Genomic DNA, 57671 nt, shown 5'->3' with positions numbered 1-57671 from the left:
CCAGACCTACCACAAGTACGCGTGCCTTACTGGAGATCCCTATTTTTTGTATAAATTGCTCCATCTCCTTCGCGAATGCAATGGCTACCCGTTGCTGGAGCCCCGTGTCACCTTCACGTAAGCCGGGCACTTCCAGCGTGACGTAATGTCCCTGTACCCGACCAATACGGTTAGCACCCTCTTCATTTAGCACATCCAGACGCGTGATTTTAATACCGTTATCTTCCTCCACGTCCTCGTTGATACCCGCCAGCGGCATTGGCTGATCCCGTTCCGCCAGTTCTCTTGCCTCCAGCGCCAAATCCGTACGTACCGCATACTTCTGCAAATCCAAATCCATCATTTACGCCTCCTTTTATACCATCTCAGGTTATAGTGTGCGAGACACCCGGCAGGTTTATGCACATCCATTTTCATCCTGTAATCTACCCAAGCCCGGAATGTTTTCTTATTGCAATTTGAGGTGTGGCGTGCTAAAATATTTTAAGTTGTGAAACGTTTGTGTTCATAAGTAATGCCTTTACAGGAGGTGAATGTAATGCCAAACATCAAATCCGCTATCAAACGCGTTAAAACAAACGACAAACGCCGTGCGTTGAACGCTTCTCAAAAATCCGCGCTTCGTACAGCAGTAAAAGCTGCCGATACAGCGTTGGTGAATAACGAAGCTGAAAATGCTACTGCTGCTTTCAAAGTAGCTTCCCAAAAGCTGGACAAGGCTGTAACTAAAGGTCTGATCCACAAAAATGCAGCTGCTCGCAAGAAATCCCGCTTGGCGAAAAAACTTAACGCTCTTACAGCTCAAGCGTAAGCAAGAGCTACTTTTATACGTTAATGAAAAAATCCTGACCAGCCTTGGCTGATCAGGATTTTTTAGTTCACCACGATTGGATTCTGCGTTACACTAGTTAACCTTTCATTAAACCGCTCGGCAAACGGGCCGGATTAGACCGAAGCCCCCGCGCCCATTTTCAGCAAAAACATCTCCAGCCCCAGCACCTTGTCAACAACCCCGGTTTTCATACGGTAATCCAGCTCGCCCAAGTCGTAGAGAAGCTGTCGCAACTGCTCAGGACGGAATCTCCGGGCCTGCTCGCCGGCAACTTTCACCCCATATGGATGCAAACTAAGCTGACTCGCAATTTGCTGCTGGGAATAGCTTTGACCCATCAACTCTTTGACCTGCAACATAATACGGAACTGTCGTGTGATTAAAGCTGCAATCTTAATCGGTTCCTCTTTTTGCTTAAGCAGCTCATAAAAAATACTAAGCGCCTTATCCAGCCGCAAATTAGCCAAATCCTCGACCATCGCAAACACATTTTGTTCCGTACTACGAGGCACAAGCGATTCAATATCTGCAGTAGAGATGGTACCCTGCGCTCCCGCATACAGGCACAGCTTGTCTATCTCGGCAGCCAGCGATTGCAGCCCGGTCCCCGTATATTGAATGAGACTTTCAGCAGCTCCAGCAGCCAATTGGACTTCTCGCTCGCCGGCACGCTTATGAATCCATGCCACCAGGTCATCTCCTCCCAATGGAGTGAAGGCAATGACGGAGGCGTCACTTTTCAGCCTTTTAACAATCTTTTTCCGTTCATCCAGCTTTTCAGCCTGAACCGTAAAAATGATAATGCTATAGTCAGCCGGGTTATCCATGTAAGTCAGCAGCGCTTCAATGTGGTGCTCCATCTTACCGCCATCCTTGCCTGCCGCAAATACACTGGTGTCCCGTACTATAATCAGCTTTTTTGGCACCAAAAAAGGCGCAGTCTCGGCTTCCTCCACGACTACCTCAATCGGCGTCTCGGTCAGATCGTAGGGAATAATAGCAAAGTCACGATGCTCCTCTTCCACCACTTTTTCCTTAAGCATATCGACAAACTGCTTCATTTGATATTTTTCACTGCCGTAGAGCAAATACACTGGCGAAATATCGCCTTTGCGAATAGCCTTGGCGGCTGTTTTTGCATCCATTCTCCGTCCCCCCCCCATTCATTGATCGTACCCGACATCTGGTCGGAAGGCAAGTCATTATACAAACGAAAGGACCCTGCCTATAGGCAAGATCCCTTCACCACCATCTATATCAACACGGCAGCAGAAAGCTCTAGAAACTTTCGGCCGTCGGGATACGACGTCGGTTCATACAATCTATTCTTTGCTTTTAAAAATGTGCCATCTTCATAGCAATTATTTGCCGGAACTACGCGGAACGGTATACGTATATTTACTTGCTGTACCATCCTGCTCCGTCTCATACATGAAGGTTTGGCTGTCTTCTGACCAGCTTCCTTTGACCCAGGCACCCTTCAAGGTACGCACTTCCAGCGTTGTCCGGCCTACACCATTGTCAGAAAGCTTATACACTTTCAGTTTTTTGCCCTCAATAACCACCGCATAGCTGCCATCAGGCGAATTAAGCTGATCTGTAGATGTCGCTTGGGCACTAAAGGTGGAAGGATTACTGCTGTCTGGAGTGATCATCAAATTCGATGAAAATCCTTCATTGCGTACCGGGTTTTGCGACACGGAGGGCTGCTGATCATTAGAAGCTGTATTGCTGCCCATATCTCCCATCGTAGTCCCCAAATCCTTGGTAACCCCCTTGGAGGTCGTGTCTTTCGACGTATCATTTGAAGCAATCCGATTCTGCATCATCATATCCTGATTGGCAGACGATGACGAATCATTAGTAGCCGTGCTGTTGTCATTACTGTCTTCAGTAGTGCCCGTACCCGCTATAGGTGCTTTTTCTACTTTTGGTTCTCCTTGCTGTTCAGGTTCAATCGTTTGTTGCTCGGATTTTCCCTGCTTTAACTGTTTGTCATCGGACTTAGGAGAATCCGCAGCAGAATCTTGCCCGACAGATTTTTCTTTTGACGTCTGTCGATCCTGACGGGAAGGATGCCCCGCTGGCGTATACTTCATTGAGCCTTTTTCACCAGTTCGCTGATCGTCACGTTGTGCATCATCTTGTTTGGAAGAGTGCTTTTCATCATCCGCACTGTTCACATCCAGTTTGCTCGGATCAGATTGCTCCCCTGTGGATGGCTGAGACGCGTCCGTTCCCTGATCTGACGGCTGCTTGGTCGAATCCGATCCAATAGCTGCATCGCTACCTCCGCTTCCATTCACCGTACTTGGAATTTCTGTCTGTTCCTGCTGACTCATCACTCCAGGCGACTGGGAATTAAGCAAACCATCCGCATCCTGTACCGTTTTCGGTTCAAAATTGAATACCACAATACCCAGTACAACAGCAGCGGCAGCCACGCCCATCGCGGCTCGCCCACTCATCCGGTTCCACCAAGGAATAGACTGGGTACGCTGTCTTGGCCCCGGTCCAGAATCGGCAGCTACAGGCTGCATCTCCTGTAGCGCGCTTCCCTGCTCCTCACGTGCGCGGTCAATGGCATCTAGCTGAGGCATGATGGAATCCACCAGGCTGAACGCCGGGGAAACCGCAGGCAAATCCTCCAGCTCGCGGGAGAGCGTCTGAAGAATATGAAATTTTTCCGCACAGTCCGGGCAAGTCGCGATATGGTTCATTAATTGGGACGTCTCTTCTTCGCCCAGCTCATGATCCACATAACGCTGCATCCAATCCATCACCTCTTCCCCACACTTCATCCTGATACACCACCTTTCTGATATTCCTGAAGTAGCCCTTGCAATTGCTGTCTTGCACGATACAAGTATGACTTGACCGTATTAAGCGGCAAATCCAGAGAGTCGGCAATCTCGTTATAAGAGAAATCCTGCAGATATCTCAATACGATCACCGTCCGGTGGTGCTCTGGAAGCTGCTGTATAGCTTCACGAACATCCTCTGCCAAGTAAGAGGTCAGGACCTCAGCCTCCACATTCTGGGGATCGTTGAATATCATGTCGTGCTCATCAATGGAAACCGAGGGCTTCGTCCTCCTGAATTTGTCGATACATATGTTCGTTACAATGCGTTGAACCCAGGTTTTGAACTGCGCCTTTTCCTCATAAGAATTAATTTTGGAATAAATCCGTATGAGGGCTTCTTGTGAAGCATCCATGGCGTCCTGTTCATTGTTTAAAATGTAATATGCCGTACGGTACACATGCTGTTCTATCTCTCTTAATAGGGTAATGAGAGCGTCGCGATCGCCCGATTGAGCGGCTCGAATGAGTCCCTGCTCTACCACAAAGGATCCCCCTCTCCCTGCAATATTACAGACGCTTCCCCTTTGCAAATTGTTGCAGGATAGACGTCTGACAATAATTTTATTTTTAAAGTGTAAAAAACGTTACCAAAAAGCCCATATTCCCCATTATAGCCTCCCTTAGAATAACAGAAAAAGGGAAGGTCGTCACCTTCCCTTAGCCCTTACTCACATAAATCTGCTGGAATCTGTCGAATTGAACTTGCATATTGTTACTTCTTGGAAATCAGGAAATCCGATAAGAGCTCTAACTGGTAATTCAGGGCAATCGGGTCCTGAAAATAAAAGTCGTCAATCGAATACTGATATACTTTCCCTGCTTTAACAGCAGAAAGGTTTTTCCACACACTTTTAGATTCAATATCTTTTCCCTGATCTACTCCATCTCCCCTAATCCCCAGCATCAGGTAATCGGCATCGCCTAGCATCTCTGGTAAAGCCTCCATCGAAATACTGGCCCAGCCCTGTTTGAACGCCGCCTTTTCTACCTTCGCCGGGGCATGAAGTCCCAGTTCATCGTAAAGTATAGCTCCTCCCCGTCCGTAGGACTTGCCATAGAGATATAATTCTTTGCCCGTTATCTCAAAAATAGCAATTTTTTTACCTGAATCAATAACATCAGACAAAGCCTGTTTCTTCTCAGCAATCTTGGCCGCAAAATCAGCCAGGCATTTCTTCGCTTCTTGCTCCTTGTTCAACACCTTACCCAGCTCCATCAAACGGTCCTTATAATTATATGCACCATATGGAATAAATACAGTAGGCGCTATTTTTTTCAGATTTTCATAGGCTTTCTCATCATAGGTAATGATCAGATCTGGATTCAGGGTGGTCACCTTTTCAAGAGACAGTGCGGAGCTATCACCAATATTTTCAACACCATTCAAGTATTTTTTATAGTATGGAGCATCGAATACAGTGTCTGGAGCCCCTACAGGTGTCATCCCAAGTGCAAGAACATCGCCTACATAGTCGTCGACCGCTACAACGACACGCTGTGGATGTTCAGGAATAGTAACTGTACCTTTATCGCTTTCATATGTACGTGTGGCAGCTGCATCTCCAGTAGATGCAGTTTTGGAATCAGCCGTTGTCCCTTTATCCGTTGCCATTCCTCCTCCATTCGTAGCGCATGCGCTCAGTACCAGCATGAATGAAATAATCAACAGACAAGCCGAAATTCGGAATTTAAAATTGTTCACAATAGTCCTCCCAATAATAATGATTCTCATTTTCAATATTTATATTAGATTCTATCAAAGCTCTCAGATTATGTCCATGCAGGTTGGTCTATAGCATTTTTCATGGATGCTCTCGCGCTTACTGATCCAAAGTGCTCAAGTTGCAAGCAGGCTGCCACAGTGCCTGCTTGCTTGTATTTGAGAATTTTTCAAACTCCTTATTTTTTGTGCCGCACACTCAATTTGCCTTGGTGCGCACGGATTTGCACCTCTCCCATCATATCTGTCCGATATATAGCAGAATCAACCGCCGATAAACGATCCAATACCGCTTCATTTGGATGCCCATATGTGTTGCTCGCTCCGACTGAAATGACGGATACCTTCGGTCGCCAGTAGGATAACCATTCTTCCGAGGTGGAATGCTTGCTACCGTGATGTGCTATTTTCATGACATCTACCACTTGCCTTACAGCCACTGTTTCCCCTTTTGCTCCGGTATGGGATGGAGAATGAGTTAACTCGGAGAGCAACAGCGATTCTGCTGCATCATCCATATCTCCTGTGAACAAAAAGGAAGCGCCCTCCATCTCCAATATCATTGCAACGGAATAATGATTTTGTTCCTTCACAACGGGCAAACTTCCGGTTTCGTCCTCCTCCAGCGGAAGCGGATGAATAAAGCGGATTTTCGTATCCTGATCGGGTTTCCACTCCATACCATAATGCGCACCGTACAGCTTGACCTGCTTGTTTACAGCCGTGTTCAATAGCTTGCGGAAAGGTGCCTTGTCTGTCAGGGTGCCGTTCAAAACCAAGGCCGATACTGGAATCTGGTCAAGCACAGCCTGCAATCCCCCAGCGTGGTCATGATCTCCATGCGTTAAAATGACAGCATCCAGGCGATGTACACCGCGCTGCTTCAATAAGGGCACAATCGTATCCTCACCTACCTCGTAGGGGTCTTTTCGCTTACGCCAGGCATTTTTTCCTGTCGTAAAATCCATCGTGCCCCCACCATCCACCAAAATGTGTTTACCACTCGGCGTTGTAATCAAAATGCTGTCGCCTTGGCCCACATCCAGATATTGAACCATTCCCGTATTCCCTCCACCTGGAGTTATATAACCTATGCACAGAATGCCAAGCCAGGCAATACCGCTTAAAGCAAGCGCCAAATGACTATAACCATTCCACTGTCGATGTGCATACTTGCCTGCTCCTTCAGGCTCACGCTCTGTCTGCAATATAGCTGCCCACTCGGCAGATGCCGCTAATCCTGTATGTATGGATGATGGCATGGGAACGGATGTGCTTTGTCCCACCAAATTGCGTCCGGCTGAAAGCCCCCCCTTGTCCTTATCCAGCGATACCTCCAAGCCCGGAGATTCATCTGTTCGCCTTCGAGAAATCATCCATGTTTTGAGCCAGTACAGAATACTGTACAAAGCAGCATAATATGCTATGACCCACAGAATAGAGGAAGACGGCCAGATACTCACATAAGCGTCATCCATGTTCATCCATTTTACAAGCCAAAAGGTCAGCTCGTTCAGTTGTTCTGCTGGCCATGCCAGGATACGAGCCCCGTCATTCCATAGAAAAGCGATCCCCATCGCCACAGTACCCAGTGGAAGCACGACATAAGTAATAAGTGGAACAAGCACAAAATTAGCCGCAAACGATAGGAGCGAAAACTGATTAAAGTAGAAGACTGTCATCGGAAACGAAACAAGCTGCGCTGTGATCGTAATCGCAATTTCGCCGCCGATCAGAAGAGGCCATTTGGCGAAAAACGGCTTCATCAGCGGCATATAAATGAGCAGTCCGGCTGTTACCAGAAAAGAAAGCTGAAAGCTGACACTAAGCAGGTAATACGGATTCCAAAACAACATCAATAACGCAGACACACTCAAAATACTAAGTCCGTCCTTGAGCATTCCCCGTCTGGCTGCAAACAGGCCGATCATAGCCATAATTCCCGCCCTCACAACAGAGGGAGATGCACCTGTCAGCAGTACATAAGCCGGAATAAGCACCATCACGACCGTAAGAGACGTCTCGCGACTCACTCGTAATAGCTTGAACGAATACAGTAGTGTAGCTGCATATACGGCCACATGCATACCGGATATTGCTAAAATATGTGTTAATCCAAGCTGCGTAAATTCGTTATACGTTGCCGGGTCCAGCTCATCCGTAACGCCTAATACCAGTCCTTTCATATATCCTGCGTGATGAAGAGAACCAAATGCTGATTCCATCCGTTGCCCTAATTGCTCTCTAAGCTGATCATTCCATCTGAACAAGGTGTAACGGTTCCACTGCGAAGCTTGCTGCTTCTGTAGCGAATCGGCCCCTTTCCCTTTGAAAAGCCAGTGAACCTCCTGTGTATGCAGGTATTCATTGTAATCAAAGCCACCAAAGTTCCCCGCTTTTGCAGGGGCCTTTAAGCTGCCTCGCAGTTGAATTGCATCTCCACGCTGCCATCCTGCCGCCAGTTGCTGTTCCTGCTCGGCAGCCAGCTTGATGTGAACGATGACCTGTTCAGACATAGCTTCGCTCTTTCTAACCCTGCCCTGAAAAGTGTCATTTTGAGAATCACCTTCCATTTTGCTTATTGCAGTAACCCTCATCTCAAACTGTGCCCGGTCACCGTCTACCTGCACCTTGGAAGCGATAAATCCCGAAGCTTGAACAGGCATATCTTCCAGCCTGGAAGCCGATACATGAAGGGCATCGGGAATGTGGGTTACATTATGAGTATCCTGCCAAGCCCAATGAAATCCTCCCCCGCTCAAGGCAAGCCATAGCAACACCACATGCCGGACGGGAATCTTCATCAGTAGAGCCATAAGAGGAAAAATCAACGTGACACCCGCCCAGAGCAACAGAAGCATACGTCCGGAATACAAACAAGCTCCTGCACTCCCCGTAATCCAGCATACAGTAAGGGTCAAAATAGGTCTGCTTAAAACAAGTTTGGCTTGAATACAACCACCTCCCGGTAGCAAAATATTGGTTCTGTGTCCAAACCGCAAAACAAAAAGAACCCCTGACAAAATAGCATTCGTCAGAGGTTCTTCCTCGTGTACTCTTTAATTGATCATGGCTTAATCATACATTTTAATTCATAACATCCATCAGCGTTTCTTTCGGTGGATGATAGTTATCCAGCATACGGAAGGCAATTCCTTTTTGCTCCATCATGGCACGAACCTTGTCAGCATCCTTTGGGTAAGGTCGGTGGTATACGATCTCCACAATACCGCTGTTCGCCAGCATGTTAGCACACGTCCAGCACGGCTGGTCGGTCACATATACTGAGGACCCCTCACGATCAATGCGGTCGGTGAACAGCAGCAAGTTCTGCTCCGCATGAATCGTGCGGATACAGCGCTGCTTCTTAACCATTTCCTCCCGCCCCTCGCGATGGACGACCTCGTATTCCTCCGAAATCATACAGCCTGCCTCAGAGCAGTCGGGTACCCCGGATGGTGCACCATTATAGGCTGTGCCCAAAAGCTTTTTGCCTTGTACAAGTACGGCTCCAACATGACGCCGCGAGCAGCGCGAACGGGTGGATACCATATAAGCGATATCCATAAAATAGGTGTCCCAGTCCTTGCGTACATCTGCACTCATATCCATCTCTCCCGTAAAAACAAGTTTCAACGTAAATATATCCGCTAAGCCATTCTGATAGTCAGTACATCGTCCACTTAAGTAATTATAAGCTGACATAAGGCTTCATTTTCACCAACATTTTGGCGCCAATTCCCTTCACATGATCCAAATCGCTCACACGTTTGAACGGCCCGTGCTGATTACGATAGTTCAGGATCGCTTCGGCCTTTTTAGCCCCGACCCCTGGCAGTTCCATTAACTCGGCAGCAGTCGCCGTATTAATGTTCACCTTTTTTTCACCGGAAGCGGATGAAGCAACCGGATCGCCTGCTGTATTCGACCTGTCCGTCGTAGCATTCGAGCTTTCAACGCCAGTAACGGAAGTAACGGAAGTAGAATCCATCACCTCAGACTGCTTTATCGTACCGGAGCTTTCGCTTCCATCGACCGATGCACCAGCAGAATCCTGTACAGCATCACGCTTCACATGGCCAACTTCTTCGCCACCCAAACTGCGTTCGGCTTTGCCTGAGGCTTTGGCTACAGCACGCTTTCCCTGAGTCTGGCCGCTATTGCTCCGTGACTTATTTTGCTCCGGCTCTACCGCTAAAGCCTGCTCCACCTTATGATTAAGTACCTTCCACTCTTCTTCTGGCTCTGGACGCTGCCCACCAGCAAACAGAATAAGCCCACTGCCTATTAGGGAAAGCACTATTGCCGTTCCAGTCCATACGCGGTTCATTTCCATTTTGTCCCCTTCTCCACATAGATTTTAGGGAAAGTGAGTCACTCAATACAGGGTCTCACTCGAACAGAGCAAGCCTGTCCTATTCCCGTTAACCGGAGGATGTAAACAACCTCCACACGGTCTCGCTGTGAGCCATTTTCCAAAGAGTGGTACGACCTTGGGCACGATCTAACATGCTCAGACATAAATTTCGTCATGTCGGCCAAGACCGTGTGCATACACTAAGAAGAATGACAGCGTCTATACCGCAAAGTATGAAAGGAGGACGTTGAACGATGAAAGTTGGATTTATCGGGACTGGCAGCATGGGAAGTCTGCTGATTGAATCTTTTATTCATTCCAACGCACTTAAACCACAGCAAATATCAGCAAGCAATCGAACGTATTCCAAGGTAGCCGAGCTGACCCGTCGTTATCCAGGATTACATGCAGCCCAAAACAACCGTGAGACGGCAGCGGATAGCGATATCCTGTTTATCTGCGTGAAGCCGCTGGAATCAAAAGCCGTAACGGATGAAATACGCAACGTCATTACAGAAGAGCAAATCGTCGTTTCTATTACTAGTCCGGTACAGCTACGCATCCTGGAGCATTCACTGAAAGCCAAAGTGTCCAAAATTATTCCCAGTATTACCCATCAGGTAGGCAGCGGAGCCTCACTATGCATCCATGGCAGCCGGATTACAGAGGAGGATCGCTCCCTTCTGGAAGAGCTTATGTCCCACATTAGCAGGCCGATTCGGGTTAAGGAATCCCATACACGTATTACGTCGGATTTTTCCAGCTGCGGCCCTGCTTTCCTGGCCTATTTTCTGGACCAGTGGATTCATGCTGCGGTTCAGGCCACGGGTATAGACCGTACCGAGCTATGCGCCCTGGCTGGTGAAATGATTATCGGCACAGGAAAGCTGCTTACTGAAGGCGGAATGACACCAGCCGAGTTGCAGGCGAGGGTAGCAGTTCCCGGAGGTATTACCGCTGAAGCCCTCGCGCTGCTGGACATCAGCCTGCACAGTGTCTTCCCAGAGCTGATACGGGCTACACACAACAAGTATGAGGAGGACATGCAAAAGATAGATGCCTCCTTCGGCTTAAAGCCGATTAACCCGCGACAATATTGACCAGTTTGCCTGGTACTGCAATCACCTTACGAACCGTTTTACCAGCCAGCGCCTGCTGAACGTTGTCCAGCGACAGAGCGAATGCCTCCATCGCTTTGGCATCAAGGTCTTTGGCAATCGTCGCACGCTGCACGATTTTACCGTTCACCTGCACCACAATTTCCACTTCGGTATCCACCGTCCATCCTTCATCATAAGCAGGCCAAGCCGCGTAGGTAATGCTTTCGTTGTGTCCCAGCAGCTGCCACAATTCCTCGGCCAGATGCGGTGCAAGCGGCGACAGCATTTGCACGAAATTTTCCATTGCTGCACGCGGCAAACGGTCTGCTTTGTATGCATCATTGGTAAAAATCATCAGTTGGCTGATCGCCGTATTGAAGCGAAGCGCGTCCAGATCCTCGGTTACTTTTTTTAGCGTTTTATGCCAGGTCCGAGTGAACTCATCACTGCCGCCTTCATTTGTAATTTTATCGTTCAGGCTACCATCCTCGGAAACGAACAGGCGCCATACACGGGACAGAAAACGATGCGCTCCCTCAACCCCGTTTTCGTTCCATGGCTTAGTCGCCTCCAGCGGCCCCATAAACATCTCATAAATGCGCAGCGTATCGGCGCCAAACGTATTCACAATATCGTCAGGGTTGATGACATTACCGCGTGATTTACTCATTTTTTCATTATTGTTGCCCAGGATCATACCCTGATTGACCAGCTTGTAGAAAGGCTCTTTCGTTTCCACAACACCGATATCATACAGCACCTTGTGCCAGAAACGAGCATACAGCAAGTGAAGAACTGCATGTTCCGCACCGCCAATGTACAGATCTACAGGCAGCCATTCGCGCTGCTTCTCTTTGGATACAGGCTCTTTATCATTGTGCGGATCAATATAGCGCAGGTAATACCAGCAGCTTCCTGCCCATTGCGGCATGGTGTTCGTCTCACGGCGTGCTTTCAAGCCCGTCTCAGGATCAATAGTTTCTACCCAGTCCGTCGCATTCGCCAACGGGGACTCTCCTGTGCCTGAAGGCTTGATGTTATCCATTTCCGGCAGTAAGAGCGGCAGTTGATCCTCAGGAACTGTTTTGATCGTTCCATCTTCCAGATGAATCACCGGAATCGGCTCACCCCAATAGCGTTGACGGCTGAACAGCCAGTCGCGCAAGCGATACGTCACTTTTCCTTGTCCTTTACCCTCGGCTTCAAGCCATTCAATCATCTTCGGAATGGCTTCCTCATTCGTAAGTCCATTCAGCGGACCTGAATTAACGTGCGGACCATCCTCGGTATATGGCTCTTTAGCCACGTCCCCACCTTGGACAACCTCAATGATGTTCAGCCCGAATTGCTTCGCAAATTCCCAGTCACGTGTGTCGTGACCTGGTACAGCCATGATCGCGCCTGTTCCGTAGCCTGCCAGTACATAATCGGCAATCCAGATTGGCAGCTTTTCACCGTTCACCGGATTGACTGCGTAAGCGCCTGTGAAGACACCTGTTTTATCCTTCGCCAAATCCGTGCGCTCCAGATCGCTTTTACGGACAGCTTGCTCACGGTATTGATTGACGGCATCCTTTTGCTCAAGTGTAGTGATAACATCCACCAACTCCTGCTCAGGAGCCAGCACACAGTAGCTTGCGCCGAACAGCGTATCCGGGCGGGTTGTAAATACCGTCAGTTGCTTGTCATGGCCTTCAATTGGAAAATGAACCTCTGCCCCAGTAGACTTGCCGATCCAGTTCCGCTGCATATCCTTAATGCTTTCGGACCAATCCAGCTCCTCCAAATCTTCCAGCAGACGATCCGCATATTCCGTAATTTTCAGCATCCATTGACGCATGGGTTTGCGAATGACCGGATGACCACCACGCTCACTCTTCCCGTCAATAACTTCTTCATTAGCCAGCACCGTACCCAACGCAGGACACCAGTTCACAGGTACTTCAGCCACATAAGCAAGGCCGCGCTTGTACAGCTGGATGAAAATCCATTGTGTCCATTTATAATAATCAGGGTCAGTCGTACTGATTTCACGATCCCAGTCGTATGAAAAACCAAGCGATTTGATTTGACGGCGGAAGTTATTTACATTTTTCACCGTAATTTCACGCGGATGCTCTCCCGTATCCAGCGCATGCTGCTCGGCAGGCAGACCAAAGGCGTCCCAACCCATCGGATGCAGTACGTTGTAGCCGCGCATTCTTTTATAGCGTGAAACAATATCCGTTGCCGTGTAACCTTCCGGATGGCCTACATGCAGACCAGCCCCAGACGGGTACGGGAACATATCCAAAGCATAAAACTTCGGTTTGCCCGGCTCTTCCCCGGTACGAAACGTTTTGTTCTCATCCCAATATTTCTGCCATTTTGGTTCAATACTTTGCGGTTGATAGCCGTGCTTCGGCTGTGTGTCTGTCATTGTCATTTCCTCCTCAAACGGTATGCAACAAAAAAACCTCTGCATCCCGTAGCGTGTCAGCGCTAGGGACGAGAGGTTATATTCCCGTGGTACCACCCTAGTTAGCAGAAAGCGTTCTTCACCTTCTACTCCCTTTGCACCTGATAACGGAGGTGATCCGATGCGGGTTAATAACAGGGTTCAAGCACCTGTATAGGGCATTCCTGCGTTGGCCACATATCTCCGAGGCGAGTTCGCTTTGTACTGTCAACCGGCTTGCACCATCCGCCGGCTCTCTACATGTCCAGACAAAACTACTATTCCTCATCAGCGATTGTTTAACCGTTAATAATGCCACTATTATATTGAAAACCGCGAAAAAAGTCAAATAAGGACTACATCTGGTGCTAAACACCAACTTCATTCGTTTGCTCCATGACACACGGAGGCAAATGCTTTATAATTAGCTCCGAACCAGATTGAGATGAGTTGAGATGAGAAAGGTGAGATGAGACATGGCACAAATTAAAATTTACGGAATAAAAGAAGCCCTGAATCCGATCAAGGAGCAGCTTTCAGAGGTGATTCATTCCGCGGTGGTGGATGCGTTCCAATATCCCGCCGACAAAAGATTTCATCGTTTTTTTCCTATGAATCAGGAAGACTTCATATTTGCCCACGATCGCTCAGAGGCATACACCATTATTGAAATTAGTGTGTTTGAAGGCAGAACGACAGAGGCTAAAAAGCACCTCATCCAGCTGCTATTCCAAAGAATTAACGATTTAGGCATTGCCCCGCAGGATCTTGAAATTACTATATTTGAGACACCGAAACAGAATTGGGGCATTCGCGGTGTACCCGGTAATGAACTTCAACTGAACTATAAAGTAAACATATAATTTGAAGCTCTTATGAAAAAGACGCCCTTCATGTCAGCATGAAAAGCGTCTTTCTTTTTCCATATTCACTTGATGAAGGTTCATTATTTTACAGCAACATAAAATAATCTCGCCGCGTCATCTCCTGCTTCTATCCATTCAAAGTCCGCATATACCTTCACATCGCGAAAACCGGCTTTGGACAGTTCCGCCTTCATCCAGTCCGGATCATAGGCACGTTGCACATGAATTTCCTCGAACCGCTGGTATACATCACGCCCTTCATTTTCTGCTCTCGCAAAAATGCTGAGATGATGCTCAATTTCACAGCGTGGAGTGTCCAACGCACAAGTCCAGATATATGAAATGGAGCGCTCGTCCAGTACAAAGGGCTGCTCCTCATCATAACGCACGAACGTCTGTGGATGATGCACATCGAACAGAAAGGTACCGCCAGGCTTAAGGCCGGCATACGTTCTGCGAAAAGTAGCAGCAATGTCCTCTTCCTCCAGCAAATAATTCAGACAATCGCAAAAGGAAATGACAGAATCCACGGGCTCCGGTAAATTCCATTCCCGCATATCCTGCTCTATCCAGCGGATGCTCCCCTCACGGAACAAACGCTGTCCTTGCGTAGTCGTTTCCATTTTGCGACGGGCTACCGCCAGCATATCTGAAGACAAGTCGATACCAGCCACCTCGAAGCCCGAGTTAACCAGTGGAATCGTAATGGAGCCCGTTCCACAACCCAGCTCTGCCACCGTATGCGGCATACCATGCTGATCCCAAGCCTGCCGGACAAAACGAAGCCAGTCCGGGTACGGCATGTCCTGCATCAGCTCATCATACACATAGGCAAACTTCCGGTAAGAAGCCATTCTTTATTCCCCATTCCCATCCTTCGGTTCAGGCATTTTCTCCACCAGGTAGGTCCAGTTTTCTTTTTGTGTAACCATTCCTTCCTTCATCAGCTTGCCCATGGCACGCTTGAAGGCGGATTTACTGATACCAAACCGTTGCTTAATAATATCCGGCGGCGTTGCGTCGGAATAAGGCATACCGCCACCCGGGCGCTCCTTCAGAAAGGCAATGAGCCGATCCGCATCCTCATCACGGCCCACTTCCTTGCGCGGCGACATCGCCAAATTCACCCGACCATCTTCACGAACCAGCGTGACCCGTACCTTAACCTCTTCACCCAAGCGAAGCATCCGGTTACGTTCGGAGGAATGGATCATGCCAATCGCGCCAAAACCAAGCACGCCCCCGTCAACCAGAACAAATGTCCCCATCTGAAGCGGCTTGTACACCGTTGCCTGCACCCACGTATTGAGCCATGAATCAGGTGCATGGAAGGACAATGGAGCCAACTCCTGCTCACCCGCCAGCTTAGCACGTAGCCTGCCCTGCTTATCATGTTCCATGATAGCATAGACGTAGTCGCCCACCTGAGGGTGCAAATCCCGGTTCTCAGGCAACTCGCGAATCGGCAGCAGCAATTGACGACCCAATCCCATTTCCAAAAAACAACCCAAACGCGGATGCACATCCGCCACCTGAAGCTTTGCCAGTTCGCCCAGCGAGAGGAATGGCTTTTTCATGGTAGCGGCCAAACGGTCCTCTGTATCGTGAAAAATAAATACTTCCAGCCGTTCTCCAACCTCAACCTCACGTGTCAGCTCCGTATAATGCAACAGTACATCCTGATCGCCGACTGTGAGAAAGTAGCCGAATGGGGATACCTCACGATCTACCATAATCGTGACATAAGTACCAGCAATCAGATTCATACCTTCTCCACAACCTTAGCGTCCGACCAAAGTCTTTCAATGTTATAATATTCACGCTCGTCGCGATGGAATACATGCACTACGACATCTCCCAAGTCCATCAGAACCCAGCGACCGGAATCCATTCCTTCGATCCCTTTGATTGTTGTACCTTCATCATGAGCGCGTTTGCGAATTTCCGTCACAATCGCCTGTACCTGAGTATCCGAATTACCGTGGCAGATTACAAAATAATCTGCTACAAGAGATACGCCCCGCAAGTCAAGGGCTACAATATTCATGGCCTTCTTATCTTCAGCGGCCTCAACCGTAATTTGCATTAATTTCTCATTAGTTATGGTCATTCATGAACCTCCGATTTTCTCTGTTTTAGTTGTTGGATCAGATCATTTCGCGACAGTACCGTCAGCGGAAAAATAACCTTTTGCTTCTCCAGCAGCAGTGAAATCGTGGAATCAAATCCAGCGACAAGACCCTGCTCCAAACTTTTTTTCGCCTGTTTGCGGATATGATCTACCTCAGGGAAATCTCGTCCCGGCTCGATATAATCCGCGAGACACACGACTTTGTCCAGCAAACTCATGCCCACACGGCCTGAGGTATGCCAGCGAATGGCATTCCGTATTTCAGAGTCTTCCACCCCATAGTCTCTCGCTGCAACGCAATATCCTACCTCAGAATGCCACAGTTGCTTGTCATGCTGCAAAAGCCCTTGGTCACATTCGGGATGACTGCGAATCACTTCCTCCATCTGCTGAACGGACCAATATTTCGCTACATCATGCAAAATAGCCGCTAATTCGGCCTTATCCGGGTCCGCGCCATACCGCTTGGCAAGCTCCACGGAGGTATGCATGACACCCAGTGTGTGCTTCCAGCGTTTTTCAGGCATTTGACCGGATACAGCCTCCATCAATTGCTCACGGCTGTACTTCATACAAACCGCCCCTTGTAATGTAGTCATGCACACGATCAGGCACAAGATAGCGAATGGTGCGCCCTTCCGCAACACGTTCCCGAATATCCGTCGAAGAAATATCCACCACCGGCATATCCGCCAGCAGCACCTTGTTCTGCAAATAATGCGGTAGTTCATTCAGCGCAAGCTGGAAACCGGGACGCCGGACACCGATAAAACAAATCCGCTGTGCCAGCTCCTCAATCCCCTGCCAATGGGGTAAGTAATTCACCATATCTGCGCCGATAATAAAATAAAAATCTACAGCAGGATGCAGCTCCTGAAGCTCTGTGATCGTGTCAATAGTATAAGATACCCCACCTCGAAGCACCTCAATATCCAACACTCCAAAAGCAGGATGGCCTGCCACCGCTTCACTCGTCATCTCCAGCCGCTCTATGCCGCTCGCCCCCGCCTGGTGCTTGTGCGGAGGGATATGGGAAGGCATGAACCATACATGGTCCAGCGCATAGGCATCCCTTGCCGCTTCTCCAGCCAGCAGATGTCCAATATGAATCGGGTCAAATGTACCGCCCATAATACCGATTTTCATAGTCTTCTCCCCGCGTGTTTATCTTCTAGGCAGCTCGATTTGCTTGTTATCACGGGATTCCTTGTACAAAATAATCGTGCTCCCGATGAGCTGTACAAGCTCGGAACCTGTTTCCGTAGCCAGTTCTTCCGCAATTTCATGCTTGTCATCCAGACAGTTGTTCAAAATCTGCACCTTCATCAGCTCGCGCTTTTCAATCGCATCGTTAATGTGACGCATAAGATGCTCATTCGTACCGTTTTTCCCTACTTGAAAAACCGGGTCCAGATGATGCGCCATCGAGCGCAGATACCTTTTTTGTTTACCTGTTAACATGTATACTTAACTCCTTCATAACCACATATGCCATGCGGAAATTCCATAATTTTAGTGTGAAATCCGACTTACGACAGGCTTCTCAGCACAGCCGCTCTCATTTCATCTACAGCAGGGGCTACGCCCATAAAATACTCAAAAGCCACTGCTCCCTGATACACGAACATACCCAAGCCTCCGTGTACAGTGCAGCCGCGCTGTTCACGGCTTTCGCGCAAAAATCTCGTTTCCAGCGGGTTGTAGATCAAGTCACTCACAATGATTCCTGCTGGAATCAGACTCGTTTTCAGCGGAAGCTCATCGGATAGAGGAGACATTCCTACCGAGGTCGTATTGATCAGCACATCCACCGATGCAAGCACGCTCTCCGCTTCATCGTTAGAATAGCCCGTCACAGGGATTGCTTCCGTCGTCCACTCCAATGCCAGCTGCTCGGCCTTATCGCGTGTCCGATTCAGAATAATGACCGATTCCGGTTGTTCCTCCAGTAACGCATGAATCACACCTCTGGCTGCACCTCCGGCTCCGAGGACCGCAATTCTTGTGCCTTTCAGCTTGACCGAAGTCTCTTCTTTGAGGGAACGCACGTAACCGATCCCGTCCGTATTGTAACCCTTAAGACGTCCGTTGTCGTTCACAATCGTGTTGACAGCACCGATGAGTCTGGCTCCTTCATCAATCTCATCCAAATATTTCATAACTTCAACCTTATGGGGAATCGTCACATTGACTCCGCGGAAATGCAAAGCCCGAATCCCCTTCATGGCGTCCTCCAGCTGATCAGGCTTGACGTGAAGAGGAACAAAATCTCCCGCTATCCCCGCTGCCTTTAAAGCTACTTTATGCATGAGAGGCGATTTGGAGTGCTTGATCGGATCACCCAATACGCCCAATAATACAAGACCTTGTTCGGTCACTCCAGACTCCCCGCTGCTCATCGTCGTTCTCCCCCATGTTGCAAAATATTAGGCTGCACAAATACATGAACGGCGGCAGGAACCTGAATCTGTTCCTTGCCGCCCGATCACATGGTTCAACATTCGTTAAATCAACGAAGGCCGTAGAAGGACACGGATTCCCCGAGGAGCATGAACCGCTACCAAAGCCCCGTTTTCACTATTGACCCTGATCCATCCCAGACCGGAGATATAAATATCCGATTGAGATTTACGAGGAACGCGGAACTCATGTCTTGTCCATTCCGGCATATCTGCCAACTGATCACGTGTCGGCGGTGACAACAGTTCTCCGGCATGATCTTCGAACAGTTGATCCGCCCGCTCCAGCTTGGTGCGATGAATTTTAAGACCACCGTTGATGTAGCAGGTGAACGATTGATGTTGACCTTCTACAAAATCAAACCGAGCCATCCCACCGAAAAACAAGGTTTGTCCGGGGTCCAACTGATAAGCAGCTGGTTTCAGCGGCTTGTCCGGCATAATGGCGCTCAAATCCTGCCGGGACACGATTTCACTGAACCGCCAAGGGTACACAATACCCGGTGTATCAATAATATGCTTACCGTCGTCGAGCGGAATATTCACCATATCCAGCGTCGTTCCCGGGTAACGGGATGTTGTTAACTCCTGCTCCATATCGCTATGATCACGGATCAAGCGGTTAATGAGCGTGGATTTACCAACATTTGTTGCACCGACTACATACACATCCCGATTGCCGCGCAACTCGGACACCACATCCAGCAGACGATCAAAGCCTTGATTTTTTTTGGCCGAGCACAGAACGATATCAGCCGTGCGAAGTCCTTGCTCCTTAGCCTGTTTTTGTACCCAATTCAGGACCTTGTTCCAGTTCGTTACCTTAGGCAACAAATCCGTCTTGTTCACAGCCAGTACAACCGGATTAGAGCCTACAAAACGTTGTAAGCTGGAAATCAGACTACCTTCAAAGTCAAAAATATCCACAATGTGGATGACGAGCGCGTCCTTATCCCCAATCTGGCTAAGCAGTTTCAGGAACTCATCCTGATCCACGGCTACCGAAGACGTTTCATTATAGTTTTTAATCCGAAAACAGCGCTGGCAAATGACAGGCTCTCGTGTAAGCAGTTTTTCCAGAATATATCCCGGCAGCTCCGGGCTGGTGGTCTGCATCGTTATACCGCAGCCACTACATTTGACGGCAGTTCCGCCGTCAGGTCTTTCAGTCATTCTTCTTTTCCTCCTCAAGCCATAAGCCTTTCTTACGTAACCTTGTGAGCGCGATTCGCTCCAGCCGCCGATTAAAGCGGGTCATGATTCCTTCATCATGGATGGATATTGGCAGCACCAGCACCGTGTGCAATCCCAGTCGGTTGCCACCCAATACATCTGTCAACATTTGGTCCCCGACCATAATAGTCTCTTCCGGAGTAAGTCCCATCATACGGATGGCTCTGCGAAAAGACGAGTTGGAAGGCTTCCGTGCAGCATGTATAAATTCAATGTCCAAAGGCGTAGCGAACACGGATACACGTCCCATATTATTGTTGGACACGATGACAAGCTTAAAACCCGCCTGTTTGACCTTCTCAAACCAGGCCACCAGCTCGGGAGTCGCATTCGGCGCTTTTGCACCAACCAGCGTATTATCCAAATCCGTAATAATGCCGCGATATCCTTGAGCATACAAGCCTTCAAGATCAATATCAAAGACGGTATTCACCCGTAATTTGGGCATCAGCATTTCAAACAACGTCGGTCACCTCAGTTTCATACGACAAACTATACCATATTAATATGGGTTAGTAAAAAGCTATCCGCAACAAACGGACAGCTTTTTACAAAGCATATGAAGAAGATTATAAATCGGCAGCATTCGAGCCGAATAAAAATGGTTTAGCCCTTTCGTTCAGTTTGTCGTCTGGACTAACCCTTCTTATGCAACAGGGCCGCTTGCTGGCGGACCTTGCGCCAATCCTCGGCAGTTACCGAGGAAGGACTGTAGCGCGCTTGTTCAAACAGCTCCAGCAGCAGATGCAGAATTGAAGCGCGTTCCGGTGATTCAACTGACCATCTGCCGACCGATTCCCTCAGCGTCTCGTGGCTAGTACGTGCAAACCCCTTACTCCGCATGTACCGTAGCCAGCGCTCGGTTTCGACGATCACCTTTTCCTCCGGGGTCAATGGCTTTCCTTTACGCAGACGAAGCAGATAAAAATGAATATCTGCCCGATTACGCCATACGATATAAGCGCCCCACAGTACGATAACAGCCACTGCCGCCGCTATGATTACCGGATGAATCTTCGTGCCTTCCTCTGAATTGACCTGCGCTGTCTGCGCAGACTGTTCCGGCTCAGGCTGATCTTTCACTTCTGGAGTATCAGGCGTTTTCGAATCCTCCTGCTCCGTAAGCAACGGCATATCAAAGCCCGGTGTGGCTTCTACAGGAACCCAGCCGTATTCACCCAGATACACTTCGGCCCAGGAATGAGCATCCGCGTTGGTAACGGAATAGGAAGACATATTTTCGTTACCATCGCTGGTCGTAGCATCATCCGAAAATGTTTGCTGACCAGGTGCATATCCTTTGACCCACCGTGCCGGAACACCAACGGAGCGGGCCATCATAACCAGCGAAGTGGAATAATAATCGCAATAGCCTTCCCTAATCTCGAACAGAAAAGCATCCACAAAATCCTTGCTTCTTTTGCGGGAAAGATCCGGGTTGTTCGTATATGCATAATTTCGCTGTAAATATTGCTGTAGCAGTCCGACCTTTTCATAAGGCGTCTTGGCTGATGATGTTACATTTTGAGCCAAATCACGCACTCGCTTCGGCAGCTCATTCGGGATTTGCAAATAGACTGCCTGCTTGTTCTTTCCATACAGCTCATTAAACGTTTTCTTGCGCAGCTCTTTCTCCGGGATTACAGGTACATGCGACAACAGAGTATATGTTTTCGGATAGGCAGTTCTTCTGGAGGATGGACTCCAAAGCAGTTCTGCCTGTTCCGGTTTCCAACGCAATCCATCTGCCCGCGAGTCTCTGTCCACCGATTGAACACGATGTACCGAATACGCGCCGAACAAAACCGGATAGCTCTGATCATTTTGCATTGTAATGGTCTGAACGACCTGCTCGGTCGAATGCCGTGTTTCTTGTGTATTTTCCAGCTCTGCCGTCATTGGCACATCGTTCAGCGTTTGGTCATCGTTGTCTGCATCACTCCAGCCCGTACCGGAATACGTTCGCTTCGTCTCGCCTCGCCAGTAGCTTCGCTGGTTGGTCGTGATCGTCATCACCGGAGAATAATCAAAATTAAATCCCCCGCCCAACAGATTGTCCTGCCTACTATAGCCCGATGCCGTACTCATCCGCTGATTCATAGCCCCGGCTCCATTGTTAATACCAACGGTAGATGAGCTATTTCGCTGGGTCCATGCTGTATAAGGATCAGTTAAGGTCGGCTCTATCTCCGGCATATTCACGCCAGCCATAATAATCAAAGCAAAAATGACCGCAATATTGGCTGCAATTTTGTACGGGTAACGGCGAATGTGCTTCCAGCCTTGAGGATAGTGCTGCCGAAAAAACTGTAAATGCTGAGTCACCAGCCAACCCATACCCGCAAAGACCATCCATGCGACTTCTTCCCACAGCACGGTTGGTGTGAACGAGTCAAGTACTGCCAGCGCGGCAATATTAATACCCACAAAAACCAGAATGCGCTGCTTCGTCGTAACGATGAGTGGTAACATCTCAATAACAAGCCAAGCGATCAGTGAAAACCAGATATACGGAGACATATTCGATATAAATTGATCCAGACGGTTTGCAAAACCCCCGAAAGGAATAATAATCGAGTAGGACACGAGCGTCCGGTACAAAATAAAAAATAACGTCGCCGCTTTGACGATAAATTCAATCCAAGGCCGAAGCGGCAGCAAAATTTTCACCAGGGCCAGCATCGTAACCGTCGCCAATACAAGTGTTCTTGTCTCTTCAAGCCACAGCACTGAAGCAAAGGACACCCATTGCATGGCAATAATAATAATCCATAAAAATGTAAAAGCCGCAGCCCAGAAGCCCTTCAGAGATTGTAGCCAGTTCTTCATAGCGTCCCTCCCCCCATTACAGCTGGAAGCTCTTCAAGACTCGGAACATGATAACCCTGAATGCCTCTTGTACGAAGCATGCCCATCCATTCTTCTGCCTGTCCCTCACTTGAGCCTTCTCCGATATAGATGTGGCTCGGGGTCATCCCCCGTGTATCAGCCCAACGGAGAAGCTCCAACGCCTGATGATCCTTTAACGGACTAATCAGCACAAAATAGCAGCCTTGTGGAAATTGCCGAACACCGCTTTCTACAGCGGCCATAAGACTGCCTTGGGAGGTAGTGTGTATATCTACCAAATGATGCATCATTCGTTGCCGTTCCATCATCTGCTCACTGGGCTGAAAAACAGTACCTGTTTCCCCTGCCGTACAAAGACCTACTCCCATCCGCTCCCGTCCTCCATACTCCAGCAATGAAGCAATTGAGGATATGGCCAGTTCAAACTGATCGGCATTTACATAATGCTTCGTGTGTATGTCCAGTACAAGCATCGTTTTCGGAACCGTCTCATGCTCAAATTCCTTGGATTTCCAGCTGCCTGTACGTGCGGTCGCATTCCAATGGATACGTGAAAAACGGTCCCCATATACATAATCCCGCACTCCGTTAATTTGTGTCGTTTCGCGGCGTGTTCGAGTCTGGACGGTCTGTGGCCCGGACATCCGCGAGCGACGGTCATTTAACTGCCAATAGGGAATGAATACTGTGCGGGGCAGTACCCGAAATTCACCAGGTGCGTTTAACATGCCTTTATGCTCCAACAAGCCGAAGATATCCTCGCTCACACACTCCGTTTGTGCGAAATAATAGCTTCCCCGCTCCAACGCAGGAGTCTGGAAGGCAAGCTGTCCGCTTCCTTTCATGCTGGGGACAACACTGTCCTCAAATGACCAGGATTCGCCTGTATGACGCTTGAGCACCTCGCGAACAATAATATATGGCAGTGGAAGAAAGCCTGGAAGGCTCAAGCTCAGCTTTACATGCACCTGATCTCCCGCATGCAGTAGATCCCCGAACTCTGAGCCTTGCGAAAGCTGCCTGGAACCCCGAACACGGCGTACCCCGCTCAACCCGACAATCCATAAATAAATGCCTAACAACGTAACCATCGACAATAGCATCACTGACGTCTTTCCACCCTGAAACAACAGATATAGCAGACATACCACCCATATGGCCATCAGAAGCCAGATGCGGCCTGACAGCCGAAGGAGCCTGCGCTTCCTTTTGACTTTCTTCATTCCCTACGGACGCTCCATTCGCACGGGTACGTTCACCTGCCGAAGGACAGCCTGAAGGACAGACTGGGCGTTGGAGCTGTCAATTCGCGCCTCGGGACGAAGCAGTAAACGATGCGCCAGCACATAAGGTGCCAATATTTTCACATCATCAGGGAGAACGTAATCCCGATTTTCCAGAAAAGCGTACGCCTTGGTGGCCATCACAAAAGCAAGCGCCGCCCGCGGACTGGCTCCCAGCAGTACTGATGGGTGCTCTCTGGTCGCACGTACGATATCAAGTAAATAGGACGTAACTGCCTCGTCCATGTACATTTTTCTGATTTCCTGCTGGATTGCGGCTATCTGTTCCATATGCGCTACCGGCTCCAGTCGATCTGCCGGCTGCCCCTCCTGATGACGAAGCAGCATGTGCCGCTCAGTCTCCATATCAGGATAGCCGACACTGATTTTGAGCATAAAACGATCAAGCTGCGCTTCCGGCAGCATATAAGTCCCTTCAAAATCAATCGGATTTTGCGTAGCACACAGCATAAAAGGATGAGGCAGCATATGCGTTTCTCCATCCACGGTTACACTGCGCTCCTCCATCACTTCCAGCAAAGCCGATTGGGTTTTCGTCGTGGCCCGGTTAATTTCGTCTGCCAATAAAATATGGGTCATTACAGGACCTGGACGAAAATAAAAGCGCTCATCCCGTGGATGAAATATGGAAACCCCTGTAATATCACTGGGGAGAATATCAGGATTACATTGAACACGGCGGTAATCACCGCGCATGGATTTGGCAAGAGCCTTGATCATTTGCGTTTTTCCCGTACCCGGAACGTCCTCGATCAGAATGTGCCCACCCGCCAGCATAGTCGTTAGCAGTAATTTTATTTCAAAGGATTTACCTAATATGCATGATTCCAAATTAGCTCGGATTGCAGATACAATCTGCACAGATTCTTGACGCACGGGCATAGCCTGTAAACCTCCTAGATAGCAACATGTTTCCTATTATTGTACATGAAGGAGGGCATAGAGTACACTTGAGTCCTTGTCCAGATGTTCGAGCCAGTGCTACAGTTTGGCAACATTTTGTATGCAGGCACATAAAAAGCCCTCCGGTCATTCAGATCGGAAGGGCTGATTTTTTATGCTTGTTCAAATGTATGTTTTAATCTGTAATGTGTTGCTTTTATGTGGTTATCCTTTGGGGCGCACGACCAAGGCCGCCAAAAAGGAAAAAATAATCGCCGAGGAAATCCCTGCACTTGTCAGACTAAAAATCCCTGTAATGACACCAAGCCATCCATCCTTTTCCAGTTCGGTCAATGCGCCGTGTACCAGTGAGTTTCCAAAACTTGTAATTGGAATGGTCGCACCCGCGCCTGCAAATTTGATTAGCGGATCATATATGCCGACAGCATCCGCAATCGCACCTGCCACCACCAACGTGCTCATCGTATGTGCCGGGGTCATTTTAATGACATCCATCATCAACTGACCCACGACGCAAATGGCACCGCCGACTAAAAAAGCCCATAGATATATCATATTGATCCTCCCGCTTCCAAAGCTACTGCATGCGCAATACAAGGAATACTTTCCCCTTGTTGTGTCGACAAAGGAGACAACAAGGCCCCGGTCGCCACGACCAGTACCTTCTGAAGTTCTCCCTTTTCGAGCCGTTTTAACAAATGCCCGTAGGTTACAACAGCCGAGCATCCGGCACCACTGCCGCCTGCAATGACTTGCTTTTGCTTGTTCAGGTCGTAAATAAGTAAACCGCAATCGTTAAATTCCGTCTGACTCACATCAATATTTTGCTTTTTTAGCAGCTCCTTGGTAATCGGCAAGCCTACTGAGGCCAAATCCCCCGTTACAATGAGGTCATAATAGCCAGGGTCCCGGCCTGTATCCCGAAAATGGGACAACAAGGTATCTGCCGCCGCCGGAGCCATCGCCCCGCCCATGTTAAACGGGTCTTTAATGCCCATATCCGTGACACGTCCAATGGTAGCGCAATCCACCACCGTACCTGTTTTGGCATGTCCCACCACTACGGTGCCTGAGCCGGTGACAGTATACTGGGCCGTTGGCGGCTTCTGTGCTCCGTATTCCGTAGGATATCGGAACTGCTTTTCCACAGTACAGTTATGGCTGGTCGTACCCGCCATCACATAGTCGCCCGCCTCTGAATCCACAATAAGCGCAGCTAATGCCAGACTTTCCATCGACGTAGAGCAGGCCCCGAAAATACCCAAATAAGGAATCGCGAGCTTACGTGCCGAAAAGGAGCTACTGATAATCTGGTTCATCAAATCGCCACTGATAAAAAACTGTACTTCCTCTTTGTTCAAATTGGCATTGATTAACGCCAGCTCAGTAGAGTGCTCGAACAATCTGCGTTCCGCTTTTTCCCATGTTTTTTCGTTAATTTCGAGATTGTCATAAATGTAGTCAAAATCCGTGGACAACGGCCCCTCTCCTTCATCCGGGCCAACAACAGTTGCACTTCCAACGATACGCGGTCTGGATTCAAACTTCCAGGTTTGTCCTCCCTGTCTTCTCATAAATGGTTGCCCCCTACTCCAAGAAAGGCGTAGATGACGCCCACAACGAATGCGGCAACAACCCCGAATACGATAACCGACCCTGCCAGCTTGAACATATTTGCGCCTACACCGAGCACCAGCCCCTCAGAACGATGCTCCAGTGCAGCCGAACACATCGAGTTGGCAAAGCCTGTAATCGGTACAGCGGTTCCTGCTCCCGCCCATTGGGCAAACTTGTCGTACACCCCAAAGCAGGTCAATATGACTGCCAGCAGGATCATCATGGATGAGGTCGGCGGTGCCGCCTCCTTGGCCGAAATGTGCATCCCTGCCATGAAGGCTTCCTGAATGGCCTGACCAATCACACAGATGCCGCCTCCAACCAGAAAAGCCCGCACACAGTTGGCAAAAACCTTTCTGGAAGGTTCGTGCTTTTTGGACATACTTTGATAGTCCTTCTCATTTATGGACAGCGGCGGCGTATTGGTACGAAAACCGCTTTGCCCTGATTTAGCTGGCATCATTCACCACCCCTTGTTCGTAAGTTCCGCACTTGGCGGTTCGGATTTATTGTGTCCTTATCATTATTAGCTTTATGGGGAATTGTTATGTCAGGAAAATGATATCGTGGACATTCCGTACAAATCCATTCATACTGAATGGATGACGACCACTGGTTAATTAATAAGGAGTGAGGTATAACATCATGGAATCAAAAACATTAGAACTGTTTAAAACCTTAACGGAGTTTCCATCCATTCCCGGGCATGAGCGAGAGCTGCGGGCATGGGTTAAAGAACGGATATCCGGCTATACGGACGAAATCGTGCAAGATCGTTTAGGTAGCCTTTTCGGCGTGCTGCGCGGTGAAGAGAACGGCCCGCGTGTTATGGTCGCGGGCCATCTGGATGAAGTCGGATTTATCGTCAATGGCATTACGGAAAATGGTATGATCCGCTTTCAGCCCGTTGGAGGCTGGTGGAGTCAGGCCATCATGTCACAACGTCTTCAGGTGCTGACTCCGAATGGGCCGATTATGGGTGTCGTTGGCTCAGTATCGCCCCATTTGCTGGATGAATCACAACGTAGCAAGCCCATGGACATTAAGCATATGTATTTGGATATCGGCGTGGACAGCCGTCAGGAGGCGCAAGAGCTGGGTATCGTGCCGGGAACAGCCATTGCACCGATTTGTGATTTTACTCCACTGGCGAATCCGAAAAAAATCATGGCTAAAGCGTGGGATAACCGCTATGGTGTAGGCTTGGCTATTGAACTGCTTGAAGCGTTACATAAGGAAAAGGACAAACTGCCTAATACGCTGTATGCGGGAGCTACCGTTCAGGAGGAAGTAGGATTGCGCGGCGCACGCACGGCAGCCAACCTGATTCAACCGGACGTTTTCTTTGCACTGGATTGCAGTGCGGCCAACGATATGGGTGGTGATCCGAACGCTTACGGGCATTTGGGTAAAGGCGCGCTGCTGCGGGTATTTGATCCGGGTATGATTACACATCGCGGGATTGTGGAATACGTGCAGGATATGGCAGAAACGCACAAGATCAAGTATCAATATTTCATCTCCACAGGTGGGACCGATGCAGGTCAGGTCCATTTAAGCGGAATTGGAGTGCCCTCCACCGTCATTGGCATTTGCGGACGATACATCCACACTTCCTCGTCTATTATTCACACCGACGATTACGATGCAGCCAAAGAACTGATCATCAAGCTGGTACAAAACCTGGATCGTACGACACTGAATACGATTATTGAGAGAGCTTAAGGTATTCTCAGAAAAGTACAATCTATTAAAAACAGTCAAAACACGTTATACATGTTTTGACTGTTTTTTTGATTTAATAGAGCTACAACATAGAGCGCTTCATATCAAATGCTTATAGCGAAGTAAAGCGATAATAACAAGTGCAGCGGTCAAGGCAATGCAGATATTCTCTACCTGCGTCCCTTTGCGTGTTCCAGTACTCATCAGCCTAAATCGCAGCTTCCATTTGAACGGTGGCAAAGGTTTAATCCCGTTATTCGTCAAGGAATCTGCCAACAAATGCAGCAGATACGCCAAACCACCAGCCAGCCATATGCTGTCACCGTGCAGACGAGTTGTACCGCACAGCAACGCAGCCCATGCAACTGTTCCGTACACCGTATGCGTCAATCCCCGGTGTGGGACAAGCGTACAGATAATCAGCAGGCAGCCGGCAATGTAATTCCATGGCGCATATGCTTCCCCATACCAGGCTAAGCCAACCCCAATCAAAAAGATAATAACCTTTCGCATCGATCGTGAAGGCATAAAGGAAGCGCTGATCATCAGTAAAGCCAGAACAAGATTCCACGGCGGCGGAGCCAGACCGGTGAAAAATACCCACCCCGCAGCCCCAATCATCAGGAGCTGCACGAGTCTGAGCATTTTGGTAGGCAACGCACGACTCACGAGCATGGAGTTAGGCTCGTCAATATCCGGCAGCAGTGAACCGACTACAGCGGCAGCCACCGCAGCCGGAGTCACTTCATATCCGTTCAAGGCTAATACCGACAGGGAGACCCCGGTTCCAATAATCAAATGGGCTCTTCCCATCATGGTGCATAACATCCTTTCGTTGCAGCATACAACAAAGTTCGACATCACTCTATTTGAATCAGCATGATTCGATTGTATACGACAAACAAAAGGAGAACAATAGTTCGCTTATTCTATTAAGGGATATCGTCCAAAAGTCCCAGTTAAAAATCCTGCCTTAGAGTATTTTTTGGAACAGTGAGATCACTTCGTCTTTGGTTGGCTGAAACGGATTACCGGGCGCACACGCATCCTTCATCGCATTGTCGGCTAACAGATTCAGGTCCGGGTCCGTTACTCCCAACTCAGACAAGCGTTTCGGGATTCCGACCTCCTGTGCCAACCCTCGGATGGCATCCACGACAAATTCAGCACACTCCTCATCCGTTCGCCCTCTGACCGAGAATCCAATCGCTTGAGCGATAGGTCTGAATTTACGAGGAACATGCTTCGCATTGGCCTCCTGTACATAGGGCAGTAGCATCGCATTACACACCCCATGGGGAAGATCGTACACACCTCCAAGCTGATGAGCCATCGCATGCACATATCCCAACCCCGCATTGTTGAAAGCCATCCCTCCCAGAAAAACAGCATACACAAGCTTTTCCCGAGCCTCAATATTTTGACCGTTCTCCACAGCATCAGGCAAATAACGGAATATCAGCTCGACAGCAGCCAAGGCAGTGGCATCGGTGACCGGATAAGCTCCCGGGGTAACCAGCGCCTCAATCGCATGAGTAAGCGCATCCATACCTGTCGCAGCAGTTAATTCGGCTGGCTTACCCATCATTAATTCGGGGTCATTTACAGAGATGGAAGCGAGACTGTTTTTATCAACCATGACCATTTTGACCTTACGCTTCTCATCCGTAATGACATAGTTAATGGTGACCTCGCTGGAGGTACCCGCCGTTGTATTCACTGCCACAATAGGAACGGACGGTCGTTTGGATTTGTGAACGCCTTCATATTCTGAAATATGTCCTCCATTGGTGACAATGATGCCAATGGCTTTGGCCGCATCCTGAGGCGACCCGCCACCTACCGAGACGAGAACATCACATCCGTTATCCTGAAACACCTTGACTCCTTCGTGAACATTGTCACAGGTAGGGTTAGGTTGCACACCCTCATACACGATATATGGAATTCCATGTTGCTCCAAAACAGCAATAACCCGGTCGGTAATCCCATTTCGACGCAGCCATTTATCCGTCACGATAAGCGCTTTCATAAATCCTTTCTCTTGCAACATCGGTCCCAAATCTCTAAGACATCCAATCCCCATCAAATTCACTGGCGGTACATAAAAGATGTTCCTCCCCATACGTAAACCCCTCCTCTGTGTTAATCGTTCTCCAGTCATCTCTGCTCTCTGTTATCATGCATCTTCCTGATACTACCATCAGATCGAGCGGACATCTGCGATAAAAAGCACAGTTCAGCAATTACCATAAAAACACGCAATAAGGCCTAGAAGCATGTTGACAAAATTTTGAAATATTTTCTTTTTGCCTCAAAATCCTATTGTACTATTTGAAATATTATGTAATATAGTGTTTATATTTACTATATGAATCTATTAAAAGAACAAGGAGGAAATAATTATGCAAAAGAGTTCAGCAATTCGCAAATTCAAAACGGTTGGTCTGGCATCATTGCTAAGTCTTGTTTTGTTCGCTCTCCCCGCTTCCGCTGCTTGGAATGATACATACACGGGGTATGCCACTTATACCGGATCTGGCTACTCAGGAGGAGCACTGCTGCTTGATCCAATCGCTTCCGATGCAAAAATTACGGCTCTTAACCTCACACAACTGAATTATAACGGAATCAAAGCCGCATTGGCAGGAGCATATCTGGAAGTCCAAGGCCCCAAAGGGAAAACAACCGTCTATGTAACCGATCTTTATCCTGAAGGTCCAAGTGGTGCGCTTGACCTGTCCCCGAATGCTTTTAACCAAATTGGCAACCCAATTGACGGAAAAATCAATATCTCATGGAAAGTCGTCAAAGCTCCAGTTACTGGAAACGTCTCCTACCGCATTAAAGAAGGCAGCAGCCGGTGGTGGGCAGCTATTCAGGTACGCAATCATAAATATCCTGTCTTGAAGCTGGAAGTCCAACAGAACGGACAGTGGCTCAATCTCGAAAAACAGGACTACAACCACTTTCTAGGTACTAACTTAGGGAACCAGCCTCTTAAAATCCGGATTACAGACATTCGCGGTGTGGTGCTGAACGATAACCTCTCGGCTCTAGCAGAAAATGGAACGGGCGATGCCTATATTGTCAAAGGTAACGTGCAATTCCCTGACTGATTGTAGTATCTTCTCACAGCTTGAGTCCTGTCAGGCACAAATGGGCGCTTCCTACCCATGTGCTGTCCAATTCGTGACAGGCTTTATGTAATCCCAGGCTGGGAACCGGCGCAAGCGATTTTGCGTGTCGGGTTCCTGGCCTTTTTACGAAAAAGTCATTATTTTTCATAAAAAAATTAGTTTGTTCACTGTCCTGTTCACAAGAAGGCACGTATAATGAATACATATTAGGGTGTATTTTGGCTATATACACATAGACAGGAGGCCTGCCCACATGAGCAATTTCAAAAAGCATCACAGGCTTCACAGCAAATTGATGATCAGTATCACGTTATGTATTACGCTGACGTTGCTGATATCTACCACGGTGTATTATTTTTATTATATTCGGGTGGAGAAGGAGCAAGCATTCGAAGCCAATCATAGCAGTCTGGCACTGAGAAGCAGAGAGGTCATTAACATGACATCTATCTCCCAATCGTTGGCCTTCCAAATGTACCGTAGCAGCACCCTGTCCAAGTTGTTGTATTATCCTAAACCCAATGTATATGATGTAACCGCTGCCATGTCTGAGTTGAGCAATTATCTCAATTCTATGCCGTACATTGAATCCATCTATGTGTATAATCCGCAAAGCGCCAACTTCTACATTGCTTCCTCACGGGGGCAAAACGGGTTATATAGCAAAAGTGAACTGGTTGACACGGATATTATACGCGTACTGGATCATTATGAGGATTATAAGCCATTTACACCTATTCCACGCACCTATCCTTTGCTATCTGCGTCAGACTCCGTGGCCGGAGCAGATCAAGCCAGCACAGACATCGCCGCCTATACGTATTTATGCTACGACGCAATCAACTCGAACGAAGCGATGAATTCGGCTGTGATCGTCAATGTATCTGCGACTTGGATGAACAAGGAAATGGCGACGAATCCGGCATCAGGCGGAACGGCTTATATTTTGGACGATCAAGGCAGACTTTTATCCGGCGCGACACTGGCAGACGAACCATTGAATGAAAAAGAACAGCTATGGCTGCACACCCGAGTCAAAAAACAGGAAACAGGATATTTTGTAGAAGATTTTCACAGTAAAAGATCACTCATTTCTTATACCTCCCAGGACGGATTGGGTTGGCAGTATATTAGTGTCACTCCGTATGAAAGCGTTATCAAAATGGCGAGTGTGATCCGTAATGCGATGCTGTTCATTGCCGCCGTCATTGCATTGGCAGGGTTCGTGGCCTCCTGGCTGCTGTCCAGAATGCTGTATACCCCCATTGGGCAGATCGTTGTCCATATGAATTCACTCGAATCAGAGAAACGAAACAGCATGTATACGATCCGGCAAAACATTTTACAGAATATTATTCGGGGGGTTCAATTGCTTCCTGCCAGAGAGAAACCGGAGCGGTTGCTTGAACTTGGTATTAAATTCCATTTCGATAAAGACTATCGGCTGGTGCTGCTGCGTATAGATGAATATGCCCGGTGGCAAAGCGAACGCGGTCCTGACCTGCTGCCCTATAAGTTTGCCATGATGAATATTGCTTCTGAAATATGCGGGCAGACGTACCAGGTGGAAGCCGTGGATATCGACGAAGACAGCGTCCTCTTGCTGCTCAACATTCTTGATCCTGCGGAGCATACGGATACCGTGCTGCTGGAAACCTTATTGCGCCAAATACGTGAAGCTTGCTTTGAATACTTGAAGTTAAGTGTATCTCTGACCTATAGTGCCGTCGCAAGCCAGCCGGAACGGCTGCATTTGTTGTACCGTCAGGTACAGGAAGCGTCCATGCACCGATTTTTTCAAGGGCACGGCTGTATTATTGATGCGCAGAACACAATGGACTCAAATATTCAAAATGCCTACGTATATCCGTCGGATAAGGAGAAAAAATTGCTTGACACGCTGTTATCTGGTCATACGGAGGAAGCTCATGGCATGTTCAAGGACTTGCTGATGCATATGGAAAAATATTCGTTTTCCGTCGTGCAGGTGGCCATATCCCGGCTGATGATGAGTGTGAATCATGCCATTCAGCATATGAGTGAGCGTAATGGATTTGCTGCCGAATCTATACCTGAATTGCCATCCGCAGATCAGTTGGAGACAGTCAAGGAGCTTATCGAGCAATATCAATTGGTCTTTGATCATGTCCGCTCCAACCTATTGGAAAAACGAAACACGAAACAAGAGCGGCTAGTACGGCAAATGAATGAGCGAATAGAGCAAGCCTATGCTGATCCGAATTTTTGCCTCAACCAGATCGCTGGAGAGCTGGATATGTCACCGATCTATGTCAGCAGACTATACAAGCAACAAACCATGTCTACCATCGTAGATGTGATTCAACAGCTACGCATTCGCAAAGCCTGCGAGCTGCTGGAGCAAACCGACTGGTCGGTAGCTGACGTGGCAGAACAAACCGGATTTGCGAGCAGCTCTTATTTTCACCGCATGTTCAAGCGTAGTCTGGGTGTGACGCCCACAGATTTTCGTCGTTCTAAAGCTAATGCGCAGTAAGGTAGACTGACATTAAAAAAGCAAGCCTCCAACTTCCTGGAGACTTGCTTTTTCTTTTTATCCCAATTGTCTAAAATCTCTTTGCCTGCCCAATTACTTAATACCCTTGTCCTTCACGTAGGCTTCCCATTGCTTGGTATATTCCGTCTGGATTTTCTCCAGGCCAGCCTGGTTTGCCTTTTGCAAGAAGGTCTGTAGTCCTTGATCCATATTATCAATCAGTCCAGCTTGGAGCGGATACAGATATTGCTTCTCAACCTGCTCCAAAGCCGCTTTTTCGGCTTGATAGATCGTATAATCCTCTGCAAAGCCGGTAAACACGTCAGGCTTCTGGATTTTATCGAGCTCAGCAAAAATCTTCTTCACCCGGTCAAAGCCTGAATCAAACAGCATGTATTCCGGGTTACGCCAAGCCCAGCTATTCATACCTTCCCGTGAAAAGCCGTTCGTGCTGCTGGTACCTATCATTTGATAGTAACCGTCTTTGACTTCATAGTTTTTGCCTTCAATTCCGTATTGCGTGAGCAGGTTATAACGTTTGTCTGTGACAAGCTTTTCATAAAAGGCTAATGCGCGTGCAGGGTTAGGACTGCTTTTCGGAATCGCAAAGCCGTTATGAATCGGATGAACTGGAGTTGCAAACCCCGTTGTCAGCGGGAATGGATAGTAATCCAGCTTCCAGTCCGGGTGAGAAGCTTTGAGCTTAATGACCATGTCATTAAATCGGGTTGGATTGTCACCGAAAATACTCGCTGCTTTACCGGAAGTCACCTGATCCTGAAGCGTATCCTTTACATTCAGTACGTTTTTAGGAATAAATCCTTTGTCGGCCCAGCGTTTGTATATGCTCAGTTCTTCTTTTTGCTCATCTGAACCCCAATATTTATAAACCTCTGTTGGTTTATCATATTTAATACCGATGCCATAAGGCAAAGCCCCTATACTCTTGGTTACCAATTCGGAATAGCGGTCATGCAGGTTCCCTTTAATATCGCTGTTCAGAGAGACCGGTTTCATATTAGGCTCATGCTGACGGATACCATCCATATAAGCCTCATAGCTCTTTATATCCGTAGGTTTGGGCAGGTTGTACTTCTCGCGCAAATCCTCACGCCATACAAATCCATTGGTTACATACTCCTTGTATGTGCCAGGCACGGTGTAGATTTTGCCTCCAATTTTAACGCCATCCCACATCTCCTGAGGCACAAATTTTTGCAAGGCAGGTGCGGCCTTCGGCAGCAGATCATCAAGCGGCAGGAATGCACCTTTCTTGGCATACGCCTGATACTGCGTCCAATCTGCAGTGAAGATCAGGTCAATCGGCTGGCCTGAAGAGAGCAGCAGCTTATACTTCTGATCCCAGTCCGTCCACGTCGTATAGTTGAATTTGACGGTGGCATTCAAATCCTTCTCCGCCAATTTATTAATTTCTGCTTCAACGGCAGGCAGATCCTTAGGAGCATCACCCAGCATATAAAATTGCAGCTGTACCTTCTGGGATTTGTCATCCGTTCCATCTGATTTTTGTGCGCTGTTTCCGCCACCGCCTCCACACCCGGCTAATAGCGCCATGATGACCATAACTGCAATCAGGATGGACATGCGTTGCTTTCTTTTCTTTGTAAATGTCATGTGAATCCTCCTTTTGAAGTGGTTGCTGGTTTAAAGCCATCTATCTTTTAAAAGCCTGGAGAGTGGACGAAAATCATTCGCCTGTACTCAGCCGCGCCTTTAAAATTTGTAGGAAACGAACGTTACTAGCCCCTTAAATAAAACGCTTACAAAATATGCTTTCAGAATGGCATAACGTCAGCACGTCATGCCATCTTAGCTGATGAATGCCTACTTTAGCCTTTAACAGCACCAATGGTCAAGCCCTTGACGAAATAACGCTGAATGAACGGGTACAGCAGTAAAATCGGCCCGGTGACCACGATTGCCATTGCCATTTTGGTCGATTCGGTCGGCATATCGTTGGAGAGTGAAACGCCGGTACCTGCCCCCATTTGCGCGATAAATTGCATCGAGTTGATTACATTATACAGATAATATTGCAGCTGGTATTTATGTGGATCATTAATAAAGAGTGAAGACGAGAACCAGTCATTCCAGTATGCCAAGGCCAGAAACAAGCCCACGGTGGCAATGCCCGGCGTAGACAAAGGCAGCACAATCCGATAGTAGATTTTAAAATCACCCGCACCGTCCATTTTGGCAGACTCAAACAGCTCTTCCGGCATGGACGAACGAATGAAGTTTTTCATCAAAATGATCAGGAACGGAGTCATCAGCCCCGGGAAAATAAGCACCGTATACGTGTCGAGCAGTCCTAAATACTTCGTCAGCATAATATACCAGGGTACCAATCCGCCCCCGAACAACGTTGTAAAGTAAATATAGAACGAGAATGCGTTCCGGTATTTAAAATCTTTACGCGCCAGCACATATCCCGCCATCGTCATCAGGAACAGGCCCAGTGCCGTACCTACTACGGTTGTAAAAATGGTCACCCCATACGCCCTTAGTACCTCTTCAGGAAAGGTGAACACCGTCCGGTATCCTTCCAGCGAAAATTCCTGTGGAATAAAATGATATCCATCTCTGATAATCGACTCGTTACTGGTCAATGATGCCGAAATAATAAGTAGAAATGGTAGCAAACAAGCAATAGAAGCAATAATGATTATCACATAAGAAAGAGATTGAAAAATTCGGGTGTATACATCCTCTTTGATCGCCATCCGTTTAGGTCCTCCTTTCTAGAACAGAGCATATTCATCGTTCAGCTTGCGGATAATATAGTTCACAGTCATGATCAGTATAAAGCCGAACAAGGACTGGTACACGCCTGCCGCCGAAGCCATACCAACATCAAAGGTTACTTTCAGTGAACGGTACACATACGTGTCCAAAATATCCGTCGTATTGTACAGCACCCCATTGTTGCCAATTAATTGATAGAAGAGATCGAACTGTCCCTTCATAATACTGCCGAGCGCGAACAGCAGCAGCACAACGAACGTCGATTTGAGCATAGGCACGGTAATGTACCAGATCCGTTGAAAAATGTTGGCTCCGTCCATTTTGGCCGCCTCATAATACTCGTCGCTAATGCCTGTAATAGCCGCCAAATAAATCACCATACTGTAGCCGAGATTTTTCCACAGGTAGAACAGGATAATCAGGAAAATCCATACCCACGGCTTGTTGTATACATCCACACGTTCACCGCCGATTTGCAGCAGCAGCGTATTCAGAAAGCCGTTATCATAATTAAATATGTTATACACGATAACACTTAGAATAACGAAAGAAACAAAATAAGGCAGGAACATCACAGATTGAGCGATCTTTTTAAAGTAACGCCCCCGCAGCTCGTTCAGCAAAATCGCGAGAACAATCGCTAACACATTGCCAAATAAAATAAATGCTGCGTTGTATCCGACCGTATTCAATGTCAGTTTGGTCAGCGTGCCAGATTGCCATAGAAATTGAAAATTCTGAAGTCCGACAAACTTGGCATCGAACAAGCTGGTATTGAAGTCAAACTGGGTAAATGCATAATAGATCCCCACCATAGGAATGTAAGAGTTAATGAAGAAAAAGATCAAGGTTGGCAGCAACATTAAAAATAATATCCGATTACGGAGCAGTTCATGGAAAAATCCATTTTTCCTGCCGCTCGCCAGCCTCCTCCCGTTCAGGCGGGAATCTGTCGTGAGCATAGCAGAACTCTTAGGCACAGGCTGATTCAATGTGAGTCACTCCCCATCTGTATACGTTACCAACAGCATGTTTTGCAGTACCGCCGTCGTATGACCTTATATTATGTAAGCGCATTCAAAATGAAAAGTGAAGCCTTGCGTACTTCATGAACAAAGGAGTGTCCTCAAGAGTGAACAATTCGGATATTTGTGAAGTATTGTGAGATCTAAGGCGCCTGGTAGACGCCCAAACCCCACTTATAAAGCATAATTAACCGTTTGAGGTTGCCCTTCACTATCATGTAGCTCGAAGCACAGTTCACCGTCATTTTTCTTCTGACTGATAAACTTGATGCCATCTTCCCTGAACCGTTTGACATTTTGAAGCAGGATCAAGCTTGCTGTACTACTCTCTTTCTACGATTCACCAAATAAATGCTAAGCCCGATTAATACCAGACCGATCAGCAAGAAGGCCGTAATCGCTTCGTGCAGCACCAAAGAGCTGACAAACACCGAAATAACAGGCACCAAAAACGTATAAGACGCGACTTTGCTCGCATCCCCCGAGTTCACCAGTGTGAAATACAGCAGCCAAGACAGCGAAATGCCCAACACGATACCGAACACCAGCCCGGACACATAAGGAACATTCCATACGATGTCTGACCAGCTTTCCGTCACCGTTCCGGCTCCTGTCAACACGATGCCTCCCAGCGTACATTGAAATGCGACCAGCCACAGCGAATCCACGCGCTGGTTTACCTTTTTCACATAGACGGTACCCAATGCCCAGCTCACGGCTGTAATAATAGCGATAACTACACCTGCCACAGCCACATGTCCCGAAAACCCTCCAACACTTACAGCCGCGACACCCAGAAATCCGATGACCAATCCAGTCACCTTAAGCCCGGACATCGCTTCACCCAGCCACATCCATGCAAAAATGCCGACCAATACAGGCTGGAGATACACCAGCACAGAAAACAGGCCGGACGGTACGTACATCAGCCCTACCGTTTGCAGACCATAAAACAGTACCACGTTAAAAATACTCGAAATAGCATAGACCCGCCAGTTCTCTTTCCAACGGATACGTTTCCATCTCGGCAGTAAAATCGCTCCTAACAGCAGACCTCCCAGCAACGTGCGCAACCCTGCAAACAAAAGTGGAGGTGTAAACTGCAACGCTACTTTATAGATGGGCCAAGATATGCCCCACAATACAACCAACAGCGCGATCATCATGATCCGCTTGGCTGTCGTTAACTCTCCCATGCTGCTTTCGCTCCTCTATGAAAAAATGACTAGACCTTATATTTTACTCCTATAGGACAACTTTATCAAACAAAAAATATGCATTGGAAAGCACAACTCCAGACAGAGGAATCCTGTCATTTGCCTGTGTTACAATATACCAAACCCAAAAGTAAAATAGAGATTAAAGGATAGGAGGATGTCTGCACTTGATTTATAGCATCAAATTTTTATACAGCTTCGTGCTGCCTCCCGGTTTGTTTCTCCTCGTGATGACAGGGCTTGTGATCTGGCTGTGGAAGCGTGCACGTAAGCCTGCTGTCATTCTACTCGTTGTCACACTGCTGCTGTATGGTTCCTCTACCCATTGGGCCGGAGATTTGCTAATCAGCAGTCTGGAAAAACAGTATCCACAGCCTTGTACCGTTCAAGGCGATGTCATCGTTGTGCTTGGCGGCGGAGCTACAGAGGGAACACCCGACATCAACGGACAAGGTAATCTGCTGGGTTCAGCGGCCAATCGGCTGCTCACTGCGGCACGGTTGCACGAAGCAACGGGCTTACCTATTCTGTTTTCTGGTGGACAGGTATTTGGCGACAGTGGCAACGAAGCGAATATTGCCCAAAGACAGCTTCTGGGGCTTGGTATTCCGGCAAAGGATATTCTGATCGAAAACCGTTCCCTGAACACGCAGCAAAATGCCGTGTATACGTCCCAAATTTTAAAGCAGCATCAGTTCACCAAACCCATTTTGGTGACCTCTGCCTTCCATATGCCACGTGCGGCGCTGGAATTTCAGCGTGCAGGCATGCAGGCTGTACCTTATCCGACGGACTATCTGGCAAGTGAAAACCTTTCACTATATGCCGCCAAGCTCTCCCCGTCTGCCGGAGCCATGGCTACTACTGGAACAGCTCTCAAGGAGTATCTGGGGATCCTTGCTTTGAAGCTTAAATAACCCGTGGTATGTATTTAGCGTATGTGTACACACCACAAACAAGCGCCCTCGCGCCCGTAGGTATAAACCTGTAAGCCGCCAAGGCGCTTGATTTTACCATGAATCCAAAGAAAATAAAATTGTAGACTGAGAAAATAAAGTATTAGACTGTCGTGGCCTCATTAAGCTCCCTCAATATGATTTAGTTTTCTCACTCAGGCTCATGAATTCGCAGGATTTCACCCTTAGCTAAGTGTGAGGTAAGTTTAATTAGGAGAAAAGAATGGGCTGAAGCCGTTCTCAACAAGCACTATGTAGGAAATGCTTATAGTATCGAACCATTGTTAACTCAAATTGAAGTAAGCCAATACCGAGATATAAAACTACAGTGGCTACGCAATAAGGACAATGAACCCCAGATTACCCCAATTTATTTAAAAGAAGATGTGGTTAAGAGTTTTGTTACAAAGACATCACATGAGCTTAACGACTTATATAAAGAATGGGGAATCGAGTCTCTCTAAGCAAGATATATTTGAGCTAACGGGACACGGTAGTTGAATATCACGCATTGTTGAGCAGGCGTTACAATCTGCTCTTTTTATTAAACTAACGGGCAGTTTAGTGATGGTGGCTACCGCCAAAAGTCTTGGAATCCCTTTAAAGAAGAGAAATACACTTAACATCAAATTTTGGTTATATCGATTTAGAAGAGCTCTACTAGTAAGTCATAAGTCCATCTCCATTTTTCTTCATAATCGGTTCTAAGCGCCGATTTTAATTCCGTGGAACAATTCAAAAAACGGCCGCTGTTCGCATCGTTTGCGACAGGGCCGTTTTTTATTTTTTGTACGCTAGCTTCAAATTGCTCGGCTTTTCATTTTTTGAGAGGCTGTGAAGTAGTATGACCCCTGCAAAGAACAGATTGGGTAGCAATTCGAAGCTACTTGAAGAAAACAAAACCACTCAAAACTATTAACATCTGGAAACTGATGCGAACAGCGGAACTTTTTTATGATTGTTCCACAAAAGAAATGGGACTTTGGGCGAAACAGCAACTGCGGGCCTTCATTAAGGAGAATAATTTGGTTACGGCGCAAGATGCGCAAAATGCGCTGAAGAACCTGTTTGCCGAGACGATCCAGGAGATGCTAGAGGCGGAAATGGAAACGCATCTGGGCTATGAGAAGCACGATGTGAAGGCCAAGGAGACACCAAACAGCCGGAATGGCAAAAGCAGAAAACTGTGGTCAGCGAGTACGGCGAACAAGAGATCTCCGTGCCACGCGACCGCCTCGTCGAGTTTGAGCCACTCGTGGTGAAGAAGCTCATTGTTCAGCGAAGCGACTCAGAAGCCCATTCGGTATCAGGTGAGGATCGGTTCACAGCAACCATCGACTCTCTGAGCCCTCATGATCTGATACGTACTTGCTCTTCTTCCACATCGTTCATCCGCATTCCCTGACAACGATCACTTAATAACGGCTTGCATGCACTATTTTTGCCAAACACTCATAGGGTCCCATGGCTTGATCTGATTGCCATATTTTCCGGTCAAAAAAACTTTCATGTCTTCCAGCTTAGCAGGCACCTCGTTCCAAATTGGAAGGGGTGGTAACCCTCGTTTGCTTTTCAATAGGATATCCACTGTAACATACAAGCGTTCTGGCTGAATCCAATGAAAGAAGCGGGAAATATCAATTTTCTTGGTCAGGGACAAGGAATCAATTTCGTCATTGTAATGCTTGTTGAACTCGCTGATCAGGTTCAGGAGGTAGTCTCTCTGCTCCTTCACGAAGTCCAGGCCGCAGATGGCGCCATGTCCTGGAACAACGATTTCGGGTTTAATTTCATCAATAATGCGATCAAGCACTGTAACCCAATTGAGGGTTCCCTCTTCGCTGTATGCCGTACAACCGTTAAACACGACATCGCCGGCGAACAGCACTTTTTCTTTTGGCATCCACAGCAGCAAGTCACTGTCAGAGTGGGCCGGAGCTACGTTGTAAATCATAACTTCCGTATCGCCAAGACGGATGTTGATATCGTCCTTTATCTCAATATTCGGGAGCACCCATTCTACGCCTTCCAGGTCGAATCCTTCAAATTCCGCTGCAAAAAATCGCTCGCCCGAAGTCGATTCCAGAGAATCCTTTCCTCTTCTGATGACGCTGTCCATCCAAGCGATATTTTCGGTAAGGCGCTCTCTGGACGCTTCCTTGTGCATAATAATAGAAGCATCTTCAAACATTTTGTTTCCCCAGGTATGGTCGCTGTTATAGTGCGAGTTCACCACATATGCGGGAGAGCCGCCGTTGCTTACTTCCATAAAAGCCTCCCGCATTTCCCGCGCATGGAACAAATCGAAGAACGTGTCATACACCAGCCCTTCACCCTTGTTGATGAACCCGGCATTGGCCCAACTGATGCCGCGATACGGCGAAATACCGGCAAAGACGCCATCTGCAACTTCAAAAAATTTAACACGAGGTTTTTGGATAATACGTCCATACTTCATGAAAATTCTCCTTTGCGTATATGTTTTTGGGGTAAGGCATACTGACTATGTCTTTATTATAGAGAATGGAAAACAGAAATGCAAGCATGTACTTGCATGCATTTTCTCTGTGCTATATGATAGTAACAGAACAACATCACACTACATGGATGGAGGCGCTGCAACATGAAGCTAGTAACCTTTCAAACCAAGACATCCCAGGAACCTTTGTTTGGGCTTGTAATTAACGAGAAATTTGTCGTGTCTTTTGCCGCAATCATGAAAAAGCAGGGAACATTCGTTGACAGTCTTGAATGTATGGACAGCTATCTTCATTATTTGCCGGCAAGTTATGATGCCGCTAAGGAATTGGTGCAATATGCTGTCGAACAGTCGCATCAATTCAATGAACATGAAATCTGCCCGATTGCAGCGGTAAAACTGCTGCCGCCGGTTCCGAATCCGGCTGCGCTTATCGATTTTGGGCTGACGCCAAGACATCTGAGGAATGCTGGCGCAAATCTGCTGCAAAGAGAATATACAGGGCCGGAAAGAGAAGAGCTTAAACGAAAAATTACCGAAAAATTCCAGAAAGATTCGAATAAAGTAACTTTCAGTTATTACAAGTGTAACCATAATGCATTAATTGGCGATGGGGATACGATTCATTGGCCTTCGTACACTTCCTACCTGGATATCGAGCCGGAGCTGGCCTTTGTTACAGGGAAGGGGAACTGCATTGCAGGTTATGTTATTTTTAACGACAGTACTGTCCGCGATGTGCAGTGGCCGGATTTCCAGGCGCTGACCGGACCGACGCGCTGCAAAGATTTTGATCGCAGCAAAGGAATAGGACCATTTCTGGTTACGCCGGATGAAATCGACAACCCGCTGGTACTGGATGTGGATGTACGCATCGGGGAGAGACTGCACTGGAAGGGAAGCACATCCGAGTATTCTGCACACCCTGAAAAAGTGATGGAGGAGGTTCTCAAAGTTTTCACGCCGCTCCCGGGCACGATTATAGGAATGGGGACGATACCGGATTGCTGCGCAATCGAGACCGAACAATGGCTGTTGCCCTCTGACCGAATCCAGATTACATTTGATAAATTAGGCACGCTCACGCAATTGGTGCCTGATCATGTCAAGATTACGGAACCAAGCCGCTGGGAAAAAAGAAGCGATTTTCCTTAAATAAACGTTTATGAAAATGATGAACCCCGACCCTGCTGCACATGCAAAACTTGTAGTAGAATAGGTTTAACATATACAAAAGGAGAAATACAATGCAAACTTCAGACAGAATCATTGAAGCCGCGACACGGCTCATCAAAAAGAAGGGCTATCGGGGAGTAAGCACCAAAGCCATTGCAACGGAAGCTAAAGTCAATGAATCTACGATTTTCCGGCAATTTGGAAGCAAGAAAGGCATATTGGAAGCCATCATTGAAAGACATTCGGATATCCCGCAATTTGAGAAGCTGTTAAAAGAGGACGCGACCGATAATCCGGAAGTCGATCTGCTGAATGTAAGTCAGCAGTACCGTTTGTTTTTCCATAAAAATGCGGACATCATTTTGATTGGCATCCGCGACAAAGGAATGCTACCCGAATTGGACAGAGTGCTGGCCGATCCGCCGGTGAAGCTGCACTCCTTGCTGGTTGAATATTTTGAACGCCTGCAGATGAAAAAAGTTATAGCCAGACAGGATGAGCGTCTTGCCGCCATGTCTTTTCTCTCGATGTGCTACGGATTTCAGATGAGCGAGCTGATTCACCGGCAATATCAGTCCCAACTCGTCACCGAGGAAGAGTTCTACAAGCACAGTGTCTCATTGTTTGTTAAAGGAATTTTGTCTCAGTCATAAGCTTTGTTGATTTATTTAATGATAAGTTTAAACTTATTAAGTTGGAGGATATTTATGAGTAATAATAAAGAAAACGTAATACTCTATATAAGATTTAAAATTAAAAGTGAAAAAAAGGAAGAATTCAAAGAACTATTATCTGCTAATATGAGAGTGATGGAACATGAACCAGCTTTTGTAAGTGCCGTTCTTTCAGATGATATTGATAATTCAAATGAGGTTACTCTTTTTGAAATCTGGAAAGGAACAAAGGAAAGTTGGCTAAAAGAAGAACTTCCTAAACCTTATAGAAAAACATATGAGAATAAACTTGTGGATTTAATCGATGAAAGAATAATTAGTTATCTTACACCAACGAATGAGTGGAGAACTAATTTAACAAACAAATAGATAGATTAATTAATAATTTAAAGAGTGACTTGTCTAAAAAACAGGTTGCTCTTTCTCGTTTTAAAGAAAGGACTGAAACAGAGTCTGTAAACTATATTTTGTAGTCTCCCATACCCACTCTTTCTATTGCAGCCATTATTGTGATACGTTAATTAGTTCTTACCATGCTATAATTCTGTGGATGTTATTGAACTAACGGGACACGCTAGTTTAATAAAACAGCGGTAGTCTAAGACTATATTTTCTGGTCTAAGGCTGCCGCTGTCTTTTTTGTTGGAGCCAGTCTAATACTTTATTTTCTCCTGACACCATGAGTCTTTCTTTCATGAGTACTGTGAGAGTTCAAAATCTGTATTTTATCCTACTTTCATGTCTCCGAATCCACTACATATCCTCATGCAGGAAAATTTCCGATATTTGTTCCTCCGATATCACCTTGAAGCCTTCCTTTTTCAGCAAAGCCGAGGTCACGCCATTCCCCGCTATTTTCCGGTTTTCAAATGACCCGTTATAAATGGCGGCTGATCCGCAGGATGGACTGTTTTCTTTTAAAACAATAAGTGTAGCGTTAATCTCCTTAGCTATGTTCAAAGCTTCGTATGCACCTTTAATGTACATCTCACTGACATCGTTGCCCGAGGACTCAACCACCTTGGCTTTACCGTTCAGTACATTCTCCCCCGTCCCGTCCACAATTTCAGCAGGCGGTCTCGGCGTCATAAAGCCCCCCAACAGTTCAGGACAGATGGTCATAGCCTTCTTTTCCTCTACCAACTTCTGAATATGTACGTCCAAGCTATCCGTCCCGTTATACCGCACCTTCATCCCTGCCAAACAAGAACTTACCAAAATCATCTGCTTCCACCTCATGTCCGTTGCTTTTCACAACTTAAGTCATTTAAGTATAATCAAATTTTCTCATAGAGTCATCGTACGAAAAATAAAACTTCCTTCTTCCATATCAATCAGGGTGCTTCTTCTACCGTATGACATTAAAAATGAAAAAAGCGAAGCTGCTGCCCTCTGTGTGTTCACTACAGGTTCTGCATAAACACTTTGTACGGATAAAATGGCAGCCAGCAAAAAAAACAATAAGCCCTCTTATCATTGCACACCTCCATATTCTGTTATTTGTCTATAGAATACAATTTGAAATGTGGAGGTGTGTGAAAATCTTACTTTCTATCCCCATAAATTGTTGCGGAGCAGTTTTCGGAGTACAGGCACGGATGGGCACCTGCCCACATACAATAAACAGATCACAAGCCCGGTAAGGTACCATAAACCGGTAAGTTCGCAACTACCTCAGGAGGTGTCATCCGTGCCCGGACTATTTAGCGCTATCGCTCTGTTCATCAAGGAATTGACGCTACTCGTCTCTTATGTGAAAAACAACGCTTTTCCACAGCCATTGACTGAGAAAGAGGAAGCCCGACACCTAAAGTTGTTTGCCGAAGGCAATGCGCAATCCCGCAACACACTAATTGAGCATAACCTGCGGCTGGTGGCTCATATTGTGAACAGGTTGTGTTCCAGAAACAAAGTAATTATCTTTTGAAAATCCATCCACCATTCTGTTTAGGAACCCATAGAAGGATAAGCTAAATTGTTTCTTTTCATGGTCATATCGGATTATAATTTCATCAATCAGATTTTCCACAATCCTTCTTTTTATCTCTGGTGCTAATTCATTGTTTAATACTTCCTGATATTTAGATACCATCAGTTTAATGACATCCTCAGACATCGACTGCCGATTCAATAAAGATATTTTTTCCTCAAGTCGTCCAAGCTCACCTTCGATTCTTTTTACCTCTTTATTTAAAGCGGTCATATCAGTTTCCAATTCATCCTCCTCAATAACCCCTTTCCTAAACATAAACTTTATTTTCTCTCTTTCCTTTTCCTTCTCTCCTATCTGTTTTTCGAAGATATTTTTCAAATTCATGAGTTCATCTGTAGCATGGCTATCCTTTTTGGAAAGATCATTTTTTAGGTGTTCAGGATTGTTCAGAACCTTCACAATTATTCCCCATATATACTCATCAAGAATTTCAGTTCGGATCACTGGAATATCGCACTTTTCTACCCCTTCACCATACCTCTTGGGGTATTTGTTAGCACATCTGTAAATGGGATAACTCTTCTTCTCACCGTTTTTAGCTTTACCCGGATAGCTTGTTGCTTCCCACACACGTCCACAGTGACTACACTTGATTAACGATCTTAACAAATAATGGTGCTTAACATTCCGACCTGTACGTGTAAAATTAGTTCGCTTCTTTTTCTGGGCAAGTTCAAAAGTTCCCAAATCAATTAATGGAGGCACATCTACACTTATCCATTCTTCCTTATTCCTTATAGTGTAAGTCTTTTTAGCTTTACCTGATGCTGTTTTTTCACCTTTAATCTTCTTCGTTGATCTGCGGTTATAGTAATATTTACCGATATAAATTTCTGAAGTCAGGACGCGACCAATAGAACTGGCACTCCACTGCTTACTTTCTGCTCGTTTAGGAACAGCGCCCATCAAATATAAGTTCTCACCAATCTGCTTCATCGTTTTGGAATCATGAACATACCAATGATAGACAAGTTGAACGAATTTAGCTTCCTCTTCATTGATTATAAGCTGACCCTCAACAAGATCATATCCATAAGGTGCTACACGCATTGGCATAATTTTTTTGTCTTTTTCAACTGCTCTGAGCCTACCACGCACAGTACGCTTTTTAATTAGGGATAACTCATACTGAGCAATAGACGACATCATGTTAAAAAACAACTGGCCTTCAGGTGTGTTTTTATATTCTGTATCTACGAAAATAAGCTCTACATCATGTTTTTCAAGCTCGCGGCAAATAATGAGTTTGTCGGTCAGATCTCTTGTCAGCCTGTCGGGATGCGTCACAATTAGCGATTTGATTTTACCTAGCTTAATGTCTTGCATCAAACGGTTAAGAGCAGGACGATCAATGTCCTCCCCTGTAAACCCTTCTTCTTGATAGACCTGTAGAGTATTTTCCTGAATTCCTAATTTACGTGCCTTATTAAAACAGATCTCCACTTGACCTTCCAAACTTGTACCCTCGGAAGCTTGCATTCCTGTAGATACTCTTGGATAAATAGCCGTTATGTAAGCATTCAATTGTCTACACCTCACTTTGTTTTGTGTTCATTATAAATCCTATGCTCATTACTGTATATAAATAAAGAAAAAACGATGCTGTTACACATCGTCTTCTCTTTTTGTTGATTGATTACTTATTTGTTCAAGTATAATTTCTAGGATATTCTGCAATGGTTTATCATTATTTATGTATTGGTCTGATACTGGATTAAAAACAGGGACAAAGGTGAATTCATTCTTCTTCATTGTTATACACCACCCGTCTTTAAGCTCACATGGATAGTGTATGAACGATGAGATTGTCCCTATGTCACGGCTACATCCTTGAATAATCCGATGTATAAATATCACATTCCTCTAAGCTATGTATTTTTGTCAAAATGCTTACTATGTGTTGCTATATGTATAATTCAAGCGTTCTATTTTCAATTCTAAGGCTTCCTAACTTGCTACCCCAACTCTTTCAATCCTAACCGTAAACACGCTTTAAAATCACTTCTAGCTCGTCTGAGCAGTAATAATTGTCTAGAAACGTCCTAACAACTTCATATGGATAATCTTCATCCATTATGGCTGTCATAATGAATCTTTTTGGCTCTATATGTATTCCATCTGTACTCAATTGACCTGCTACAATAGCATATTCGTTTATAAGGTCTTGCAGAGTTGTCTGTCTACTCAAATTATCTGCCTCCATGTAAAATGTTGATTTTATAAACTATCCGTTGAAAACTAACCAGAGGAATCCATACATTAAAGCGATTAGTCCTATAATACCGAACAAGCAAAAAAGTAAAAGCATAAGAACAAATTTTTTACCTTCCATAATAATCACCTCATTATAGAATATAAAACCTGTAGAAGAAGTCGGCTACGATCCAATCAATTTTACATAATAAAGGAATATGTAAAAGGATACTATAGATTGTTGTATCCAAACATGCTAACTAATCAAGCGGATTACCTCCCAATGTATCAAATCCATAGATATAAGCTTTTGTCTACTTAAACCAATCTTAAATTCGGCTTATTCGGTGTCATATCCACAATGTTTCCAAACTCATCCACTTTACTTGTAAATGATGGTAAGGGTTCACCAATGATCTCCTGAACCATATCCAAAACATCAAAGCCCTGTTGTTTCATCACCTTAATACATTCGTGCATCAGGTATCCCGATACTGCACGGTCATTCAATAGAACACTGTCTGTAGCAGCAAAATCTAAGAATGCAGCTCCATCAATTACATCTGGTAAATCATTGATTGCTTCAATCGTCCCTTTATAGTTCACTCTGCTCCAATCGTCCTTCACTTTATCCCGATTGAAGGAGAACAATCCAAGGAATTCGTCTTTTGTCAACGGACACATATCAAAGAAGATTGTGTAATGTCGCAAATTTGGATAGTTCATTTCAAACCCTTCTTTTAAGCTGGAATCAATATCGAGCATCATAGCCTTCTTCGACTGATAGTCATTTTTTATATGTTTCGTTGCTTTATCCAGATTATCGCGCATATATGTACATATACTTTTGGCTTCATTTGAAGCCTTTCTAAAAACTGTTTCATACTCATTAATCTTATTAATCATGTTATTCAAACAGACAATAGCGTTAGTCGTCTTTACTTTGGGTATTTTAGATGATTCATCAGTAATCAATTCTATGGCTTCCTTAGATATTCTGAGCAAAGCCGATTTAGACAGGATGAACTCTTTATCCTCCTTTAAATCTTCGTAGGCGCTGATCATTCGCATCATACAGTCATCAAGCTCGTTGAGCTTTTGTTTGATTTCAAAATTTTTGTTCATTTAATATTTCTCCCTTGATATGTATTGGTATAACCGATCTATTACTGGCCTTTACTTCTCAACCTAGTAAATTACTGTCTACAATATTTATTCATTAAATCTAAGTAGTCATCTATAAGCTTTTCTTGTTGATCAATATATTTATCAAAAACTCCTGTGAAATTCTCCAAGTCGCTTAGGGTTAAATTTAAATCAATAGAATTATTAATCATCTTCTTCAATTGAACTGTCATGCTTTCTGCCACTTGTTTCCCTTTGTTGCGTAGCATTTGCAATTCATCATTAATGGAAAAGTCCACCTTTTGCATAACATCTTCTGTTTTTTCAATAGTTTTCAATAATCTTTCGTAAATTACACCTGCATCGACCTGCATTTTAACAGGAATTTTTATTGAACTATTCATTTAATCGCTCCTTTTTATATGTACTATTTTATATAATTCCAGCTTTACTTCATGTGAAGACAATCCAACACTAGCTCAATCCACATCACCCCTTTCAAGCCACTTCGTTCAATGAACAATGGTTTGCGAATGTACACCCTCAATTTCGCTGATTTTCAAACTAGCCATGTCAAGGCTAGAGCGCATTGAATTTAGCCTTTTAGTGGTATCATCGGTTATTTCTTTAACATCACTAATATGCGCTCTTGTCATAGCTTGAATAGTATTTTTGACCTCCTCTACATATTCCCTAATCATCTGCTGGCTCTTCTTTGTCTTAAAATGAGAACTGCACATCAAATCGACGCCCTTTTCAAGTACTTTTTCAGCGTTATCAAAAGCCTCATTGAATTTATTCATCTCATATTTTCTCCTCGTATATGTATTTATTGTAATTCTGAGCTATTTTACTGGCTCCTACTTTAAGTCTATGACAAAGGTTGCAAATCGTTAAGGTGAGTTATACTTTTTATTTCCTGTGCCTTCATCATCTAATTAGAAATGTATCTAATTAATTTATTCAAACAATCTACTTGCTTATATTGTAATCATTACATGGATTAGCTTCTGATTCAGGTTCAAATATCTAAATTACAGACAGTCACAAGTGACTGGATGACGTAGCAATAGCGTAGCGCTTGCGGAGATTCTTTTGACCTTAATCTTTAATGCTTTTAAGTGCAAGGGAAACTCATGGTAAATAAAACTATTTCGCTACGCTACATAGTAGTATTTCCAGTCACCGTTTCCCCTCTTGCCTACGGCAATTCACCCCTATGCTCCTAATTTTGATTTTTTTGATTTGATGTATGATTTGGACGCACAAAAAGCTATATAAACAAAGGATTATTTATCAATTTTGTGGTTTGAGGGTATCTATATAGGTATTTTTCCACCGTTTGGACGCAACATATTAGTCAAAAACCATATGTTTAGCCAATATCCAGTACCTTTTGTTATAGTTTGGATTAGCTTCACCGTTGTCTAATCGTCTTCTTCTGTCCTTGTTCGTTTTAGAATCATTATTGATATTATATGGTAAACTGTTCTTCTGAAAATAAATATTTAACTGTTCAACATCTTTCTGTCGTCTTCTTCTTCCATCATGTAAATCAACTTTTTTAATTAGCTCTGCTTGTTCTTCCTTGTATAAACGTTTACCGACAATAGTATCTAAGTAATCAGTAATATCAGCCTTTTCATATGTATCATCCAATATTGTATATGTATCTTGTTGGAGCTTTACTTTTATGTAGTTCATATATCCATCTTCTTCACTGACCACTTTTTCAAAAAACTGCTTGTCATAGATTTCTTTAAAGAACATCAAATCATTGATAGCTTTATCATATCCAACTTCATTATTTACTGGACGGTCATATACAATACGATTAGGCTGTTTCCTATACTTCTCCACATAGTTTGATGTTCCATGTTCTTGTAGGTATAAGGCAGGTTCGATCTGTTTGTCACAGTCTCTGATCAGTTTGTTCAACATTTTATTCGAGATATTTTTGATGATTACAATGACTTTATCTGAATGGTCGATGATCCTCTTCCTACCTAAGCACTGAATCAGAACGTCTATATCCATAATATCGACAATCACATACTTGATTAGTTTATCCTTTAGATTGATGCCATTGTCTAGGGTAGATGTGCTGAATACAAACTGTTCGTCAAACTTTTCATCAATCAGCATCTTACTAACCTTTTCTTTGTCCATGTGCTTTTTCTCTGGAGCGCTTCCAGAAGGAGAACAGACAAACATAGAGTTTTTAAATGTATCATGTAGTTTGAACGCCTTAGCTGAACTTTTAGTGAAACAGATCGCTTTGTGATTCTTGGGTATTTGACGTAGAAACTTTTCCAACACTTTGTCATTCTGATAGAAAATCATTTCCTTGATGTGACTGTAATCATGAGGAATAGAATAACTTTCGTGTTTTATATTTTTATACTTTAAGAATGCAATCATTGCATCAGCAGTTGCAGACATACATATTCTTATCTTACTTTTCTCATTGATCATCGCATAGAATGAATCTTCTGTGTTTTTATTGTATCTTGACTCAGTTAGAAAGTAATGAAACTCGTCACACACTATGTACTTATAGTCTGCTTTGACAATCGCACTATTTTTTTGTAGCTCCCATTCATACTTTTGATACAAGATAATTGTGATTACATCTGACTTGCCATCCCGTCTAATTTCCTCTCGAAACTGTTCATTTAGCCTAGTCCGATTGAGGAAGAAAAGAATCCTAGCCCTCTCCTTCTTCGCTATGGGATAGAGTTCATTTTTTATAAAGTGACTTTTACCCACACCCGTACCAGCTTCGATTGTTATAATGTCTCCACGTTGCCATTTATGGATATGTTCAGTTAGTACATCTGAAACAGTAATCCTTTTCTTTGTTGATTGTGTCAAAATTTCTCCTTTCTGCTCAGCACATAAGTATCTTCAGTTAAAGATAAATGGACAATTTACACTAACTAATGACGTTGCACCTATAGAAATATAGACTACTCCCGTTACTTTTATCTATTCCTCAAAAAAGCATACAACTAAAAAAACTTTCAATCTTGATTAGACAAATCAGCTTGACATTATGCTCCACATCATAAAATCAATTTCATTCGTCTAAACAGACTTATAGTCCTGTTATAATTTCGAGCAAATTAAATAATACTCACGCAACTGAGCGTGAACGTCGACAACGATAAAATTATCTTAAACGAAAGATAACCTCACCTATGCAAGTACTATAATTTGGATTGTCAAAGATCGAATAAATTCAAGAGACAGACTTCACTCTAGGAAGTTGTGTCCCCGTAACACTCCCTCCGTTTTCACATTGTATTTTATTTACTCAAATTACTTTCTGGGTATTACTTTTAATTTAGTTGCTCACTTCTGCTTTTGAAACAAAATCAAAGTTATATGTATAGTCTTTGTAATTCTTCAACTAGCATTTAACAAAATCACTTTGTTTTCCCTTTCTTTTTATTATTTTATCTCCATTACTATTCCAGTATAGCATATATTCCACCAGAGTCAACCCCTTCCTTTTATTTATTTTTCAGCCATGCTTATTTGTAGTCGCTGAAATATGTATATATAAAGGAAGCGAAAAATTCGAGTCGCTATTATTCGGGCAAATTGATCCTAATCCATCCGTTTTCACCAATCGACTCAGCTACATCCTTATGTATAGACTTCTTTGGCCTGCCCAATCACAACAATTTGCCACGGTGGATATTGGAGCATGGTGAGTTAAATTTGACGCACCTTCGTTTGAAGCAAGGTGTATGCAAATATCATCCCCCTTTATTCTGATTGGACAACTATAAAAAAGCTCACTCCCATTAAAAGGAGCAAGCTTAAAAATTTCTGTATGGCGCTGTAATGCAACTTAATTATCTTCATCCTTAAAAATAGCTTCGAACTCTTCATCTGTGTAATTCCTATTGCTGGGTACATGATAACGCTGAGGAAGTCCATTATGATCCAGTATGTGATCAACAACCCCTTCTCTATCCGAAACAACAAAAGTGATCTCATCATCACCTTCATAGCTCTTTGGAGTGATATCAGCCAAAACTAACCAAGCAGCTCCCTCAATCTTGTAGAATTCCGAGTAAAACTTTACGGACTTTTCAATGTCATCATGTATGACTCCATATAACTTATATTTTTCTTGATAGTCCTGAGCTATTTTTTTAGCTTGATTAGCTGTTAATTTAGTGTTCACTTTTTCGTCCATTATTCTTCATATCCTTTCCAACTAGGTAGAGGCCACTGTCCCTTTCTCAACTTGTAAATATATCTCTGTGCTTCGTATATTTCTGAGGAGTTAAATTTGTCTTTACTTTTCATGATTTCATTATAAACATATTCTTCTTTTTCTATAGTCGATAACTTCATATATTTTTCTCTTCCCAGTTCTCCAAAGTGTTTTGCATGATAAGATTCGTGAATCGCACTTAAGTAGGAAGCATCAGGTCGTAACACAATCTGTCCTGTACTGGGATTAAAGCCACCTACAGCTTTTTCGGGAAGTATAGCCCCCTTTTTATCAATCAAAACCTTTACATCAATATCATTCATTTCTTTTTTAAAACCTTTCATTTCACTGACATTCATAATTTTCAGTCCATCTGGCGTTATCCTTCTCTGACCACTTACAGGCATCTCTTCCCACGATTTTAAATCTAAATCGTGACCTTTGGGAAATGGTCTTACCTCACCGTTAAACTTGATTGTATTACCAATCCCAAGTTTAGGCTTGATTATTGAACTAACTCCACCCACCATTCCTGCTGTACCGATCATATTAGCCCAGTGTTCCTTTGACCAGGCATCATTGGGATTAAATGCCCCCTGAATCATACCCGTTACTCCAAATGTACCGAAATTGAGCATGTCATTCCACGAATCGTTTTGTTTGGCTGCTCGTTCCATATATCCTTCATACATTCCTTTCGGAATACCATAGGACATATAATCTAGGAAGCTCCAAACTGAATCAAATTTTTTCTCATAGCGTACTGAGTTAGCGTCTACAAAATCCTGACCTAGTTCAGTTAAGCTATCTGCCGATTTCTGAAACGCATTCCGTGTATCTGGAGCAGGAACAGCACATGAATTAGGTGGAGGCGGTAAACAACTCGTGTCAATATTACCCCCTTCCATTAGATCGGCTAATCTGAATTTATCTGCATGGTGACGTAACTCCCTAGCAATAGAATCCGTCAGGGTAACAAAGTCATTCATATTCTTCTGAGAGGTCTGGAAGGAATAGTAAAAGTGCTCCTTAGTCAGTCCTTCCCACAATTGCCCCATAGATGAAATTTGTTGTACTAAATTACTATTCATTTGAGTTGCCGTTTGCTGTGCTAACTCAAATTTCTTAGAAATGGATATAAGTTGTTCGGGTGTCACTTTAATAGTTGTCATAGTTTACCTCTAGTCATGAGTTCGTTATGACATAGTAACATTATTCCGATTTATGGAAAACTAACTTAATTCCTAATTGTTATGTGAAGGACTAACCTTTCTACCTACGTCTAAAGACTTAAATCATAGCCATATCCTGTAATTCAGGGATGAGTGTCAGGAGTTTTTTTTATAGTTATGTAGCTGTTGCTTTGTGATACCAAGTTCCTGTGCAATATCCTCTTGGGTTTTTTGCTGAGCAAAATAATTTTGGTCAGTAATTCCATATGTGTGTTGATTACTTATATATATATAAAAACACTCCTTAGAATTTTATCGGCTAAACCTGCGTTGGGTTTCTCCAATATCCGTTTTAGGGAGTGTATTTTTGTTAAGATGGGCTTTATATCTTTCCTCATTCATTTGAAATGTTAAGCGCCTCCATGTTGATCGTAAAGCACGATATTCTGGTGTTGGCTATGAGTCTGAACAGGTACAATCACGATAAACAAAAAACTAGTTGCGACGATCAATAGTACCATTTTTCTTAACATCATCTATCCACACCCTTTCAATAAATTTTAAATAAGTTGCCTTAGTTTCGGGTACTACATAGACTCGATAACGTTCAAACAGCACCATACATTTTTTAAAATAAGTCTCATTATTTAGTATATGATATTTCTCCATTGAATACATCAAATGTTTAAAGCCATCACTGTACATCCCCCAATACAAATAATAATAAGCCAATTCGTATCCCAGACGTGCAAACTGTTCTGGAATCACTTGTTGAGTATACACATCATTAGATTGAGGCAATTGCAAAAGTGAGTTAATATCCGTTTCAAAACGCTGAAGTATATCATTTACGTCTATCTGGTATCGGTTTGCCATCATCATAATGTTTAACAGTTGGGTGACCATATCTTGGTCAGTTGTATCTGACGATGCACCAATATATTCTACATAATCATATAAGGCGTTTATATCTCCAGATAAAACCTTGTTCACGATAACGTTAGCTTGCGCCCAATGTTTAAACAAGCTAATCCAATATTTAGCATCTTCGTCCTTCTCTTTGACCCAACTTAAATCAGCATAGGCGTATGTATATTGTAGAGCCTGTTCATAATCTTCCCGTGATTCACATACACCTGCACATAATAAATCTGCATAGCTAATGTACACAAACATGGGACGACTCAGCTTCTTTTCAGACTCATTACGCTCTCGACTCTTCTGTTGATGCTTCATCGAATATTGGATTTCCGCTTTTCCTCTCATTTTCCTTGCCATTTCATCCACCTTATCCCATTCACGTAAAGAACGATATACATTCGCCAAATCCTTTAACGCATCAAGTTGTACTACTTCGTCCAACCGTTCAACAAAATCCTCAAATCGTGTAGCTGCCTTGAGATTTCGGTTTTGATCGTCTCCAACCTGAATCGTGAACATGCGATATTGACAGATTGCCAAGTTTTCAGAATGTTGGTACTTCTCACCTTCAGCGATGTTCTCGTATAGGTAAGCCGCTGCTTCATTATAACCTTCTTCATAACAATCCTCGGCTAATTCAAAGAGATAATGGAGATAGTTCGGTTTATCCAGTAGTATGCTTACTACTTTTTGCAAACAGTCTACGCGCCGAAACTGCACACAGCGATACAAGAAAGGGCTAATTCTTTTCCAGTTTAGCGGTTCTTCCATAATGCACTCTTCAACATACAGTTCATAAAAATGATCCGGTGGTAAATCCATTCCTAACGTGATTCGATCCAATTGGTGCATCGAAATGGTACGATTGCCCGTCACAATGCTACTAACTGTACCTACATTCAAATCAATAATGCGACCAAACTTGGTCATACTCAATCCTTTCCGTCTCAGGTAGGTTTGAATTTCTGCGCGTATCGTGGGTGTGATTGTCATGGATAAGCCACCCTTTCAGCATAAAATCGTCATATGATGCATAGTTAAATAAATTATGTAATTGAGAAACAAGTAGTAGAATAGATTTGTTTTATTGCTCTTGATTATACCATCTTCTGGAACAAAATCATATACCTCTCAGATATTTACTTAAGATACCTTTTTGGATAGTTTGCAAAGATTTCTTGATTAAGGGTATCATCATTTCGCCAAGCGACTTGTTCTTTACTTGATAATCTATAGTAGAAAATAGCGGTACTACTCAAGCCATGCAAAGTTACCTGATTGAACATTGATACTCATGTTCCTTTGTAATCTATCGGTATATTCACCTTAAAATTGATGTGTGGAGCAGTCGAACAACTAACCACAATTTGCGTATGGTATTGAGTCGAAAAATAGGCTAAGTCGGGGAGTGGAAGTGCTAGGGGCATATTTGTGGAAATTGAAAGGTAATTTGATTTTAAATACCCCCGGTATCTACAACATTGGATAAATTTTGAATATATTATAATTCGCTACTTAAATTCCCCGGCATCGGAGAAATTTGTTCATAAGCTTAATCACCGTAAGCAAAATAACTTCAGTGTGTAGCTGGATGTACTAGGGGCAATTTTGGAAATTAAATAGGTGTTTTAGGTGTAAATACACCCCCCTCATTTTAATTGAATAACAATATATCACGTCTGTTGATTAA

52 protein-coding genes, 2 pseudogenes and 1 other annotated feature (1 of these 55 running past the window's edge) are annotated in these 57671 nt (G+C 45.1%); of the genes and pseudogenes, 12 read left to right on the top strand and 42 right to left on the bottom strand.

Features of this window, described 5'->3' with window-relative positions:
- On the bottom strand, positions 1 to 340 hold the beginning of the coding sequence (gpr, locus tag ACIFO6_RS11480) for a GPR endopeptidase (RefSeq protein WP_354452320.1). It extends 662 nt beyond the left edge of the window; only the first 340 of its 1002 coding nucleotides appear in the window; the start codon lies at positions 338 to 340; its stop codon lies beyond the left edge, outside the window.
- Between the two features lie 198 nt (positions 341 to 538).
- Between gpr and rpsT the strand changes: the two genes are divergently transcribed.
- Positions 539 to 811: a 30S ribosomal protein S20 gene (gene rpsT / locus ACIFO6_RS11475; RefSeq protein WP_044645117.1), complete on the top strand. Its 273-nt coding sequence runs from the start codon at positions 539 to 541 to the stop codon at positions 809 to 811.
- Between the two features lie 134 nt (positions 812 to 945).
- Here the strand turns inward: rpsT and holA are convergent, their stop codons facing one another.
- The 7 genes from holA to ACIFO6_RS11440 form a co-directional block, all read right to left on the bottom strand.
- Complete coding sequence (holA, locus tag ACIFO6_RS11470; protein WP_430040801.1) at positions 946 to 1977, bottom strand: DNA polymerase III subunit delta; 1032 nt, start codon at positions 1975 to 1977, stop codon at positions 946 to 948.
- Positions 1978 to 2193: 216 nt separating this feature from the next.
- Positions 2194 to 3633: a zf-HC2 domain-containing protein gene (locus ACIFO6_RS11465; protein ID WP_430040800.1), complete on the bottom strand. Its 1440-nt coding sequence runs from the start codon at positions 3631 to 3633 to the stop codon at positions 2194 to 2196.
- Positions 3630 to 4178 (bottom strand): RNA polymerase sigma factor, encoded by a 549-nt coding sequence (locus ACIFO6_RS11460; RefSeq protein WP_430040799.1) that lies wholly within the window; start codon positions 4176 to 4178, stop codon positions 3630 to 3632. The genes ACIFO6_RS11465 and ACIFO6_RS11460 overlap by 4 nt, the downstream gene beginning before the upstream one ends.
- Before the next feature lie 230 nt (positions 4179 to 4408).
- Positions 4409 to 5398: an iron-hydroxamate ABC transporter substrate-binding protein gene (locus ACIFO6_RS11455; RefSeq protein ID WP_430040798.1), complete on the bottom strand. Its 990-nt coding sequence runs from the start codon at positions 5396 to 5398 to the stop codon at positions 4409 to 4411.
- A 197-nt stretch (positions 5399 to 5595) separates the two neighbouring features.
- On the bottom strand, positions 5596 to 8271 hold the full coding sequence (locus ACIFO6_RS11450; protein WP_430040827.1) for a ComEC/Rec2 family competence protein: 2676 nt from the start codon (positions 8269 to 8271) through the stop codon (positions 5596 to 5598).
- Between the two features lie 232 nt (positions 8272 to 8503).
- Entirely contained in the window at positions 8504 to 9022 is a 519-nt protein-coding gene (locus ACIFO6_RS11445) for a deoxycytidylate deaminase (protein WP_430040797.1), read from the bottom strand.
- An 85-nt stretch (positions 9023 to 9107) separates the two neighbouring features.
- Positions 9108 to 9746 (bottom strand): ComEA family DNA-binding protein, encoded by a 639-nt coding sequence (locus ACIFO6_RS11440; RefSeq protein WP_430040796.1) that lies wholly within the window; start codon positions 9744 to 9746, stop codon positions 9108 to 9110.
- 281 nt (positions 9747 to 10027) lie between these two features.
- Here ACIFO6_RS11440 and comER point away from each other — a divergent pair, with 281 nt between their 5' ends.
- Entirely contained in the window at positions 10028 to 10873 is an 846-nt protein-coding gene (gene comER, locus ACIFO6_RS11435; RefSeq protein WP_430040795.1) for a late competence protein ComER, read from the top strand.
- On the opposite strand, the gene leuS is transcribed toward comER, so the two are convergent.
- Positions 10854 to 13292, bottom strand: a complete 2439-nt coding sequence (leuS, locus tag ACIFO6_RS11430; protein ID WP_430040794.1) for a leucine--tRNA ligase — start codon at positions 13290 to 13292, stop codon at positions 10854 to 10856. The two genes, comER and leuS, sit on opposite strands and share 20 nt — an antisense overlap.
- A 61-nt stretch (positions 13293 to 13353) precedes the next feature.
- Positions 13354 to 13611 (bottom strand) — a binding site (T-box leader).
- Between the two features lie 175 nt (positions 13612 to 13786).
- Here leuS and ACIFO6_RS11425 point away from each other — a divergent pair.
- A complete protein-coding gene (locus tag ACIFO6_RS11425) occupies positions 13787 to 14173 on the top strand; it encodes a tautomerase family protein (protein WP_430040793.1) in 387 nt (128 codons plus the stop codon).
- An 83-nt stretch (positions 14174 to 14256) separates the two neighbouring features.
- Here the strand turns inward: ACIFO6_RS11425 and ACIFO6_RS11420 are convergent, their stop codons facing one another.
- From ACIFO6_RS11420 to spoVAC, 15 genes are all read right to left on the bottom strand, one after another.
- Positions 14257 to 15030 (bottom strand): class I SAM-dependent DNA methyltransferase, encoded by a 774-nt coding sequence (locus ACIFO6_RS11420; protein ID WP_430040792.1) that lies wholly within the window; start codon positions 15028 to 15030, stop codon positions 14257 to 14259.
- A gap of 3 nt (positions 15031 to 15033) precedes the next feature.
- Positions 15034 to 15942 carry a CvfB family protein gene (locus ACIFO6_RS11415; protein ID WP_430040791.1) on the bottom strand — a complete coding sequence of 303 codons (909 nt, stop codon included), beginning with the start codon at positions 15940 to 15942 and terminating at the stop codon, positions 15034 to 15036.
- Positions 15939 to 16286: a ribosome silencing factor gene (gene rsfS, locus ACIFO6_RS11410; protein WP_025682016.1), complete on the bottom strand. Its 348-nt coding sequence runs from the start codon at positions 16284 to 16286 to the stop codon at positions 15939 to 15941. The genes ACIFO6_RS11415 and rsfS overlap by 4 nt, the downstream gene beginning before the upstream one ends.
- The gene (gene yqeK, locus ACIFO6_RS11405) at positions 16283 to 16879 is read right to left on the bottom strand and encodes a bis(5'-nucleosyl)-tetraphosphatase (symmetrical) YqeK (RefSeq protein ID WP_430040790.1); all 597 of its coding nucleotides are present in this window, start codon (positions 16877 to 16879) and stop codon (positions 16283 to 16285) included. Before yqeK ends, rsfS begins: the two co-directional genes overlap by 4 nt.
- Entirely contained in the window at positions 16863 to 17453 is a 591-nt protein-coding gene (gene nadD / locus ACIFO6_RS11400; RefSeq protein WP_430040789.1) for a nicotinate-nucleotide adenylyltransferase, read from the bottom strand. The genes yqeK and nadD overlap by 17 nt, the downstream gene beginning before the upstream one ends.
- A gap of 18 nt (positions 17454 to 17471) precedes the next feature.
- The gene (gene yhbY / locus ACIFO6_RS11395) at positions 17472 to 17768 is read right to left on the bottom strand and encodes a ribosome assembly RNA-binding protein YhbY (RefSeq protein WP_430040788.1); all 297 of its coding nucleotides are present in this window, start codon (positions 17766 to 17768) and stop codon (positions 17472 to 17474) included.
- A gap of 68 nt (positions 17769 to 17836) precedes the next feature.
- Positions 17837 to 18706: a shikimate dehydrogenase gene (aroE, locus tag ACIFO6_RS11390; RefSeq protein ID WP_430040787.1), complete on the bottom strand. Its 870-nt coding sequence runs from the start codon at positions 18704 to 18706 to the stop codon at positions 17837 to 17839.
- A 105-nt stretch (positions 18707 to 18811) separates the two neighbouring features.
- Positions 18812 to 19939 carry a ribosome biogenesis GTPase YqeH gene (yqeH, locus tag ACIFO6_RS11385; RefSeq protein ID WP_044645130.1) on the bottom strand — a complete coding sequence of 376 codons (1128 nt, stop codon included), beginning with the start codon at positions 19937 to 19939 and terminating at the stop codon, positions 18812 to 18814.
- Positions 19932 to 20462, bottom strand: coding sequence for a YqeG family HAD IIIA-type phosphatase (locus ACIFO6_RS11380; protein ID WP_044645131.1), 531 nt, complete (start codon positions 20460 to 20462; stop codon positions 19932 to 19934). Before ACIFO6_RS11380 ends, yqeH begins: the two co-directional genes overlap by 8 nt.
- 173 nt (positions 20463 to 20635) lie before the next feature.
- Entirely contained in the window at positions 20636 to 22828 is a 2193-nt protein-coding gene (locus ACIFO6_RS11375) for a transglutaminase TgpA family protein (RefSeq protein ID WP_430040786.1), read from the bottom strand.
- A complete protein-coding gene (locus ACIFO6_RS11370) occupies positions 22825 to 24072 on the bottom strand; it encodes a DUF58 domain-containing protein (RefSeq protein WP_430040785.1) in 1248 nt (415 codons plus the stop codon). The genes ACIFO6_RS11375 and ACIFO6_RS11370 overlap by 4 nt, the downstream gene beginning before the upstream one ends.
- Positions 24073 to 24075: 3 nt before the next feature.
- Positions 24076 to 25035, bottom strand: coding sequence for an AAA family ATPase (locus ACIFO6_RS11365; protein WP_430040784.1), 960 nt, complete (start codon positions 25033 to 25035; stop codon positions 24076 to 24078).
- Between the two features lie 225 nt (positions 25036 to 25260).
- Entirely contained in the window at positions 25261 to 25611 is a 351-nt protein-coding gene (spoVAE, locus tag ACIFO6_RS11360; protein ID WP_430040783.1) for a stage V sporulation protein AE, read from the bottom strand.
- Complete coding sequence (gene spoVAD, locus ACIFO6_RS11355; RefSeq protein WP_430040782.1) at positions 25608 to 26630, bottom strand: stage V sporulation protein AD; 1023 nt, start codon at positions 26628 to 26630, stop codon at positions 25608 to 25610. Before spoVAD ends, spoVAE begins: the two co-directional genes overlap by 4 nt.
- Positions 26627 to 27133 (bottom strand): stage V sporulation protein AC, encoded by a 507-nt coding sequence (gene spoVAC / locus ACIFO6_RS11350; RefSeq protein ID WP_430040781.1) that lies wholly within the window; start codon positions 27131 to 27133, stop codon positions 26627 to 26629. Before spoVAC ends, spoVAD begins: the two co-directional genes overlap by 4 nt.
- A gap of 185 nt (positions 27134 to 27318) precedes the next feature.
- On the opposite strand from spoVAC, the gene ACIFO6_RS11345 reads away from it, so the two are divergent.
- Positions 27319 to 28398 carry a M42 family metallopeptidase gene (locus tag ACIFO6_RS11345; RefSeq protein WP_430040780.1) on the top strand — a complete coding sequence of 360 codons (1080 nt, stop codon included), beginning with the start codon at positions 27319 to 27321 and terminating at the stop codon, positions 28396 to 28398.
- 99 nt (positions 28399 to 28497) lie between these two features.
- Here ACIFO6_RS11345 and ACIFO6_RS11340 read toward each other — a convergent pair whose 3' ends face one another.
- Complete coding sequence (locus tag ACIFO6_RS11340; RefSeq protein WP_430040779.1) at positions 28498 to 29214, bottom strand: metal-dependent hydrolase; 717 nt, start codon at positions 29212 to 29214, stop codon at positions 28498 to 28500.
- Positions 29215 to 29371: 157 nt separating this feature from the next.
- The gene (locus ACIFO6_RS11335) at positions 29372 to 30523 is read right to left on the bottom strand and encodes an iron-containing alcohol dehydrogenase (RefSeq protein ID WP_430040778.1); all 1152 of its coding nucleotides are present in this window, start codon (positions 30521 to 30523) and stop codon (positions 29372 to 29374) included.
- A 280-nt stretch (positions 30524 to 30803) separates the two neighbouring features.
- Between ACIFO6_RS11335 and ACIFO6_RS11330 the strand changes: the two genes are divergently transcribed.
- On the top strand, positions 30804 to 31517 hold the full coding sequence (locus ACIFO6_RS11330) for an expansin EXLX1 family cellulose-binding protein (protein WP_430040777.1): 714 nt from the start codon (positions 30804 to 30806) through the stop codon (positions 31515 to 31517).
- Positions 31518 to 31791: 274 nt separating this feature from the next.
- Positions 31792 to 34053: an AraC family transcriptional regulator gene (locus ACIFO6_RS11325; protein WP_430040776.1), complete on the top strand. Its 2262-nt coding sequence runs from the start codon at positions 31792 to 31794 to the stop codon at positions 34051 to 34053.
- 93 nt (positions 34054 to 34146) lie between these two features.
- Here the strand turns inward: ACIFO6_RS11325 and ACIFO6_RS11320 are convergent, their stop codons facing one another.
- The 4 genes from ACIFO6_RS11320 to ACIFO6_RS11305 form a co-directional block, all read right to left on the bottom strand.
- The gene (locus ACIFO6_RS11320; protein ID WP_430040775.1) at positions 34147 to 35688 is read right to left on the bottom strand and encodes an extracellular solute-binding protein; all 1542 of its coding nucleotides are present in this window, start codon (positions 35686 to 35688) and stop codon (positions 34147 to 34149) included.
- Positions 35689 to 35903: 215 nt separating this feature from the next.
- Complete coding sequence (locus tag ACIFO6_RS11315) at positions 35904 to 36797, bottom strand: carbohydrate ABC transporter permease (RefSeq protein ID WP_430040774.1); 894 nt, start codon at positions 36795 to 36797, stop codon at positions 35904 to 35906.
- Positions 36798 to 36815: 18 nt separating this feature from the next.
- Positions 36816 to 37811: an ABC transporter permease gene (locus tag ACIFO6_RS11310; protein WP_430040773.1), complete on the bottom strand. Its 996-nt coding sequence runs from the start codon at positions 37809 to 37811 to the stop codon at positions 36816 to 36818.
- A 341-nt stretch (positions 37812 to 38152) separates the two neighbouring features.
- On the bottom strand, positions 38153 to 39040 hold the full coding sequence (locus ACIFO6_RS11305) for a DMT family transporter (RefSeq protein WP_430040772.1): 888 nt from the start codon (positions 39038 to 39040) through the stop codon (positions 38153 to 38155).
- A 188-nt stretch (positions 39041 to 39228) separates the two neighbouring features.
- Here ACIFO6_RS11305 and ACIFO6_RS11300 point away from each other — a divergent pair, with 188 nt between their 5' ends.
- The gene (locus ACIFO6_RS11300) at positions 39229 to 39978 is read left to right on the top strand and encodes a YdcF family protein (protein WP_430040771.1); all 750 of its coding nucleotides are present in this window, start codon (positions 39229 to 39231) and stop codon (positions 39976 to 39978) included.
- 1013 nt (positions 39979 to 40991) lie between these two features.
- Positions 40992 to 41284, top strand: a pseudogene (locus ACIFO6_RS11295) (transposase); the annotation flags it as partial.
- Positions 41285 to 41452: 168 nt separating this feature from the next.
- Here the strand turns inward: ACIFO6_RS11295 and ACIFO6_RS11290 are convergent.
- Positions 41453 to 42475: an MBL fold metallo-hydrolase gene (locus ACIFO6_RS11290; RefSeq protein WP_430040770.1), complete on the bottom strand. Its 1023-nt coding sequence runs from the start codon at positions 42473 to 42475 to the stop codon at positions 41453 to 41455.
- A gap of 165 nt (positions 42476 to 42640) precedes the next feature.
- Between ACIFO6_RS11290 and ACIFO6_RS11285 the strand changes: the two genes are divergently transcribed.
- The 3 genes from ACIFO6_RS11285 to ACIFO6_RS11275 all read left to right on the top strand — a co-directional run bounded on the left by ACIFO6_RS11285 (position 42641) and on the right by ACIFO6_RS11275 (position 44715).
- Positions 42641 to 43651: a fumarylacetoacetate hydrolase family protein gene (locus tag ACIFO6_RS11285; protein WP_430040769.1), complete on the top strand. Its 1011-nt coding sequence runs from the start codon at positions 42641 to 42643 to the stop codon at positions 43649 to 43651.
- 92 nt (positions 43652 to 43743) lie between these two features.
- Positions 43744 to 44325 carry a TetR/AcrR family transcriptional regulator gene (locus ACIFO6_RS11280; protein ID WP_430040768.1) on the top strand — a complete coding sequence of 194 codons (582 nt, stop codon included), beginning with the start codon at positions 43744 to 43746 and terminating at the stop codon, positions 44323 to 44325.
- Positions 44326 to 44379: 54 nt separating this feature from the next.
- Complete coding sequence (locus ACIFO6_RS11275) at positions 44380 to 44715, top strand: antibiotic biosynthesis monooxygenase (RefSeq protein ID WP_404521488.1); 336 nt, start codon at positions 44380 to 44382, stop codon at positions 44713 to 44715.
- Between the two features lie 384 nt (positions 44716 to 45099).
- Here the strand turns inward: ACIFO6_RS11275 and ACIFO6_RS11270 are convergent, their stop codons facing one another.
- Positions 45100 to 45570, bottom strand: a complete 471-nt coding sequence (locus tag ACIFO6_RS11270; protein ID WP_430040767.1) for a DUF523 domain-containing protein — start codon at positions 45568 to 45570, stop codon at positions 45100 to 45102.
- Positions 45571 to 46036: 466 nt separating this feature from the next.
- Here ACIFO6_RS11270 and ACIFO6_RS11265 point away from each other — a divergent pair.
- Positions 46037 to 46240, top strand: a pseudogene (locus tag ACIFO6_RS11265) (RNA polymerase subunit sigma-70); the annotation flags it as partial.
- Here the strand turns inward: ACIFO6_RS11265 and ACIFO6_RS11260 are convergent.
- The 10 genes from ACIFO6_RS11260 to ACIFO6_RS11215 form a co-directional block, all read right to left on the bottom strand.
- Positions 46196 to 47878 carry a recombinase family protein gene (locus ACIFO6_RS11260; RefSeq protein WP_430040766.1) on the bottom strand — a complete coding sequence of 561 codons (1683 nt, stop codon included), beginning with the start codon at positions 47876 to 47878 and terminating at the stop codon, positions 46196 to 46198. The pseudogene ACIFO6_RS11265 and the gene ACIFO6_RS11260 sit on opposite strands and share 45 nt — an antisense overlap.
- A 66-nt stretch (positions 47879 to 47944) precedes the next feature.
- Positions 47945 to 48091, bottom strand: coding sequence for a hypothetical protein (locus tag ACIFO6_RS11255; protein WP_430040765.1), 147 nt, complete (start codon positions 48089 to 48091; stop codon positions 47945 to 47947).
- A 223-nt stretch (positions 48092 to 48314) separates the two neighbouring features.
- Positions 48315 to 48527 carry a hypothetical protein gene (locus ACIFO6_RS11250; RefSeq protein WP_430040764.1) on the bottom strand — a complete coding sequence of 71 codons (213 nt, stop codon included), beginning with the start codon at positions 48525 to 48527 and terminating at the stop codon, positions 48315 to 48317.
- A 323-nt stretch (positions 48528 to 48850) separates the two neighbouring features.
- Complete coding sequence (locus tag ACIFO6_RS11245; protein WP_354453324.1) at positions 48851 to 49657, bottom strand: hypothetical protein; 807 nt, start codon at positions 49655 to 49657, stop codon at positions 48851 to 48853.
- Positions 49658 to 49728: 71 nt separating this feature from the next.
- Complete coding sequence (locus ACIFO6_RS11240; protein ID WP_430040763.1) at positions 49729 to 50061, bottom strand: hypothetical protein; 333 nt, start codon at positions 50059 to 50061, stop codon at positions 49729 to 49731.
- A 108-nt stretch (positions 50062 to 50169) separates the two neighbouring features.
- Positions 50170 to 50460, bottom strand: coding sequence for a hypothetical protein (locus ACIFO6_RS11235; RefSeq protein ID WP_354452184.1), 291 nt, complete (start codon positions 50458 to 50460; stop codon positions 50170 to 50172).
- Between the two features lie 553 nt (positions 50461 to 51013).
- The gene (locus ACIFO6_RS11230) at positions 51014 to 52531 is read right to left on the bottom strand and encodes a DEAD/DEAH box helicase family protein (RefSeq protein WP_430040762.1); all 1518 of its coding nucleotides are present in this window, start codon (positions 52529 to 52531) and stop codon (positions 51014 to 51016) included.
- Positions 52532 to 53516: 985 nt separating this feature from the next.
- Complete coding sequence (locus ACIFO6_RS11225) at positions 53517 to 53867, bottom strand: hypothetical protein (RefSeq protein ID WP_430040761.1); 351 nt, start codon at positions 53865 to 53867, stop codon at positions 53517 to 53519.
- Positions 53867 to 55060 (bottom strand): WXG100 family type VII secretion target, encoded by a 1194-nt coding sequence (locus ACIFO6_RS11220; RefSeq protein ID WP_430040760.1) that lies wholly within the window; start codon positions 55058 to 55060, stop codon positions 53867 to 53869. The genes ACIFO6_RS11225 and ACIFO6_RS11220 overlap by 1 nt, the downstream gene beginning before the upstream one ends.
- 495 nt (positions 55061 to 55555) lie before the next feature.
- Entirely contained in the window at positions 55556 to 56974 is a 1419-nt protein-coding gene (locus ACIFO6_RS11215; RefSeq protein WP_430040759.1) for a transcriptional regulator, read from the bottom strand.
- Positions 56975 to 57671: the final 697 nt, after the last annotated feature.

This window comes from Paenibacillus sp. NRS-1781 (genome assembly GCF_050467745.1).
Lineage (GTDB): Bacteria > Bacillota > Bacilli > Paenibacillales > Paenibacillaceae > Paenibacillus > Paenibacillus terrae_A.
The sequence above is the reverse complement of the archived record's forward strand: the minus strand, read 5'-3'. Positions and strand labels throughout refer to the sequence as shown.

What these genes read in the sequence shown, in the direction of transcription:
- rpsT (WP_044645117.1), top strand. Translation starts at nt 539, where the DNA reads ATGCCAAACATCAAATCCGCTATCAAACGCGTTAAAACAAACGACAAA.
- holA (WP_430040801.1), bottom strand. Translation starts at nt 1,977, where the DNA reads ATGGATGCAAAAACAGCCGCCAAGGCTATTCGCAAAGGCGATATTTCG.
- ACIFO6_RS11465 (WP_430040800.1), bottom strand. Translation starts at nt 3,633, where the DNA reads ATGAAGTGTGGGGAAGAGGTGATGGATTGGATGCAGCGTTATGTGGAT.
- ACIFO6_RS11445 (WP_430040797.1), bottom strand. Translation starts at nt 9,022, where the DNA reads ATGAGTGCAGATGTACGCAAGGACTGGGACACCTATTTTATGGATATC.
- ACIFO6_RS11440 (WP_430040796.1), bottom strand. Translation starts at nt 9,746, where the DNA reads ATGAACCGCGTATGGACTGGAACGGCAATAGTGCTTTCCCTAATAGGC.
- comER (WP_430040795.1), top strand. Translation starts at nt 10,028, where the DNA reads ATGAAAGTTGGATTTATCGGGACTGGCAGCATGGGAAGTCTGCTGATT.
- leuS (WP_430040794.1), bottom strand. Translation starts at nt 13,292, where the DNA reads ATGACAGACACACAGCCGAAGCACGGCTATCAACCGCAAAGTATTGAA.
- ACIFO6_RS11425 (WP_430040793.1), top strand. Translation starts at nt 13,787, where the DNA reads ATGGCACAAATTAAAATTTACGGAATAAAAGAAGCCCTGAATCCGATC.
- ACIFO6_RS11420 (WP_430040792.1), bottom strand. Translation starts at nt 15,030, where the DNA reads ATGGCTTCTTACCGGAAGTTTGCCTATGTGTATGATGAGCTGATGCAG.
- ACIFO6_RS11415 (WP_430040791.1), bottom strand. Translation starts at nt 15,942, where the DNA reads ATGAATCTGATTGCTGGTACTTATGTCACGATTATGGTAGATCGTGAG.
- rsfS (WP_025682016.1), bottom strand. Translation starts at nt 16,286, where the DNA reads ATGACCATAACTAATGAGAAATTAATGCAAATTACGGTTGAGGCCGCT.
- yqeK (WP_430040790.1), bottom strand. Translation starts at nt 16,879, where the DNA reads ATGAAGTACAGCCGTGAGCAATTGATGGAGGCTGTATCCGGTCAAATG.
- nadD (WP_430040789.1), bottom strand. Translation starts at nt 17,453, where the DNA reads ATGAAAATCGGTATTATGGGCGGTACATTTGACCCGATTCATATTGGA.
- yhbY (WP_430040788.1), bottom strand. Translation starts at nt 17,768, where the DNA reads ATGTTAACAGGTAAACAAAAAAGGTATCTGCGCTCGATGGCGCATCAT.
- aroE (WP_430040787.1), bottom strand. Translation starts at nt 18,706, where the DNA reads ATGAGCAGCGGGGAGTCTGGAGTGACCGAACAAGGTCTTGTATTATTG.
- yqeH (WP_044645130.1), bottom strand. Translation starts at nt 19,939, where the DNA reads ATGACTGAAAGACCTGACGGCGGAACTGCCGTCAAATGTAGTGGCTGC.
- ACIFO6_RS11375 (WP_430040786.1), bottom strand. Translation starts at nt 22,828, where the DNA reads ATGAAGAACTGGCTACAATCTCTGAAGGGCTTCTGGGCTGCGGCTTTT.
- ACIFO6_RS11370 (WP_430040785.1), bottom strand. Translation starts at nt 24,072, where the DNA reads ATGAAGAAAGTCAAAAGGAAGCGCAGGCTCCTTCGGCTGTCAGGCCGC.
- ACIFO6_RS11365 (WP_430040784.1), bottom strand. Translation starts at nt 25,035, where the DNA reads ATGCCCGTGCGTCAAGAATCTGTGCAGATTGTATCTGCAATCCGAGCT.
- spoVAE (WP_430040783.1), bottom strand. Translation starts at nt 25,611, where the DNA reads ATGATATATCTATGGGCTTTTTTAGTCGGCGGTGCCATTTGCGTCGTG.
- spoVAD (WP_430040782.1), bottom strand. Translation starts at nt 26,630, where the DNA reads ATGAGAAGACAGGGAGGACAAACCTGGAAGTTTGAATCCAGACCGCGT.
- spoVAC (WP_430040781.1), bottom strand. Translation starts at nt 27,133, where the DNA reads ATGCCAGCTAAATCAGGGCAAAGCGGTTTTCGTACCAATACGCCGCCG.
- ACIFO6_RS11345 (WP_430040780.1), top strand. Translation starts at nt 27,319, where the DNA reads ATGGAATCAAAAACATTAGAACTGTTTAAAACCTTAACGGAGTTTCCA.
- ACIFO6_RS11340 (WP_430040779.1), bottom strand. Translation starts at nt 29,214, where the DNA reads ATGATGGGAAGAGCCCATTTGATTATTGGAACCGGGGTCTCCCTGTCG.
- ACIFO6_RS11335 (WP_430040778.1), bottom strand. Translation starts at nt 30,523, where the DNA reads ATGGGGAGGAACATCTTTTATGTACCGCCAGTGAATTTGATGGGGATT.
- ACIFO6_RS11330 (WP_430040777.1), top strand. Translation starts at nt 30,804, where the DNA reads ATGCAAAAGAGTTCAGCAATTCGCAAATTCAAAACGGTTGGTCTGGCA.
- ACIFO6_RS11325 (WP_430040776.1), top strand. Translation starts at nt 31,792, where the DNA reads ATGAGCAATTTCAAAAAGCATCACAGGCTTCACAGCAAATTGATGATC.
- ACIFO6_RS11320 (WP_430040775.1), bottom strand. Translation starts at nt 35,688, where the DNA reads ATGACATTTACAAAGAAAAGAAAGCAACGCATGTCCATCCTGATTGCA.
- ACIFO6_RS11315 (WP_430040774.1), bottom strand. Translation starts at nt 36,797, where the DNA reads ATGGCGATCAAAGAGGATGTATACACCCGAATTTTTCAATCTCTTTCT.
- ACIFO6_RS11305 (WP_430040772.1), bottom strand. Translation starts at nt 39,040, where the DNA reads ATGGGAGAGTTAACGACAGCCAAGCGGATCATGATGATCGCGCTGTTG.
- ACIFO6_RS11290 (WP_430040770.1), bottom strand. Translation starts at nt 42,475, where the DNA reads ATGAAGTATGGACGTATTATCCAAAAACCTCGTGTTAAATTTTTTGAA.
- ACIFO6_RS11285 (WP_430040769.1), top strand. Translation starts at nt 42,641, where the DNA reads ATGAAGCTAGTAACCTTTCAAACCAAGACATCCCAGGAACCTTTGTTT.
- ACIFO6_RS11280 (WP_430040768.1), top strand. Translation starts at nt 43,744, where the DNA reads ATGCAAACTTCAGACAGAATCATTGAAGCCGCGACACGGCTCATCAAA.
- ACIFO6_RS11275 (WP_404521488.1), top strand. Translation starts at nt 44,380, where the DNA reads ATGAGTAATAATAAAGAAAACGTAATACTCTATATAAGATTTAAAATT.
- ACIFO6_RS11270 (WP_430040767.1), bottom strand. Translation starts at nt 45,570, where the DNA reads ATGATTTTGGTAAGTTCTTGTTTGGCAGGGATGAAGGTGCGGTATAAC.
- ACIFO6_RS11255 (WP_430040765.1), bottom strand. Translation starts at nt 48,091, where the DNA reads ATGAAGAAGAATGAATTCACCTTTGTCCCTGTTTTTAATCCAGTATCA.
- ACIFO6_RS11245 (WP_354453324.1), bottom strand. Translation starts at nt 49,657, where the DNA reads ATGAACAAAAATTTTGAAATCAAACAAAAGCTCAACGAGCTTGATGAC.
- ACIFO6_RS11240 (WP_430040763.1), bottom strand. Translation starts at nt 50,061, where the DNA reads ATGAATAGTTCAATAAAAATTCCTGTTAAAATGCAGGTCGATGCAGGT.
- ACIFO6_RS11235 (WP_354452184.1), bottom strand. Translation starts at nt 50,460, where the DNA reads ATGAATAAATTCAATGAGGCTTTTGATAACGCTGAAAAAGTACTTGAA.
- ACIFO6_RS11225 (WP_430040761.1), bottom strand. Translation starts at nt 53,867, where the DNA reads ATGGACGAAAAAGTGAACACTAAATTAACAGCTAATCAAGCTAAAAAA.
- ACIFO6_RS11220 (WP_430040760.1), bottom strand. Translation starts at nt 55,060, where the DNA reads ATGACAACTATTAAAGTGACACCCGAACAACTTATATCCATTTCTAAG.
- ACIFO6_RS11215 (WP_430040759.1), bottom strand. Translation starts at nt 56,974, where the DNA reads ATGACAATCACACCCACGATACGCGCAGAAATTCAAACCTACCTGAGA.